This window comes from Pseudomonas sp. PB3P13 (assembly GCF_054897735.1).
Window position 1 is genome coordinate 568876 of the sequence record NZ_CM142702.1, and the last position, 57671, is coordinate 626546.

Consider the following 57671-nt stretch of genomic DNA (forward strand, 5'->3'; position numbering starts at 1 on the left):
CGATGGGCAACTGCGCGAAATGCTGCGACCGCGACGAGAGCTGGCGACCTTGCTGGTGTCGCGAATCAAAGTCATGGCGCGCCTGGACATTGCGGAAAAACGTGTGCCGCAGGATGGTCGAATAGCGCTGCGGCTGGCCGGGCATGAGGTCGATGTGCGGGTCTCGACATTGCCTTCTGCGCACGGTGAACGGGTAGTGCTGCGCCTCCTCGATAAACAGGCGGGACGCCTTGAGTTGCCACGACTGGGCATGCCCGAAGACACGCTCGCCGTGTTGCGCCAACTGCTCGCCAAACCTCACGGCATCCTGCTGGTGACCGGCCCGACCGGTTCCGGCAAGACCACCAGCCTGTATGCCGCGCTGAGCAGCCTCAATGATCAGACGCGCAACATTCTGACGGTCGAAGATCCCATCGAATATCACCTGCCCGGCGTCGGGCAGATGCCGGTCAATCCCAAAGTGGACATGACATTCGCCCGCGGCTTGCGGGCGATACTGCGTCAGGACCCGGACGTGGTGATGGTCGGCGAAATCCGTGATCGCGAAACCGCGGAAATCGCCGTGCAGGCGTCGTTGACCGGGCATCTGGTGCTCTCGACCTTGCACACCAACAGCGCGGTGGGCGCGGTCACGCGGCTGGTGGACATGGGCGTCGATCCCTACCTGCTGGCGTCATCGCTGGTGGGCGTCCTGGCGCAGCGTTTACTGCGCAGGTTGTGTCCGCATTGCAAGGTGGCGTCCAGCGCCGATGCCTTGCAGTGCCAGCGTCTGGGACTGAGCGCTTCGACATCGCCGCAACTGTTCTCGGCGGTGGGCTGTGAGCGCTGTCAGCACGGTTATCGAGGCCGTATCGGGATCTACGAGCTGATCAGCATCACCCCGGCAGTGTCCGCCCTCATCCATCAAGGCGCCAGCGAGCAGGCGTTGCTCCAGGAAACACGCAAGCTGTCGCGCAGCCTGTTTCAGGACGGTCGGCAACGGGTGCTGGACGGTGTGACCAGTCTGGACGAACTGCTGCGAGTCACTCAGGAGTAGTAAACGTTGCCGACCTTCGATTACCGCGCTGACGATGCTGACGGCCGACGCTGCAAAGGGCGCCTGGAAGCCGACAGTCCACGCCATGCGCGACAGCTGATGCGTGAGCGCGGCCTGTGGCTGCTGGAGCTGAGTGAGGTGGCGAGTGCCGCCGGTTCAGGCGCTCAGCCTCGCGGCGCGCGCATGAGTGCGGCGGATCTGGCGTTGCTGACTTTGCAGCTGTCCACTCTGATTCAGGCGGGATTGCCGCTGGAAGAAGCGCTGGAGGCCGTGGCCAAACAGAGCGCCAGGCGCAAGGTCGCGGGCGTGCTGTCGGTGGTCCGGAGTCGGGTGATGGAGGGCCATGCTCTGTCGATGGCGCTCGGGCAGTTCCCCAAAGCGTTCCCTGAATTGTTTCGCGCCACCGTCGCGGCAGGGGAACGTTCCGGGCATTTGGGCCAGGTGCTGGAACAGTTGGCAGCCTACACCCAGGCGCGTCAGGCCTCGCGGCAAAAAATCCAGATGGCCTTGGTTTACCCGCTGATTCTGATGCTGGCGAGTGTGGCAATTGTCGGTTTTCTGCTCGGTTACGTGGTGCCCGACGTGGTGAAAATTTTCGTCGACAGCGGTCAACCGCTGCCTTGGCTCACCCAGGCGCTGATCGGCCTGAGTGACGGTTTGCGTAACCATGGACTGCTGGTCACAGGCGTTTTGGGAGCGTTGATCAGCCTTTGGCGCTGGAGTTTGCGCCAACCCGAATGGCGTCTGCGCTGGCATCGGCTGGCGTTGCAAATCCCGGTTGCCGGCGAGGTGTTGCGAGCGATGGAAGCGGCGCGATTTGCCAGCACGTTGGCGATTCTCGGCAAGAGTGCCGTGCCGCTGGTAGACGCGCTGGAGATCGCCGCTGCGGTGATCGGCAACCTGACGATTCGCGCCCGCATGGTCGACGTCGCGCGCTCGGTTCGCGAAGGCGGCACCCTGACCCGAGGCCTGGAACTGAGCGGCGACATCCCGCCGATGATGCTGCACATGATCGCCAGCGGCGAACGTGCCGGCGAACTTGACCAGATGCTGGTGCGCGCTGCCGAACAACAGGAAAGCAGCCTGGCGGCACGTATCGCACTGGTCGTCAGTCTTTTCGAACCGGCCATGCTGGTGGTGATGGGTGGCGTCGTGCTGCTCATCGTCATGGCCATTCTTCTACCGATTCTCAGCCTCAATCAGTTGGTGAATTGATCCATGAAATCCTTACGCAACAACACGCCTCTCGCCCAGCGCGGTTTTACCCTGATCGAAATCATGGTGGTGGTCGTCGTCATCGGTGTGCTCGGGGCCATCGTGGTGCCGCAGTTCATGAGCCGGCCCGATCAGGCCAAAGTCACCGCGGCCAAAATCGATGTCCAGGCGATTGCCACTGCGCTGGAAATGTACCGCCTCGACAACTCTCACTATCCCTCGACGCAACAAGGGCTCGAAGCGTTGAGCAAACGTCCTTCGGGCACGCCCGCTGCGCGGAACTGGAACCCTCAGGGATACCTGAAAAGCCTTCCGGTGGACCCGTGGGGCACGCCTTATCAATTCCTCAATCCGGGTGTTCAATCCGTTGATGGCAGCTACGACCTGTACTCGTTGGGGTCCGACGGTGTTGCCGGTGGCGAAGGCCATGCCGCCGACATCGGCAACTGGACGGCTGACTGATGCGACAGCGTTGCCGGGGATTCACCTTGCTCGAATTGATGATCGTGATTGTCTTGATCGGGGTGCTGCTGGGCATGGTGAGTTTTGCCACCGGGCCGAATCCGGCGCGTCAGGCCCGGCAGGAAGCAGAAGGCATCGCCGGCATGATCCAGCAGCTGCGTGAACGAGCGGTGCTCGAAGGGCAGGAATATGGTTTGCGCCTCAGCGTTGACGGGTATCGGGCGATGGCTCTGGAAGGTGAGGGCTGGCAGCCGCTCGCGGCGTTAAATCGATGGCCGGAAAATCTGCGACCGCAACTTGAGGTGGACAGTCAATTCGTGGACCTGGGCGTCGACGACGGACCACCGCAATTGCTGATGCTCAGCAGCGATGAAACCAGCGCTTTTTCGCTGACCTTCGCCAGTGCAGACACGACGTGGCTTAACCTTTCCAGCGACGGCATCGGCGAGGCAGTGATCGATGGTTAAGAGGGTGTCGGTGTCGCGCATGCGCGGGTTTACCTTGCTGGAAATCATGGTTGCGTTGGCGATTTTTTCGACGTTGGCGGCGGCTGCGCTATCGGCCAGTCAATATGTCGTCAAACAGACCGGTCGGGTGGAGGAGCGGCTGGTTGCCGCGTGGTTGGCGGATAATCAGTTGAACGAATTGCGCCTGCAGTCCGGGGTGGCGGTCGGTCAATCGCAAGATATTGTGGCGATGAATCGTCGCGATTGGCTGCTGCAACAACGCGTCAGCACCGCAAGTGATCAGCGCCTGCTTCAGGTCGATATTGACGTAGGCCTTGCCGGTGGCGAGCAGACGGTCCATCGCGCCAGTGGCTGGATACCCGCCCGTCATGAATAGGCAACTTGGCTTTACCCTGCTGGAACTGGTAATCGCTCTGGCAATTTTCGCTGTGTTGGGGCTCGCCAGTTGGCGATTATTCGACACCGTAGTCCGCACGCAACAGAGCGTTGCTGCTCACGAAAATGAGTTCCGCAGCCTGCAACGGGCCGTGGCGGTGATCGAGCGCGATCTGCTGCAGGCCACCGAGCAGCCTGTTGTGTTGACGACGGGCGTGCTGCAATTGCAGCGCAGCAACTGGCGTAATCCACTGGATCAGCCGCGCAGTGAACGGCAAACGCTGAGCTATCGACTCGTCAATGGCACGCTCTGGCGTGAGAGCCAGGCTGAACACATTCCAGTGGTGCAGCGGCAAAAGCTGCTCGACGATGTTCAGCATCTGAGCTGGCGGCTGTTCGCCGCTGAAGGCGGATGGCGCAGCGATTGGCCGGCCGAGCGTGGTTCGAAGGCACCCATGGCGTTGGAACTGCAGGTGTCGACCGGGCGCTTCGAATCGATCCGTCGCGTGTTGCTGTTGCCCGGTGCATTGCCATGAACGGTCGGCAACGTGGCATCGCCTTGATCAGTGTCTTGCTGGTCATGAGCCTGGCGCTACTGATCACCGGCGCCTTGCTGCGTGACCATCGAGTGTCGCTGCAAAGCAGTGGGCAACAGCTGCAGCAACTCCATCTGCGCCAGCTCGCCATGGCCGGTGAAACATGGGCGCTGGCGCTGCTGCAGGAAGCATCAGCGGCGGCAGCAGCCGGGCAGAAAAGCGTCGACCTGACTCAGGACTGGGCGCGCTCGGCCCCCGATTTCGCTTTGGAGGACGCACAAGTCGACGTTGCAATCGAAGACCTGGCCGGACGGTTCAATCTCAATTCGCTGTTGCTCGAGGGCAAAATCGATCAGGTGACTCTCGGCCGCTGGGCGCGCTTGTTGGCCTTGCTCGGTCTGCCGCCGCTGGAGCTGGAACAGGTGGGGGCTTTGCGCGAACTGAGCCAGCTGCGGCTTCTGCCAGGCGTCGACGGGCAGTTGCTGCAACAACTCGAACCTTGGGTGGCGTTGCTGCCCAAGGAGGCGGCGTTGAACGTAAACACCGCCCCGACGCTGGTGTTGCAAACACTCGATGGCCTGGAGGCGGCAACGGCGGACGCACTGGTACGCCAGCGTTCCACCCGCGCATGGGCAAGCGTTCAAGCGTTCACGCACGACCCGCTTCTCGCCGATGCGACCCTGAGCAGCCATGGCCTCGGCATCGGCAGTCGCTGGTTCCGAATCACCGTAAAAGTGTCCCAGCGCCAGCGCACATTGCGGCTCGCCACCGATGTCGAACGCGACCTCAAGACCCATCGTCTGAGCGTCCTGCAACGACGTTTTCTTCCTTTTAGCAGCCCCGAGATGTCGCGATGAATACCTGGCTTTACCTCACCCCCGAAGGTTGCGCCGAGGCGTCGAACGAGTGGCCTTGCTGCGTGTGGTCAGGGGCCGGTCAGCGGCAGTTGTTGCCGCTGAATCAAGTCGCGCAGACGTTGCAGGGCCAAACGATCATGGTCATGTTGCCAATGGAGTTGTGCAGTTGGGTACGCACTGATCCGTGGCCGTCCCGACGCCGGCCGAGCACGCCAACCCTGGTGTTTTCGGTGGAAGATCAGTTAAGCGAGCCGCTGGAACAGTTGCATCTGAGCGCAGGCCCGCGTGACCGGGACGGGCGTTATCCGCTGATGGCGATCAATCGTGATCGATTTGCCAGGGTTCTGGCATTGCTGGCGGAGTCGGGCATTGAGGCGCGTTCAGTGTTCGTCGATGCCGATCTTTTACCCGCCGATCAACCGCGGGGCGTTTGGTGGTTCGGGCGTTGGCTATTGGGTGGAGCGCTTAATGTGCGCATGGCGCTTTCGAAGGCTGATCTGCAGCTGCTTGGACCGGCCTTGTCCAACGACGCGCTATGGCTCGACGAGCGTCAGGGAACAGATGCGTTCGAGCAATGGATGACTGCGCGAAACACACAGGCAATCGATCTGATGCAGGGCGATTTCGCTGCGCGTCGAAAACGTCTGCCTTGGCGTCCGGCGTGTCTGGCGCTGCTGACTTTGTTGCTGATGACCTGGGCGGCCGGTGAAACACGAATTCGTTTCCTTGCCAGTGAAACTCAACACCTCGCCGGCCGGAACGAAGATCGCTTCAAAGCGCTGTACCCGGATCAGCAGCGCATCGTTGATGTTGCAACGCAACTGAAAATGCTCCAGAGCCCGCGTATTGAACCACAGAACACGCGTATCAGCGGTCTGGTGAAACTGGTTGAGCAAGTCGTCGGTGCCAGCCACGTCGAGGTTCGGCGAATCGAATATCGCGTCGGTGGTGGCTGGAAAATCCTGCTGACCGCCAACAGCTTTGCCGAGCTTGAGCAACTGCGCGAGCGCGGACGTCAACAGGGCATGCCCATTAGCCTCGACAGTGCGAGTAAACAGAGCGACCGGGTGCAGGCGACCCTGAGCGTGGAGGATGAGGCATGAAGGCAATATGGCGAGGTATTTCCCGTCGCGAGCAACGGCTGCTGCAAGCGTTGGGCATTTTTTTACTGGTGGTCGTGGCGTTCAGTCTGATCTGGCAGCCGACACGCCAGCGTTTGGCAAGCGCCGAGCGTCAATATCTGCAGCAACAACAGCTGTCAGTCCAGCTGCAGCAGGCGCAGCCGCAAGGCAAGCTATCCGCCATCACCCAACCCTTGTCACTGCACGTCAGTGAAAGCACGACAGTGGCGGGGCTGGACATTGCTCAAATGGAAGCCGACAACGAGGGATTGCGTCTGACCCTCAGTGGTGATGCAAAAGCGTTGCTGCAGTGGCTGGACCGCATAGAGCGTGAAGGCGTTGCGCTGCATTCGCTGACCCTGGAAAAGCGTGATGCGGTGCTTGAGGCTCGGCTGGTGCTCAGGTAGTCGGGGTGCTTCCCGGCAGCAACGGCAATTTCGCCAGCTTCAACGCAATCAACAACGCCACCACCAGCAACGCTGCGATGAACAGCCCGATCCCGTTCCACCCGCCCAGGTGCCAGAACGCCCCGCCCGCCGTCCCCGCAATACTCGACCCGGCGTAGTAACTGAACAGATAGAGCGAAGAGGCCTGCCCTTTGGCTTTGAGGGCGCGACGGCCGATCCAGCTGCTCGCCACCGAATGTGCGCCAAAGAAGCCGAAGGTGAAAATCAGCATGCCCATGATCACCAGCGGCAGCGGCGTAAACAGGGTCAGGCCGAGGCCCACAAGCATCACAGCGATGGTCGCCCATAGAACCTTGCGGCGTCCGAGCCGGTCCACCAGTGCACCGATTTTCGCCGAGCTGTAAATGCCGGACAGGTACACCACCGACAGCAGGCCGACGTAGGCCTGGTCCATGTTGTACGGCGCAGCCAGCAGGCGATAGCCGATGTAGTTGAACAGCGTGACAAACGCGCCCATCAGGACGAACGCTTCGAGAAACAACAGCGGCAGGCCGGCATCGCGAAAGTGCTGGGTGAAGCCGTCGATCAGGCTGCGCGGGTGCAGCGAGCGGGGGCGGAAGTTGCGCGACTGCGGGAGGATCTTCCAGAACACCGCCGCTGCGATCAACGCCAGTGCGCCAATGACCAGCATCGCCATGTGCCAACTGACGAAATCGATCAATACCCCGGTAATCAAGCGTCCGCTCATGCCGCCGATGGCGTTGCCAGCAATATACAAGCCCATCGCGAGACCGATGTGTTGCGGGTGGATTTCCTCGCTCAGGTAAGTCATGGCGACCGCCGCCAGACCACTCAACGACAAGCCGATCAACGCACGCATCAGCAGCACCCCGTGCCAGCTCGGCATCATCGAACTGGCAAGGGTGCACAGGGCCGCGGCAAACAGCGCCGCGACCATGACCGGTTTGCGTCCGACCCGGTCCGAGATCGGGCCGGTGATCAGCAGACCAAAGGCGAGCATGCCGGTGGCGACCGAAAGAATCAGGCTGCTCTGCGCTGCGTTGATCGAGTACTCGTGGGACAGCAACGGCATCATCGGTTGCACGCAGTAGAGCAGCGCAAACGTCGCAAAGCCGCCACAGAACAGCGCCAGCACCGTGCGCATGAACATCGGCGTGCCTTTCTCGATGTAGATCTCCTTGAGCTCGGCGACGACATCATCCAGCGCAGCAGGCGGGACTTCATGGGCGAGTGGAGCAACAGCAGTTTTCACGTCAGACCTCGGAGGGGGCAGCCGGTCAGGCAATGGAAAAAAGCATATAGCCGCCTAATGATTCAATCCAATATATTGTTCGACCTGTTTGAGATGTTTTGCGACCTAATGGAGTCTTCATGGAATTGCGTCACCTGCGCTACTTCATCGCCGTCGCCGAAGAACTGCACTTCGGCCGCGCCGCTCAGGTGCTGGGCATCTCGCAACCGCCCCTGAGCCAGCAGATTCAAGCGCTGGAACAGGAGGTGGGCGCGCGGTTGTTTGAGCGAACCAATCGTCGGGTCGAGCTGAGCGAGGCTGGGCGGTTGTTTCTGCAAGAGGCGCGACTGGTGCTGGCGCAAGTCGACAAGGCAGCCGATGTGGCGAGGCGCGCGCAGTTGGGCGAGTTGGGTGAATTGAAGATCGGTTTTACTTCATCCGCACCGTTCAATTCGACCATCCCGCAGGCGATTTTCGCCTTTCGCCAGCGGTTTCCGGCGGTGCACCTGCACCTGCGGGAAATGAGTAGCACCCAGGTTGCCGATGCGCTGGTGGATGAATCGATTGAAGTGGGGATCATGCGGCCGCTGGGCTTGCCGGACTCGCTTTGTGTCGTGGAATTGATGCGTGAACCGCTGGTGGCGGTGCTCAGTTCCAAACATCCGCTGGTCAGCGGGAGCGAGGAAGGTTTGTTCCTGTCGGCATTGGCGCTCGAGCCGTTCGTATTTTTCCCGCGCAGTTACGGCAGTGGTCTGTACGCGCAGTTGCTCAACCTGGCGCGGGACGCGGGATTCAGCCCGCACTTTGCTCAGGAAGCTGGGGAGGCCATGACCATCATCGGCCTGGTTGCGGCAGGGTTGGGGGTCTCGGTGTTGCCCGCGTCGTATCAGCGGATGCGCATTGACGGTGTGGTCTATCGACCATTGCTGGATCCCGCAGCGGTATCAGCGGTGTGGCTGGTGCAACGCAAGGACCAGAAGTCGCCGATGGCGAGGGCGTTCGTGGAGTTGTTGACGAGCAGGGTTGAGCCGATGGAAGGGGTGACTGGGACTTTCTGTCCCAGCAAGTGAAACGATTACCCTGAAAACAACACAGTTCCCGTAGTAGCTGGCGAAGCCTGCGTCCGGTTGCGCAGCAGCCGCATCAACGGCTGATGCGACCTGTTGTTTTGACTGCGCTTTACTGGTTAACGACCGCTGCACAGCTGATGCGGCCAGACGCAGGCTGCGCCCGCTGCTGCAGGTTGTGCGTCGTTGCAGCGAGCGATAGCGCTCGCACACTCCGCCCTTACTGAACCTTCGCCAGATCACCTTTCAACGCAACCCCCGCCATGATCGCGCCGGCGTGGCATTCGTAGTTTTTGGCATCCTTGCGCTCGTTGCTTTTGTAGAAACTGACGATGTTGGTCACCGCGTTGGCGCCGGCGTTTTTGGCGGCCTGGTGCAGGCTGATGATGGCCGACTGTGCAACCCATTCACAGGCGACTTCGTCAGACTTGTTGAAGGCGTTGGTTTTCTTGTTGGTGACCGCGCCCGCGCTCAAGACGGTGACCGGGCCGGCAGGGGTATTGCCCGCCAGGTAGAACTTCACGCTCCCGTCAATTTTGCCGGCGCGAGTGGCTTCGGCAACGGCTTTGTCCAGTGGCAGATAAACGGCGGTGTCACGTGCCTGACTGACGGCCGGGAGGGTGCAGATCAACAAGGTGGCGGCGGTAGCGATTTTTTTTAAGTGCATGGAGGTCTCCTTGACCTTGATTTTTCAGGTTACGACCAGCGACGGAAGATCAGCGAAGTGTTGACGCCGCCGAAGGCAAAGTTGTTGTTCATGACGTATTGATTGCTCATCTGCCGGAACTCGCCGCGCAAATAATCAAGCTTGCCGCAGTGCGGATCGACGTCGTCGAGATTGAAGGTGTGCACGTACAGATCGCGATTCATCATTTCAATGCTGAACCAGGATTCCAGCGCACCGCAGGCGCCCAGCGTGTGGCCGAGAAAACTCTTCTGCGAACTGATCGGCATGTGCTCGCCGAACAACGCACTGGTGGCCAGCGTTTCAGCGATGTCGCCTTGTTCGGTCGCTGTACCATGGCCGTTCACGTAGCCAATATCCGATGGTTGCAAACCGGCATCTTCCAACGCCAGTTCCATCGCCCGGCGCATGGTCACCTGCTCCGGGCGCGTGGTGTGCTGACCGTCGGCATTGCTGCCAAAACCGACGAGTTCGGCATGAATATGCGCGCCACGTGCCAGTGCGTGTTCGAGCTCTTCGAGCACCAGCATGCCGCCGCCTTCACCGATCACCAGGCCATCGCGACCGCTGTCGTAAGGGCGAGGCGATGTCTGTGGCGCATCGTTTTTCAGGCTGGTGGCGTAGAGCGCGTCGAAGACCATGGCTTCGGTGGGACACAGCTCTTCCGCGCCGCCCGCAAGCATGAGCGGTAGCCGGCCAAACTTGATCGACTCATACGCGTAACCGATGCCCTGGCTGCCGCTGGTGCAGGCGCTGGATGTCGGGATCAGCCGGCCGGTGAGGCCGAAGAATATGCTGATATTCGCTGCGGTGGTGTGCGGCATCATGCGCACGTAGGAGTTGGCGTTCAAGCCTTCGGCCACCGAGTTGAGCAGCATGTTGCCGAACGCCTTGATTTCGTCCGTGCTGCCGGTAGACGAACCGCACGCGACGCCCATGCGCCCGTCCTTGATCGATTCGTCGCCGAGCAGGCCGGCGTCGGCCAGCGCCCGCTCGGCCGCACCCACGGCCAGGCGCGAGACGCGGCCCATGCTGCGCAGTTGCTTGCGAGTCCAGTGACTCGGCACCTTGAAATCATCGATCGGCCCGGCCAGACGTGTGTTGAGTTCGGTAAAACGATCCCACTCGTCCATCCGCCGAATGCCGCTGCGGTTGGCCGCGAAGTGACCGGCGATGGTTTTCCAGTCGCTGCCCAGTGAGGTGATGCCGGCCATGCCGGTGACGACTACGCGCTTCATCAGCACAGGCCTCCGTTGACGGCCAGAACCTGCCGGGTGATGTAAGACGCTTCCGCCGACATCAGAAAATTGACTGCACCGGCCACCTCTTCAGGCGTGCCCATGCGTTGCGCGGGGATCATTTTCATCAGTTCCTCCACCGGCACGTTTTCATCGAGCATCGCCGTGTCGATCAGCCCGGGTGCGACGCAGTTAACGGTAATCTTGCGCTTGCCCAGTTCGATCGCCAACGCTTTCGCCGCACCGATCAGCCCCGCTTTCGAAGCGCTGTAGTTGACCTGCCCGCGGTTGCCGATCAGGCCGGACACCGAGGTGATGCAGACAATCCGCCCGGCAGCGCGACGACGAATCATCGGCATCATCACCGGGTGCAGCACGTTATAAAAACCGTCGAGGTTGGTGCGCATCACCACGTCCCAGTCATCCTCGCTCAGTGCCGGAAAAGCACCATCACGGGTCAGGCCGGCGTTGAGCACCACGCCGTAGTAGGCGCCATGTGCTTCAACATCGGCTTCGAGAATGGCTTTGCAGTTGGCACGGTCGGACACGTCGAATTGCAGGACCCGCGCGTTGCGCCCCAGTGCCTGGATTTCGCCCTGCACGGCGGCGGCATCTGCCAGACCGCTACGGCAATGCAGCACGATGTCGTGCCCGGCCCGGGCCAGACGCAAGGCGATGGCGCGGCCGATGCCACGGCTGGAACCGGTGACCAATACGGACTCAGTCATGACTGGATTCCTTTGGATTCATCAAGATATTGGACAGCCTGCGGCGGTCGATACACGTTCAGACGCGCGCTGGCGTGAATGCCGGGTGCAGTGAGATGGCATTCGAAAACGCCCATGCCGTTGTCGTCTTCCAGCGAGCGAATACCGTGAATGGTCAACTCGCTGCCGACGGGAAAGTGCTCGACGTTGCATTCGAATTTTCGCGTGCCAAGCAGAAACCCAAGCGCCACCGCATCGCCACGCTGGCGTGCATGGCAGCCGGCGTACGCGGCCACGCTCTGCGCCATCAACTCGATGCCGACCCAGGCCGGCAGGCTGCCGTCGGGGCGGTTGAACAAGCCACCGGGCTTGACCGTGAGGCGAGTGTGAATTTGCTCGTCATCGAACGACAGGATCTGCTCGATGAGGATCATGTCGCCAGCGTGGGGCAGCAACTCGGCGAGCGGCCAGTCAATCATGGGGCGTCTCCGATAATCAGGCTGACGTTGTTGCCACCGAAAGCGAACGAGTTGCTCATCAGATAGCGAGGTGCAATGGACGCCAGACGATCGGCCGGGGTCACCCACTTCAGGGCCGGCAGGTCAGGATCGGGCTGGCCGTCCCAGACATGCGGCGCCAGTGCGTGTTCCGGATTGGCGGCGCTCAGGCTCAGCCAGCAAAAAGCCGCTTCCAGCGCACCCGCCGCACCGAGGGTATGACCGGTCATCGGTTTGCTCGACGAACACGGCACACCGGCCGGGAACAGCGTCGAGACCGCGAGGCTTTCCATGGCGTCGTTGTGCGGAGTAGCCGTGCCATGCAGGTTCAGATAATCAATGTGCTCAGGTAGCAGGCTGGCGCGGCTCAAGGCTTTGCGCATCGCTTGCAGCGCACCGCGGCCGGTCGGCTCCGGAGCGGAAATGTGATGAGCGTCGGAGCTGGCGCCGCCGCCCAGCAGGGCGATCGGTGAGCCGTCGCCTGCGCGTTTGGTCATCAGGAAAAGCACCGCGGCTTCGCCGATATTGATCCCGTTACGGTTCGCCGAGAACGGGTTGCAGCGTTGCTCTGACACTGCTTCCAGGGCGGAGAAACCATTGAGCGTGAGCTTGCACAAACTGTCCACACCGCCGCATAGCACCGCATCGCACACGCCCAGGTCCAGCAGGCGCTGAGCGCTCATCAGCGCCCGCGCACTGGAGGTGCAGGCGGTGGAAATCACGTAGGCCGGGCCGCTCAGTTGCAGCCAGTCAGCGAGAAAGTTCGCCGGCGCGCCCAGTTCCTGTTGCTGATAGTTATAATCGGCCGGGAACTGCTGCTCACGGATGTAGTGAGCGAGCCCGCGGCTGGCTTCGTCGATACCCGAAGTACTGGTGCCGAGAATCACGCCGATACGGTCGCGACCATAAGTCTGGATTGCTCGCTCGATGTCATCGCGAATCTGCAATGCGGCTTCCAGCAGCAACTGATTGTTGCGGCTGTTCTGGTTGGCCAATTCTGCCGGAATCGTCGCCAGTTCGCCGCGCACGGCGGCCACCGGCAATGAGCGTTCCGGCACCCAGCCGGTCTCGCTGCGCATGCCCGAGCAATCGCCGGCGAACAGGTTACGCGCGACTTCCTGCTTGTCGCGGCCCAGCGCACAAATGACGCCGAGGGCGTTGAGGTAGGCAGTCATGGCATTTCACCGCTCAGGGGCGAGACTAAATAATGCGGACCTTTGGACAGGTTCAATTGAAAACTCGACGGCTGGGAGTAACGCACATCCCAGTGCCCGGGCAGGGAACGCTGCGCGCCGCGCTGCCATGCAGCGCGATAGTTGCCGCGCAATTGATCCTGGGGTGTCAGCGCGAACACTATCGCCGCGAACAGCTCCCGGGCTTCGGGATTGGGTGGCAGCAAACCGTCGGCCTGCCATTCGCCGTCGATCAGTTTCTGCCGCGCCTGCGGAATGCCCAGCAGGTCCATCATCGACCAGCGAATCGCCTGCCCTTCACGTGCAATCACCAACACCCAGTCCTGACGCTGATCGCCCTCGATGCGCTGGATGTGCAGCTGCTGCGGCAACGGCAGATTCGGCGTCCGCTCAGGCAGCGGCGCCTGGCTGGCGCAGGCGCTGAGGAGCAATGCCATGGCAAAAAGCAACAATCGCGGGATCACCCCATACTCTGTGGGAGCGAGCTTGCTCGCGATGACGGCGGCAAGTCCGGCACACGTATCGACTGACACGCCGCTATCGCGAGCAAGCTCGCTCCCACAGAGGTTGTTGGCACCTGACATCACTCGACACCTTCCAACGGCTTGCGCGCCACGACATTGACCAGGGTTTCCTGCCGTTGGCCAAAAGGCTTCGGTCGGCGCAGACCCAAACGTTCAAGCAGGCCGAAATCCTTGGCGCGGCTCCACCACAAGTATGGATACGACACGTTCTGCGGCTCGAACTCGAAACCCTCGCGGCGGATCATTTCCAGGTATCCCGCGGCGCTCTTCTGCACCTGCATCGGATGACGGAACAACCAGCGGATCACCCACGTATCAATGTAGGCCTCGGTGGATTCGGCGAACAGCAGATAACCGCCCGGCTTGAGCACGCGGTAAAACTCCGTCAGTGCTTTTTCCTGCTCTACCAGATGATGAAATGTCTGGTGGCAGAACAGCAAATCCACGCTGGCATCCGGCACCGCAAGCGTCGCGCAGTCGCTGCCGATCAGCTCCACGTGCATGCCCTGCCGAGCCGCTTCTTCGCCGCTCAACGCCAGGCTGTGCGGGTCGGCATCGACGCCGATCAGGCGCTGGGGCGCGAAAGTCTGGCGCAAGTACTGGAACGATTTGCCCTGACCGCAACCGGCATCCAGCAATACTGGATGTGCAGGCAAAGGTTCGCTGAACAGGCTGCGCAAATCGTTGATCGCTACGCGCAACACATGGTGCTGCCACGTGTGGCTGCGCAGGAACCAGAAACCGAAGCGGGTCTCTTCAACGTAGTTATCGCTCAGGTAGCTCACGACGCATCACTCGCGCAGATTTCCGAGAGCATGCGCAGCCGGCGCTTGGCTTCGCTGACAAACGGATTGCGTTCATCCCAGGCGTAACCGGCCAGGATCGAGCAGATCATGCGGCGAATCTCTGCCGAGCCGCCGGCATGATAGATCACGTCCTGAAACGTCCCGGCGTACCAGCCTTCGACGTAGCAGCGGAACGTGTCGACGCCGCGCTTGAGCGGTTGGGCGAACTCGGTCTGCCAGTCGACACGTTCGCCTTGCAATTGGCGGTGCAGCACACCGGCGGCCATGCTCGCCGAACGCATGGCGATGGTCACGCCGGACGAGAACACCGGGTCGAGAAATTCCGCCGCATTGCCCAGCAGCGCAAATCCCGGACCGTGCAGGGTTTTGACGTTGGCCGAGTAGCCGCCGATGGTGCGCGCCGGGGTATCCCACACCGCGTTGTCCAGCACGCCGGACAAGCTTGGCGTTTCGGCGATGAAACCGCGCAGGCACTCATCCAGATTATCGCTGCGACCTTCGAAGTGTTCTGCCGCCGCGACCACGCCCACCGAGCACCGGCCATCGCTGAACGGGATCGTCCAGAACCACACATCGCGTTGGGTCGGGTGAGTGGTGACGAGGATTTTCGTGCGGTCGAAGGTCGGGTGGTCGATGTGGTCTTCGACGTGAGTGAACACCGCCTGGCGCACCGGAAAATTCGACGGTGCTTCAAGGTCGAGCAAACGCGGGAGGACCCGGCCGTACCCGCTGGCGTCGAGCATGAAGTCAGCCTCGATGCGGTACTCGCTGCCATCCTCGCGGAGCACGCCGAGTTGCGGTTTCGCTTGCTCGATGTCGACGCTGACGATCGCTTCGCCATAGCGAATTTCAACGCCCTGCAGCGCCGCCTGATCCGCCAGCAATTTATCGAAATCGGCCCGCTGGACCTGAAAAGTGGTTGGCTTGCCGTTGCTGAAGGTGTCACCGAAATCGAAGGCGCTGTACTGCTCGCCCCAGGCGAACGCGGCGCCGGTTTTCAGCTGGAAACCGGCGGCGTTGACCGCTTCGAGCATGCCGGCTTCTTCGACGAAGTCCAGGCAATGCGAGAGCAGGCTTTCGCCGATCGAGAACCTCGGGAAATGCTGACGTTCGATCACCAGCACGTCGTGCCCCTTGCGTTTGAGCAGCGCAGCGGCAATGGCCCCGGACGGGCCGGCACCGATGACGACTACCTGACGACGTTCCATTTCAACGGTTGGCATGGGGGCTCCTTGCCGGTATGGCAGTTTTCAAAGGGATGCGGTGCATGCCGGCGAGTGCCGGCAGCAGTGTGGCGATCAGGCCCATCAGCATCAGCGCAAAATACAGCGGTGGGCTGATGAGTTGTTGTTGCAGCAGCAGGTTGAGGAAGACGATCTCGCTCAAACCGCGAATATTCAGCAGCACACTTTCACGCCAGCGACTGGCGCCTGCAAACGATGCGCCGGCCCAACCCAGACCCAGCCAGTTGCCGAGCAATTTGCTGGCAATCGGCAGCAGCAACAGCGCCGCCAACTGCAGCGAGTTCAGGCTGTCCATGGCGCTGTGGACGTTGATCTGGACGATGCCGAACGTCAGGATCAACGGGATCGCGATCCAGCTCTGCAAACGATTCATCCAGACGGCCGGGATCGGCAGCACCAGCGGTATTTTCAACGCCGCCATGCACAGCAAATAGCCGATGCCCACGATCAACGCATTCAGTTTGTAGTGCTCTGCCACCACCAGCAGCGCGAAGAAACATCCACTGTACAGCCGCGGCTGGCGCAAGCCGATTATCCGCAACAGCACAGGCACGCACGCGCAGGCCAATGGCAACAGCAGACTGCCCAGGTGCAGGCTGCCCTGAGCGAACGCAAACAGCGTCCAGCACGTCAGGTCGATGAGGATTGCGGTTTGCACCAGTCGGCGGGTGGCGGCGGCTGGATAACCGATGTGCAACAGGTACAGGTACAACACCGGAATTGCAGTAATAGCGAACAGCAATCCGACCGCCAGCGAACTGATCCACGGCTGCGGCGGCAGCAACCAGATCGCCGTCGCCAGACCGCAGGCGAAAGGCACGCAAAAACTGGGCAGGGCAATTTTGAGGCTCTGGCGATCCAGACGCAGATCGATCACGTCGCTGAGAATGTAGCCCAGCAACAGCGCGAAACTCAGGCTGTAGAAGCTTTTCAGCCAGATCGGCGCGACCAGTGCAGCGCCGCTCAGTTGCCACTGGGGTTCGATCCAGAAATACATCAACAGCGGCAAACCGAGCGTCGCCAGCAGCAACTGGCTGACGATCGGGATCAAGCCGAAATGTCGACCAACGCGAGTCGCCACGGCAAAAAGCACCCATGCCATTACCCAGAACAAAATGACCATCATGCGGCGGGCTCCGCGACAGTGGCGGCATGCACCTGACGCCCGGCCCACGGCGCCAGCATGAAACTGAAGGCAAGGCCCAGGCTCACTGACAGGCCGAAGTTGCTCACCGCCGGCGTGCTCGACACCGCCAGCAAACCAAACGACAGCCACGTCGTCAGTGCCGCGAGCAAGGTGCCCAGCAAGCTCACTGCGGCGCCGCCGACCTGTTCGCGCATGAGGATCGCGTAGTCGACGCTGATCGCCGTCACCAGCAGCAGGCCGAACAGGCTGAACAACGTCAGCGGCTGCCCAAGCCAGCCAAGGCTGGCGAGGCTGCACAAAGCCGCCAACAGCGGCAGGGTGACGATTCGCAGGGCACCCCCCCAGCCGAATGGCAGGACCAGCACCAGCACGATCAGCACGCACGAGGCCAGTTTCAGTTCAGCGGCGCTGATCTGCGTCTGGGCAAATACTGCGTTCAATTCATCCAGGCGATCCACCAGTTTCACGCCCGGCAGATCCAGCGCCTGCACCCGCAGCAGCGCGGGATTATTGAGGCCTTGCAGGCTGACCATCGCCGCCACGCCATCTTCATTCGCGCCCAACCACAGCGCGCGATACGGTTCGGCCAGAGGACCGATCAGCGCGCCGTCGATGTCTTCGGCGGGCAGCGCTTGCAAGTTCGACAATTCAGTTTGCAGCGCAGCGGCCGGTACGCCGAGGTCGAGCAACGGCTGCCAGAATTGCGGCAATTTTTTCAGCGCCTCACGCACGGCGTGTTGTTCGCTTGGCTGATTGACCAGTTGATCGAGTGACAGGTAGCCCTGCAGCTTTTCCAGATTGACCAGTTGGTCCAGTCGCTCGCTCAAGGCACTCAAGCGTTCGAGCAATTGCTGCTGATCGGTGGCTCGCACCAGAAAAAACTGGCTGGTGGGTTGGTAGCCGGTGACGCGTGCGATGGTCTGCGCTTCGTCGGTCAGTTGCTGCGGTGCACCGACCCACTGACGAATGTCGTTTTTGCTGTCGAGCTGCAGCACGCCGCCGACGCAGAAAGCGATCAGCATCGTCAGTAACGCCGGCGTGCTGATGCGCTTGAGCAGGGCTTCGCGAATACCCAGCAGGCACTCGGATATCTGCAGCGGCCATTGTGCCGGACGCAGGTCCACGCCTTTAAGCAGCGCTGGCAACAGGCACACTGCCGACAGGTAAGCGCCGATCAGGCCGGCGGCGGAAAATATGGCGATTTGCGTGAGCGCCGGGAAGGGTGTCCACGCCAGCGCCAGGTAACCGATGCAACTGGTGATCAGGCTCAGCGTCAGGCCGGGTAACGTCAGGCGCAGTGCCGGCCAGCTGTGCCAGGGTTTCAGGCTCCAACTCTTGGACAGGTAGTGCAGCGGGTAGTCGACGGCGACACCGATCAGGCTCGAACCCAGCACCAGGGTCATCACGTGCATGTGGCCGAACAGCGCCACGCAAGCCACGGCGCCGAACAGCATGCCGACCAGTACGGGCACAAACGCGAGCAATACCCGCCAGCGCCGGAACGCCAGCACCAGCAGTAGCAGAACCCCGATCGTGGCACCGCCGCCGACCCAGGTCATTTCGCGGGTGGCCTGTTGTTGACCGGCCGCCGCGTACAGCAAGCCGCTGGCAGCCAGCAGTTGCACGTCCGACTTTGCCGCGTCCGCGCGGGCTTGCTCGAGCAGATCGGCAACGCGCAGCGGCAGGTTCATGTCGAACGCGTCGCCGGTGGTCTTGGCGCGCAGCAATACCCAGCTCTTGCCCTCGGCATCGGCGATCAGTGCGCCGCTGCCGATGTCCAGCTGCACCGTACCGTGTTGCGGCTGGCTACTCTGGATTCGCCCGGTCAGGCCCAGCCAGTCGTCCTGGCTGGGCACCAGGCCAAAACCGCTGAACGGATCGAATAGCGATTGCACCCGTTGCTGAATGAACGTGTCGGGATGTTCGATGAGTTGCTGGCGATCCTCCGCCGCCAGCATCGCCAGCCGCCCCTGTAGCAATTGTGTGCGCAGCGCCGGCAAGTCTGCTTGCAGGTTCCACTGGATCTTTTCAAACACGCCGCTGGCTTGCCATTTCTCGCCGAGTTTCTGCGCCATGGCCACTGCTTGCTGGCGATCGGCATGACCGACCAGCACCAGCATTTCCCGATTCAACGGTTCTTGCATGCGCTGTTCGGCGCGCAGTTCCAGTGCGTCCGGCGCGGTGCCCGGCACCAGTTCCATCAGGTTGGCCGACAACGGGGCACCGTCACGCCATTGCCAGCCAGCCAGCGCGAGCACCGCCAGCAGCAGGATCAAAAACAGCCGTGGGAGCATCCGTTCACTCGGCAAAGTCATGTTTCTCCGTATCGCTCAACGGTTGCGCGCTGGTGCTGTCCTGCATGCGCAGCAGTGTGCTGTCGCCCTGGGTTTCGAGCAGTTCGATGCTGCGCACAAGATCGCCCCCGGCGATGTTGATCTGATTGAACACTTGCTTGAGCAGCAGCGAACGCGGGATCAGCGTGAGCTGCCAGTCCTGTGCACTGCCGTTCAACGACAGCGCGAAGTCGCGCTGCAACCCGCTGCTGTCGCCCTGCAGCACCGCGAGGAACAAACGGTTTTGCTCAGCGCCGGCACTTTTGCCCGGCAACATCTGCCAGCCATTGGCGTCACGGCGGGCGATGCCTTTGGCGTTGATGCGGTAGTCCTGCTGCAAAGGCGTTTTCAGCAGCCACAGCAGGCCATGCTGTTTCGACAGCACAAACGTGCCCGTGCTGGTCAGCGGCTTGGGCAGCGCGCGCAGGTGTTTTTCCTGAGTGAAGTTGCCGTGGATGACCTCGGGTCTGGCCAATTGATCACTGAGTTGTTGCAGATCGAATGCCTGTGCCAGGCCTGGAATGCCCAGCAACATGCACAGCGCTGTAGGAGCGAGCTTGCTCGCGATGGACGTCAACGATAACGCGTGCTGCCTGAGTGAGCGCGCTGCCCGGACGTTTTTCGCGAGCAAGCTCGCTCCCACAGGAGAACGGGGGTAACAGAAAATCATGGCAGCGCCCTTTCAACAGCATCGGTGAAGACCTTCGGCGAGGCCAATTGCATTTCGCGGCTGCTCATCTCGACGGCGACTTGCACGGTGCAAGCGCGAGTCAACCGTTCGCCGGTTTGCTGGTCGCTGATCAGATAATTGATTTTCAGACGGCTCTCCCACTCCACCAGATTGGCCCGCACGTTGAGCTTCTGCCCGAAGACGGCGCCGCGCACATAACGCAGTTGCAGGTCGATCACCGGCCAGGCATAACCCGAGTCGACCATCGCGGTGTAGTTGTGGCCGATCCTGTCCAGCAACGCACAGCGGGCAATTTCGAGGTATTTGACGTAATGGCCATGCCACACGACATTCATGGTGTCGACGTCGAAAAACGGCACGAGGATTTCCGTATCGACATGAAGCACTCCCTTGCTACGCATGCAGCCTCCAGTGTTGCTCGGCGATTCGTTTCAGGCACAGGCGCAATTCGCCTTCCAGAGCGCGATCTTCAATGACCGGCGGGAAGTCCCTGGCCAGCTCCTCGTGCATGGCTGCAAGCGCGGGCGGCAGCGGGCGCGCATTCTCGGCCTTGCTGCGCAGCCACACGCCCTGATTAGCCGCAAGCAGGGTGGCGGCAGCGACCTGTTCGGTCAGCTCCAGCACACGAATCGCATCGCGGGCGGCGATGGTGCCCATGCTCACCTTGTCCTGGTTGTGACATTCGGTGGAGCGCGAGAACACGCTGGCCGGCAGGGTATTTTTCAACGCTTCGGCGGTCCAGGCGCTGGTGCCGATCTGCACGGCTTTGAAACCGTGGTTGAGCATCGCGCGATCTGCGGTGGCGCCGGACAAATTGCTCGGCAAGCCATGGTTGTAGCGTTCGTCCACCAGCAAGGCGAGTTGACGGTCGAGCAGGTCGGCGACGTTGGCCACCAGGTTTTTCAGGCTGTCCATGGCGAACGCGATGTGGCCGCCGTAGAAATGCCCGCCGTGCAGCACGCGTTCGGCTTCGGCGTCGATGATCGGGTTGTCGTTGGCGCTGTTGAGCTCGATCTCGATGAACGAGCGCAGCCAGTTCAGGCTGTCGGCCAGTACACCGAGGACGTGGGGCGCGCAACGCAGGGAATAGCGGTCCTGCAGGCGATGCAGCGGCGCGGTGGGCGCATCGATCGCCAGGTCCTTGCGCAACCAGGCGGCGACCTGCATCTGGCCCGGATGAGGTTTGGCGGCGAACAGTCGCTCGTCGAAGTGCTCCGGGTTGCCCTGCAAAGCGACGACGTTCAGCGCAGTGATGCGCGTGGCCAGTTGCAGCAGGTAATCGGCACGCGCGAAAGCGAGGCACGCCAGGCCGGTCATCACCGCAGTGCCGTTCATCAACGCCAGCGCTTCTTTGGGACGCAGCACCAGTGGTTGCCAGCCCAGTTCGCGATGGACGTCCGCCGCTTGGCGACGCTCACCGCGAAACACCACTTCACGCTCGCCGGACAGTGTTGCGGCAACATACGACAGAGGCGTCAGATCACCGCTGGCGCCCACCGAGCCTTCTTCCGGGATCAGCGGCAGGATGTCGTGGTGCAGGAAGGCCTGAAGGCGTTCCAGCAGTTCGACGCGCACCCCGGACACGCCGTGGCACAGCGACTGCAAACGCGCGGCGAGCACCGCACGAGTCGCCTGAGCATCAAGCAATTTACCCAGGCCGCAGCCGTGGAATGTGTAGAGGTGACGTGGCAACGCTTCGACGTGGTGCAGCGGCACGGCGACCACGCAGGAATCGCCATAACCGGTGGTCACGCCATAAATCACGCCTTCCTTGTCCAGCAGGGAATCAAGAAAGCGTGCGCCCTTGGCGATGCGCTCGCGGTACACGGCGTCGCATTGCAACTGCGTTGGCACCTGACGGTTGGCTGCGGCCAGCACGTCTTCGATGCGCAAAGGGAGTTCGCCGAAGGTTACCGGCTCAAGCGTTGGCGTCGTCATCGGTCTTCCAGAAAGGGTAAAAGTTGAACCATTGTTGAGGCGCTTCCAGGCAATAGTGGCCCAGGCGTTCGGCGTAGCGGGAGGTCCACTGATGAATGACCTGCTCGCGGTCGCTGCGCTTCCACACCACGGCGTCGGCGAATGGCTCCAGGGTCAGTCGATACGCGCCTGTCGGTTTCTTCAGGCACAGCAGCAGATTCACCCGGCACTTGAGCAGTCCCGCCAACAACCATGGGCCTTGCGGGAACGCCGCCGGATGACCGAGGAAATCCACCGTTACGCTGCGCCCACCGTGCAACGGCACACGATCCCCGGCAATCGCCAGCCATTCGCCACGCTCCAGGCGCTCATGCAATTGCAGCATGATCAGCGGGTCCAGTTCGCTGACCTGAATCAATCGCAGATTGGTTGCGCCGGCTTCGCCCAAAAGGCGGTTGAACTGCTCGGCGTGCTTGGTGTGCACCAGCACGTTCATGGTGACTTGTTCGCCGATCTCGGCCAGCGCGCGGCAGACCTCGAGATTGCCCAGATGCGCGCCCACCAGCAATTGCCCGCGGCTGCCGCGCAGCTGATTACGCAGAAGCGCCGGGTCGACGATTTCGATCTGCCCGATGCTCAACTTGCCATTCCACACGTCGAGTTTGTCGAGCATCGAGTCCGCAAATGCCATGAACTGGCCGAATACGCGCCAGTGGGTCGGGCGCAATTCACTGCGGCCACTCCAGTCGGCAAGCCGTTGCTGGTATTGCCAGGCGCTGTGGCGGGCACTGCGGCCAAACAGAAAAAAGTACAGGACGATGGCGTACAGCAGCGGACTCAAGAGTCGACGACCGAGCACTTTGGCGGCGGTCGCGGTGAATTTCATCAGCCAGAAACTGCCACGCTCCTGACGGTCCGCCCAGTGCTTTTTATCGCTCTCGCCGCTCATGTTCGCCACCGCCGCCAGAGGATGGCCGGTGCCCGCAGCAACATGCCGAAGAACAGGCGCGTGTGCATACTGGAAATCAGTACGTTGTCGTGGAACATCCGGAAATGCGAAACCCCGTCCAGCGGGTAGTGAACCTTGGTCGGCAGCCAGTGCATCGGCTGGTTGCGCCATGCCAGACGCACCAGAATGTCGGAGTCGAAGTCCATGCGTTTGCCAATTTTGGCGGTGTCGATCAGCGCGAGCGTGGGGGGCAGCGGGTAAACGCGGAAGCCGCACATGGAATCGCGGATCTGCAGCGACAAGGTGTTGATCCAGACCATCACATGGGTCAGGTACCGTGCGTACAAACGGCCTTTCGGCACGCTGGCATCGTATTGCGGATAGCCGCAAATCACGGAAGCCGGATGCGCGCGGGATTGTTCGATGAAGGCGGCCACACCCTGCAGATCGTGCTGACCGTCGGCGTCGACCTGCAAGGCATGACTGAAGCCCAGGCGCGAAGCTTCGCGCAGGCCGGTCATGACGGCGCCGCCCTTGCCCTGATTGGCAGCGAGACGGATCAAATGGACGCCCTCGCGCGCCGCCAGTTGGTCCAGCACCCTGGCGCAGGGTTGATCGCTGGCATCGTCCACCAGAATGCACGGCAGGCCGCAGGTGATCAGCGCCTCCACAACGCGGGTAATCGCGGTTTCGTGGTTGTAAACCGGCACGATGGCGCAGGGCTTATGCATAACGTTCCGCCCCGCCCGTGTAGCAGCTGGCGAAGCCTGGGTCCGAGTGCGCAGCGCTCGCCTCGAGACCACGCTGATTATTTCGACATACGGCGAGCGCCGAATGACGACCGCTTCGCGCCCGGACGCAGCCTTCGGCAGCTGCTACAAACGCTCTCGACTCAGCCACGGGCGTTCTCCAGTAAAATTCGTCCGCTGGAACAGGTGGCCGTTTCGTTACGGTATGAGAAATACAGCTTGTTGCGGCTGGCGTCGAAGCGCAGGTGCAGATGGATTTCATCACCGGGGCGCACCAGTTGCTGGAATTTCAAAACTTCCATGCCGGCAAACTTCCCGGGTAGCTCCATCAGTCGCTGAGCCAGGTTCAGCGCCCAATCCACCTGAACCACGCCGGGCAATACTGGCGTCTGCGGGAAATGTCCGCTGAAGTATGCAAGGTCTGGCGGCACGGCGATGTGCAGGTTCCATTCGCCCTCGGCTTCAACCTGTTGCAGCACTTGCGGTGTTTGCGGGCGAGGTGCCAGCAGCAGGGCTTCGATCTCGGCCTGAGGCAGTTTGCCTTGAGCGTTCAACGGCAGCTGCCGCAGCAGGCGCCAGCGTCGCGGCAAGGCAAGGGCCTCACAGTGCTGGCGCAAGTGCTGCCGCAAATCCTCGGTAACGGTGCGTCGCCCCTGGTTGCGCAGAGCGTGCAGGCCTGACTCGCTCAGCACCAGTACGGCCCCGAGCGAGGCGCGATTTTCCCGAACCACGCCCAGACGCGCTTCAGCGACCCATTCATGATCCATCAGCGCCTGTTCCAGCATGGGCAGCGAGATTCGTTTTTCTTCCAGTTTGACGATTCGGTCGAGCCTTCCCAGCAACTGGAAACGGCCATCAGCCTCGATGCGCGCGGCGTCCGCTGTGTGCTCGACATGCCCGGACGGCAAGTAAGGCGAAGCGATCAGCAGCGCGCCGTCGGCATCCTGGCTCAATTCAACACCGGCGAAGGGTTGCCAGAGTTCATCGCCCTGGCGCCAGGCAATGCCACCGGTTTCAGAGCTGCCAAGGATTTCCGTCGGCCATTGCTGCAGGCGCTGATGAAGACCCTGCGCCGCCTCGAGCGGTAGGGCTCCGCCGGAAGAAAAGACCCGGCTGACTGCGCTCAACGCTGGCCAGTCGAGGTTTTCGCCCATGCGTTTGAGCAGCGCCGGGCTGGCGACCCAGGCGAATGCCGGATGGTCGCGGCTGGCGCGTTGCAGATCTTCCGGGAAAGCCAGTTGCTTGCGCACGAACGGCCGCCCGGCGCACAGCGGCCACACTACCCGAAACAGCAGGCCGTAAATGTGCTGGCTCGCAACACTGCCGATGACGCAGGCGTTGCCGAGGTCTGCGCCCCACAACTGCTCCAGCGCTTCGACCTCGTTGGCCAATTGGCGCACTGTTTTGTCGATGCGCTTGGGCTCGCCGCTGGAACCGGAGGTACACAAACTCAGGACGCAGCGATCCAGATCGAGCGCGGTCGCCGGCAATGGGGGATGCAGGTAATCACTCACCTGCGCGTCATCAGCCTGATCGGTCAGCCAAAGATCGACTTCTTCTGACCAGCGCAGGCGCGTGCGGGCTTGCAGGTCGGCAGGCAGCAGCACGCTGACCCCGGCACGCCAGGCACCCAGCAAGGCAATTGCCAGGTCGGCGGCGTCTTCGAGGTGCACGGCAATACGCTGCACGCCCTGGGCTTGCAAACCGGCGGCCAGGCTCAATGCCCTGGCGCACAGCTGCGCGTGATCCAACGCCGGGTCGGCCGTCACGGCACGCTCCGGTTGTGCCTTGAGCAACAGTTGCTCAAGTTTTATCCAATTCATGGGTGGCCTCGTACCCGTTGTCGTATCAGCCATTCAATGGCAAACAGCAGGCCCATCAGTCCGTAGGAAATCAGGCCGGTGTACAACAGCCACCAGCTCAGCGGCGCCCAGAGAGTGAGGGCGGCGGCGAGCAGGCCGTTACACAGGAAAAACACACACCAGACGATTGTTACCTGACGGGTGTAGACAATCGCCTTGTGTGGCAAGCGCGGTTCGCGCAAGCGCGCCAGGCGTTCGATCATTGGCGGGCCATATTTCAGGCTCAAACCGAACAGCCCGAGCATGAATGCGCTGATCAGCACCGGGTACCAGCGCAGCAACAGCGGACTGTCGAACACGGCCAGCAACAGGCAGAAAACGATCGCGCTGATTGCCATCCACAAGCTGCCCGGGCGCCGCGCCCCGAACAACGCGCGAGCCAGCCACAGGCTGCCCAGCAGCAGACCAAACTGCCACGGTGCGAAATGTTCCAGGCCGAAATACACCGCGAAGGGGTACAGCAGGCCCGCCAGCAGCAGGCCGAGGCCGATCATTCGGCTCATGCGGCGGGTTGAACCAGACGGTAGACCGCCTCAACCACGTCGCCGACCGTGCGCACGGATTTGAATTCTTCGGCAGCGATTTTCTTGCCGGTCTGACGCTTGATGTGATCAATCAGGTCGACGGCATCAATGCTGTCGATTTCCAGATCCTGATACAGGTTGGAATCCAGGCTCACACGTTCAGGCTCCAGCTCGAACAGTTCGACCAGGGCATCGCGCAAGGTGTTGAAAATGTCGTCACGAGTTTGCATGGTCCGGTCTCAAGCTGCCTGTTTTGCAGTGACAAATGCCGCAAGGCTCGCCACGTTGCTGAAATGATTACGCGTGTCCTTGGCGTCCGCATCAATTTTGATGCCGTATTTTTTCTGGATCGCCAGGCCGAGTTCCAGAGCATCGACGGAGTCCAGCCCCAGGCCGTCGCCGAACAATGCCTGATCGTCACCAATGTCGTCGGCGCTGATGTCTTCGAGCCCCAGAGCGTCGATGATGAGTTTCTTTATGTCACGGTGCAGATCGCTCATCTTCGGCGAGCTCCTTGATGTAGTAGTGATGCAGGTAGTCATTAAGCTTGCGCGAGGCTTGCGGTGCAGGGCCCAGCGCAGCGAAGGCCTGTGGGTCTATATCGGCCCCGACACGAAAACTGAAGTGCACGCGGCATTTCGGGATCCGATACCAGGGTTCGGCCTTGGTCAAGGTGGTGGGGCTGACCTTGATGATCACCGGGGTGAGGATGTTCGCACCGCGCACTGCAATTGCCGCTCCGCCCCGATGAAAGGACGGCGGTTCGCCGGGCTGGGTGCGGGTGCCCTCGGGAAAAATGATCAGCGTCTGGCCGCTTTTCAGCGCGTCAGCCGCGGCGTCGAGCATGTCCATGCTGCCATCGTTGCTGATGTATTCGGTGCAGCGCAGTGGGCCGCGAGTGAACGGGTTTTCCCAGAGGCTTTGCTTGACCACGCAGTTGGCGTGGCGCACCAGGCCGATCAGGAAGACCACATCGATCAGCGACGGATGATTGGCAACGATCATCTGGCCAGGCCGACCGAGTTTTTCCGCGCCTTGAATGTCGTAAGTCAGTACCCCGGTGCGGGCCATGAACTGGACAAAAAACCAGAAGCAGCGGCTGACCGTGCGCCGTGCTCGCAGGCGATGGGCCTGCGCATCCCCGGGAAAGCAGCTCAGCAGCGGGAAAATCAGCACACGCAGGCACAGCCCGCCCAACCCGAACAAGGTGAAGCTTGCGGCGGTGGCCAGCAGACGCCAGTAATAGGCGTCGCGGTTTTTTCCGTTTACAGGTTGCGTTGCCAGGTCCATACGCGCTTTTTCCAGGCATGTTGGCAGGTGGTCTGCTGGCCGAGCAGAGTACGCAAGAGATTCAGGGCATGGGGCCAGTGGGCGGAGGGCACTTCACCTGCGGTACTGCCCAGCGACAGTTGCCAGTCGTTGCCCGGGGTGAGCAGCAGCGCCACCGCGTAAGGGAACGGCACGTCATGGATCCAGGCCGAATAGGCTTCGGGTGGCTGCTCTTCCGTAACAATCAGCAAGACGGCCGGTGCGCCTTCATTCAGCAGCGCGGCGGCCTCTAGCATGCCATGTTCAAGGCCATCGCCGGCAGCGGCGAGGGCAGTCATTTCGCTGGTTTCGCCGCGCATGATCGACCACAGGCCGATTACGGCGTTATGCACTGACAGACTGAACTGGGTGGGCGACAACGGCTGATCGGCGGCCAGATCACTTAAAATTTCGAAGGTGCGTGGGGTTTCGCCGTGACGGGAAATAAAGACCAACGGTAGGTCGTGTCGACCATCGGCCAAGGGCCAACCGACGCTGAACGCCATTCGCGCCAGCCGACTGAGGCGCCGACGTTGCATGGCCGGCAGAAACGAGACGTCGGGGGCGGCATCGCTGCCCTGAAGCACGACCGGTTGTCGGCTCCAGGTCTGCCAATCGTCCACGCTTTCGAACCCGGGAGCCCACGCGCGCCATTGGGCGATGTTGAAGTTGATCACAGCATTCATCCCGCCCCTGCGGGCTGTTCTTGACGTGGTGAATCGCCAAGCCGCGATTCCCCTGACGTGGCGCCAGGCGCCGAGTGGCGCGCATTATCCCGTTGCTGCGGGTGTGTAGCAAATATTGGTGAGATTTTGCTCAGCGAAATGTACCGGATGTTCTGCGCAGAGCTGTCGTTTGGCCATTATCCACATTGCCGCGGGAAAATCTGTCGGCTCCGGTCCTCAAATATGCGTCGAGTTTTCAACTCCGCAGTGTGAGATTGGCGATGATTCTGTAGTCCCAATCCCGACGAGGTAGCGAAGCAGCGCTTCGGACTACTACACTCGGGCAATTCTTTGATACACGGAGGTTTTGACATGCGGCGTGTGGTGTTCAATCAGAAGGGTGGCGTGGGCAAATCCAGCATTGCCTGCAATCTGGCGGCGGTCAGCGCCAGCGAGGGCTATCGCACCTTATTGGTGGATCTCGATGCCCAGGCCAATTCCACTCAATACCTGACCGGGCTAACCGGCAATGACATCCCCATGGGCATTGCCGATTTCTTCAAGCAGACGCTGTCTTCCGGCCCTTTCTCGAAGAAAAACAAAGTCGATATTTACGAAACCCCGTTCGATAACCTTCACGTCATCACCGCGACCGCCGAGCTGGCCGACTTGCAACCCAAGCTTGAGGCGAAACACAAGATCAACAAATTGCGAAAGTTGCTGGAGGAGCTGGACGAAGATTACGAACGCATCTACCTCGATACGCCCCCGGCGCTGAATTTTTATGCGGTGTCGGCCTTGATCGCCGCCGATCGCGTGCTGATCCCGTTCGATTGCGACAGCTTCTCGCGTCAGGCGCTGTATGGCCTGCTCGCTGAAATCGAGGAATTGAAGGAAGACCATAACGAAGGGCTGGAAGTGGAAGGGATTGTGGTCAACCAGTTCCAGGCGCGTGCCAGTCTGCCTCAGCAGATCCTCGATGAGCTGATCGCCGAGGGCTTGCCGGTATTGCCGGTATATCTGGGCAGTTCGGTGCGCATGCGTGAATCGCACCAGACCAATACGCCGCTGATTCACCTGGATCCGCGGCACAAGCTGACTCAGCAGTTTGTTGATTTGCATAACCTGCTGGAAAACGCCTGATCCTTGTGGGAGAAATCCTGCCGGCGATGGGGCCTGTACAGTCAACACCTTTTGTTGCCTGACCCGCCGGTTCTCGGCTACCTGATGCGCGAACACCACCTGAGCCAAAGCGACCTGCCCGGTGTCGGTCCTCAATCAGTAGTATCCGAGATTCTGAGCGGCAAGCGTCAGCTCAACCTGCGGCAAATTCGCTGGTTGGCCGAGCGCTTTGGCGTTTCTGTGGATGCCTTTATTTGAAAAATTTCAAGAAGAACAACTGATCTCCAGATGCTTGCCCCACTCCGGTGGTCGTTCGGCGTAGCTCTCCATTCCCGGCTGCTCTTCAAACGGATTGCTCAGCACCCCATGCAGGCGCCGAACTTCCGAATAGTCGCCACTTTCCGCCGCATCAATGGCCTTTTGCGCCAGATAGTTGCGCAGAATGTACAGCGGGTTGACCGCGTGCATCCGTAGGCGGCGCCGCTCTTGATCGGGCTCGCCTTCGCGGGCTACCCGGGCGATATAAAGCGCGCCCCAGGCATCAAAACCCTTGATGTCGACAAAATCGTCGCGCAGTCGAGCGATGGCCTGCTCCGGCGACTCATTACCGAGCCGGCGGAAGAACAGGCTGTAGTCGACGCCACTGTTCTGCATCAGCTGCAACAGGCTTTCCAGCAATGCCTGATCGTCATCCTCGGCGGTGGTCAACCCGAGGCGGCGGCGCATCAGGTCAAGGTAATGCGCCTGGAACAACGGCAGGTACAGGCCAAGCGTTTCGCGCAAGGCTTCGACGCTGATGAACGGCGTCAGCGCCTGGGCGAGCGCGCTGAGATTCCACTGGCCGATCGGCACCTGGTTGCTGAAAGAATAGCGGCCCTGATCGTCGGAATGGTTGCAGATGAACTGCGCATCGAAATCATCAAGAAAGGCAAACGGGCCGAAATCGAAAGTAATGCCCAGGATCGACATGTTATCGGTGTTCATCACGCCGTGGCAGAAACCATAGGCCTGCCATTTGGCGATCAGTTCGGCATTGCGCTCGACGATTTGGCGGAACATGGCCAGGTACGGTTCGGGCTGCTCGAGGCATTCCGGAAAATGCGCGGCGAGTACGTGGTCGCCGAGCTCTTTCTGCTGTTCGGGGCGTTTGGTGTAATAGAAATATTCGAAATGGCCGAAGCGCACGTGGCTGGGAGCCAGCCGCAGGACCATCGCCGCGCGTTCCTGTTTTTCGCGCCACACCGGCGTGTCGGAACCGATCACACACAGGGCGCGAGTGGTCGGGATGTTCAGTGCATGCAGCGCTTCAGAGGCAAGGAACTCGCGGATCGACGAACGCAACACGGCGCGGCCATCGCCCATCCGCGAAAAAGGCGTCTGGCCCGCGCCTTTGAGGTGCAGGTCCCAGTGTTCCCCGGCCTCATTGTAGACCTCGCCCAATAACAGGCCGCGACCGTCGCCGAGTTGCGGGTTGTAAGAGCCGAACTGGTGCCCGGAATAGACCATCGCCCGCGGCACCGCCTCTGCCCAGAGTTTATGACCGCTGAACAGCTCGGCGAACTCTGCGGTGTCGGCCGCGGCCGGGTCGAGATCAAGTAGCGCCATGGCAACGGGGCTGGCCACGATCAGCCGCGGGTTATCGATGGGCTCGGGCAGCACATGCGCGGAAAACGCATCGCCGAGGCGGGCGAAGCGGTTATCGAAGGTCAGTTCGTCGAGGGCTTTCAAGGGCCTTCTCCAGCAGAATGTCTGGGCATTCTGCTGCGGATATCGCGGTTAGTCGAGCTTGGCGGCCGGCGGCGCTTGCACAGGCTCGGCATCTTTCACCGGTGCGATGGTTTTCTTTTCCGATTCAATGGGCACCATTTTGTATTCCTGACCTTGAAGGTTCTTCAGATAAACCTCCATTTGCCGGAAAGAAATATTGATGTGCTGTTTCTTGAACTCGCGATTGATGAAGCGGTTGACCTCATCGAGCACCGGGTTGCGGTCGCCGAGATCACGCACGTGCATGCGCAACTCGTGATCGAGGGTGCTTTCGCCGAAGTTGAGGAAGTACACCAGCGGTTCCGGTTCCTTGAGGACCCGCGGATTTTCCCGGGCGGCTTTGAGCAGCAGTTCCTTGACCAGGTCCAGGTCCGAGCCGTAATCCACACCGAGCTTGAGCGTCACGCGGGTGACGGTGTCGGTCAGCGACCAGTTGATCAATTGCCCGGTAATGAACGTTTTGTTCGGGACAATGATGTCTTTGCGGTCGAAGTCGGTAATGGTTGTGGCGCGGATGCGGATTTTGCTCACCGTGCCCGACAGGTTGCCGATGGTGATCGTGTCACCGATGCGCACCGGGCGCTCGAACAGGATCATGATGCCGGAGATGAAGTTGGCGAAAATCTCCTGCATGCCGAAACCCAGACCTACCGAAAGCGCCGCCACCAGCCACTGCAGCTTGTCCCAGCTGACGCCGAGGGTCGACAAGGTCGAGACGAAACCGACGCCGGCGATGACGTAGGAAAGCAAGGTCGTCGTCGCGTAAGCGCTGCCCTGAGCCAGGTTCATTTTCGACAGCACCAGAACTTCCAGCAGGCCCGGGAGGTTTCGGGCGAAAGCGAACGTGATGCCGATGATGATCACCGCCCCCAGCATGTCGCCGATGCTGATCGGCACCATGCTCATGTTGGCGCCAGTGCCGCTGGTGTATTCGTACAGGGTGATGTTGTCCAGGTACGAGAACACTGAAATCAGATCGGACCAGACCCAGTACAAACCGGCGATAAAGCCGCCCAGCAACGCCAGGCGAATCAGGCGCAGGGACTGTTCGTTGACCTTTTCGATGTCCAGCGTCGGCTCTTCAATCACCACTTCGCCGTCGCCGGCCTCTTTCGCCGCCTGACGTTTGGTCAGTGCCCGTTGATAAGCCAGGCGCCGTGCCGCAACGCTGAGGAAGCGTACGAACGTGGCTTCGATGACTAGCCAGAACATCAGCAGGTAAAGGGTGTTGATCAGGCGGTCACTGAGTTTGAGCGCGGTGTAGTAATAGCCGAAACACACAGCGACGAACAAAGCGATGGGCAGCGCGGTGAACAGCACTCCCAGTGCTTTGCGAAACAGCGACGTATTCTGATGCGTCGGGCTGCTGATCAGCAGACGGCCGAGCAACCAGGCCATCAAGGCGTAGCAGATCAACACGACAGGCATGCCCAGCACATCATCGGCCAGCGCTGCCGGTTGCAACTCGGCAACGGCGACCACTGCCACCAGCGCCATTACCACCAACCCGAGTCGGCGCACCCAGCCCTGAAGGAACTCGACCTGAGGTTTTTCCCAGCGAAAGTGCAGCTCCGCAACGCCGCCCGGCGCCAGGATCCGGTAAGCGGTGTAGAACACCAGCCACGCCTGGGCCATCTGCAGCAGCGCCGCGCCCATGCTGGCGTTTTGCCCGCGAGCGTCGATTTGCAGGGCGAGGCCGCACAGGGCAAGGCCCAGGGAAACCGGCATCGCCAGCAAAATATTGAACAGAATCGCTTGTGGCGTGTGCCACTGGCTGTCGCGTTTGAAGTGGCCGATGTCCTGGTGAATCTTGTTCAGGCGGGCGTAGAGGCTGTTGCGCCGCCACAGCAATGCGCCAATCAGCAATGCCAACGGCAGGAACAGCAACGGCCGTTGGGTCAGGCCGTCGGTCAGTTCGCTCAAGCTGGATGCCCACGGCAGTGTAGTCACCTGGCGTTCCAGGCGCTCTGGCACGCCGCGCATCCATTCTGGATCGAGCGGTTTGTTGCTGGGAATCCAGAACATCTGCTCATCCAGCGTCGCGCGCAGGCTTTGTGCGGTGCTCAGCAGTTGCTTCTGATTGAGTTGCAGGGTGATCGATTCGTTGAGTACAGCGCTCAATTCGCGGTTGAGCCGCTCCAGCAGGTCGGCCCGGGTCATGGCCAGTTCCAGCAGGCTTTTGCGCAATTGCGGCGTGACTTGTTCAGGCGGTTGCGCCGCCAGCAGATTATCGACGTAGGTCGCCGGGTTGCTCAGCAATTCACGTTGCTGGCTGACTTCGAATTGATACAGCCGAATGTCGGCGATCTGGTCCGCCAGATCCCGATCGACCGTGAGTTTGGGCAGCGCCTGCTTTTGCTTGTAGAGAATTTTGGAGAGCAGCAGGCTGCCCTTGAGCACGTTGATTTGCTCATCCAGGGCGGAATCGCTCTGGGTCACATTGTCCAGTTGTTGCTTGGTCTGCAGGTTCTGCTGAGTGACTTCGTTGAGGCGATCGGTGCTTTTGAGCAGATAGTCGGAAAGCTTGAGGTTCGCCGCGCTTTCGGTCGCCAGCAACGCGCTGCCGCCTGATTTCTGCGCCTCGATGGACTGTTGGGTCACCGTTTCCTGAGACTGCGCCAGACGCTTCTGATTGATCAGGGTCTGCAGTTCCTGGATTTCCTTGTCCAGGCGATCGGATTTCTCCGTGAGCAAGTCATGCTGGCTGTTGCCCAGATCCTGCAACTGGCTGTTGCCGGCCAGTTCCTGGCGACGCAGCGGAATAAGTGCATTGAGGGCTGCAAGCTCGGCGTTGAGCTGATCACGTTGCTCGCCGCTCAGGGTCTTGCCGTTCTCTTTGCCGGCCTTGAGCAGATTATTGATCTGCTGGATCCGCGTCTGGCTGGTGGAAATCTCCGCTTGAGCACGCTCGGGACGAGTTTGCGCGGTGATGACGAGGCTGTTGGCCTCGGCCAGCGCCTTCTGCACATCGCTTTGCTGAGTCGAGCGCTCAGTCAGCTTCTGCTCCAGCTGCTGAATCGACTCCTTGGCATAACGCTGCGCCACCGGTAATTCACTGGTGGCCTTGAGCCGAGTGAGTTCGCGCTGGTTTTCGATGTTCTGTTTTGGCGCGGTGGCAAGCTGCTGTTTCAGCGCGACCAGCTTCTGCTCGTAATCACGCTGGTTCGCGAGTTGGGTCAGCGTGCCTTGCAGAATGCTTTGCAGGGCTTTTTGATCGGCTTCCGGCAATTTGCGATCGGCAATCTTGTCCAGGCTCGCTTGCACGGATTCGCTGGTGGGTGGTTCGGCTGCATGCAAAGGGCCGACAGAAAGACTCAAGCCCAGCAGGGCCATGATGAAAAAGTTGCGCAGGGTTGACATAGTGACCGATCGAAAACGAGGTGAAGAGTGGAGTTTAGAGGAACAAGCCCGGGCCTGGGCGACTTCCTTCGGGGAATCTGACGCCCACTTTGCCGATCTTGTTCCCGTCCATGACCGCGACCGTCCAGATGGTGTTGTTCCATTCCACCTGGTCACCGACTACTGGCGCACCGCCCACTTTCTGGGCAATGAAGCGTGCCAGTGACATGTCCGGATCGATGCCTTCGACCTTCAACCCGTACAGAGCAGCAACCGCGGCCAGCTGGGCGTCTCCTTCGAGTACGAAGTCGCCGAAAAAGCGTAAATCCAGACCCCGTTGCGGGGCCTGGCTGAACAGTTTTCCGAGGGCCGGAAGGTTGTGTTCATGGCCGATAACACACAGTAAATCATCAACTTCGAGCACCGTACTACCCGACGGATGGAGCAATTGTTGGCCACGAAACAGGGCCGCGATGCGCGTGCCTTCCGGCATTTTCAGTTCGCGCAGCGGTGAGCCGATGCACCATTTCTCGGCGCCGAGGCGATAAACGAACAGTTCCCACTCGCTGGTAACGTGTACTTCCAGCGCGGCTCGGGAAATCGGCGCGGGATCTGGCGGAACGGTCACTTTCAGCAGTTTCGCTACCCACGGCAAGCTGGTGCCCTGAACCAGCAGCGAGACCAGCACGATAAAAAATGCCAGGTTGAAATACAGCTGCGCGTTGGGCAGCCCGGCCATCAGCGGGAACACCGCCAGAATGATCGGGACCGCACCGCGCAGACCGACCCAGGCAATGAACACCTTTTCGCGTCCGTGAAACGCTTTGAATGGCAGCAGGCCGACGATCACCGACAGCGGGCGGGCAAACAGAATCATCCACAGCGCCAGGCCGAGGGCCGGCAAGGCTATCGGCAGCAAATCATGTGGGGTGACCAGCAGACCCAGCACCAGGAACATGCCGATTTGCGCCAGCCAGGCCATCCCGTCAAGCATGTGCAGCATGCCGTGGCGGCTGCGCACCGGACGATTACCGATGACCAGACCGCACAGGTAGACGGCGAGGAAGCCACTGCCGTGCAAGGCGTTGGTCAGAGCAAATACCACCAGACCGCCGGCGATCAACAGGATTGGGTACAGACCGGTGGCCAGGTTGATCCGGTTGACCAGTTGTAGCATGACCCAGCCGCCGCCCAAACCGATCACGCCGCCGATGCCGAACTCTCGTACCAGATGCACCAGCAGATTCCAGTGCAGACCGGTTTCGCCGCTGGCGAGCATGTCGATCAGGGTGACGGTAAGGAACACCGCCATTGGATCGTTACTGCCGGATTCGATTTCGAGGGTGGCGGAAACCCGCTCGTTCAAGCCCTTGCCGCCCAGCAGCGAGAACACTGCCGCCGCATCGGTGGAGCCGACAATGGCGCCGATCAACAGGCCTTGCATCATGTTCAGGTCGAACAGCCAGGCGGCGGCCATGCCGGTCAACCCGGTGGTGATCAAAACCCCGACCGTGGCCAGCGACAACGCCGGCCATAACGCCACGCGAAAACTTGAGACCCGGGTGCGCATGCCACCGTCGAGCAGAATGATCGCCAGGGCGAGGTTGCCGACCAGATAGGCAGTAGGGTAATTATTGAAAATAATCCCGCCGCCATCGACGCCGGCGGCCATGCCTACGGCCAGGATGATCACCAGAATCGGGATGCCGAGGCGCGATGACAGGGAGCTCACCAGAATGCTCGCACCCACCAGCAACGCGCCGATCAAGAACAGGCTGTTGATGGTCGTCGCATTCAATGGCGTTACTCCAGAAACCGAAAGGGGCGGGCACAGACTGACCATGCAGTCTGCGTGCCAGCGATTCTAACCTGTTGAAATGTGATGCTGTCAAAAAGCTTTTGCAGATTAAAAGATCTCAGCCAACGGGTTCACCTACACCCTGTAGCTGCCGCAGGCTGCGATCTTTTGGCCGTGACGCAATTCTCGTTTAGAGGCTGAATCGTCCCACCATATTGTTCAAATCCAGCGCCAGGCGCGACAGCTCGTTGCTCGCAGCACTGGTCTGATTGGCGCCGGTGGCCGACTGCACTGAAAGATCACGAATGTTGACCAGGTTGCGATCCACTTCCCGAGCCACCTGCGCCTGCTCTTCGGCGGCGCTGGCGATGACCAGGTTGCGCTCGTTGATCTCGACGATGGCGCTGTTGATCGTGTCCAGCGACATCCCCGCGCCGCGCGCAATGTTCAGCGTCGACTCGGCGCGTTCGGTGCTGTTGCGCATCGAATCCACTGCGTGTTCGGTGCCGCTCTGAATGCTACCGATCATGCGTTCGATTTCACTGGTCGACTGCTGGGTGCGATGCGCCAGCGCGCGCACTTCATCGGCAACCACTGCAAAACCGCGACCCGCTTCACCGGCGCGTGCGGCCTCGATCGCAGCATTCAAAGCGAGCAGATTGGTCTGATCCGCCAGACCGCGAATCACATCCAGCACTTTACCGATGTCACGGGACTCGTTGGCCAGGTCGCCAATCAGGCTGGCAGTGCTTTGCACGTCAGCGCTCATGCGTTCGATGGCGGTAACGGTTTCCTGAACCAGATCACGGCCATCGCCGGCAGAGGTCGTGGCGTTTTTCGACGCCTCGGAAGTGCTCACCGCGTTGCGCGCCACTTCTTCCACTGCGCTGGTCATCTCGTTGACCGCGGTAGCAGCCTGTTCGATTTCATTATTCTGCTGGGTCAGGCCGCGCGCGCTTTCGTCGGTGACGCTGTTGAGTTCTTCCGCAGCGGAGGCCAGTTGAGTAGCCGATCCGGAAATGCGCTGCAGCGTGTCGCGCAGTTTTTCCTGCATCTTCGACATGGCCAGCAACAGGCGTCCGGCTTCATCTTTGCCATCCACGGTGATCGGGCGGGTCAGATTGCCTTCGGCAATGTCTTCGGCCGCGCTCAACGCCTTGGCGATTGGCTTGGTGATGCTGTTGGTCAGCAGCCAGGCAAACAGCAAGGTCAGGGCGCTGGCGATGACCAGCAAAGTGATCACCAGATTGAGCGATGTCGAATACTGCTCGCCGGCACGGGCGTCGGTGGCTTCGATTTGTCGGGTGTTGATCTCAAGCAATTTGGCGAGGGCCGCGTTCACCGCTTCCGAATTCGAAAGCAGTTCGCTGTTGAGCATGCTGCGCAGTTCATCCACCTGATTGTTGCGCGAGAGCGCCTTCATCCGCTCTTCCAGTTGGCGATACTGCGCCAGCAACTGCACGTATTGATCATACGCGGCGCGTTCCTGCGGATCACTGATGAGTGGCTCGTAAACCCGTTGAGCATCGCGAATCTGCTGATTGCGCAAATCGAACAGTTCGAAGGTTTTCTGTTGAACATCCGGCTCGCGGTTCACCAGCAAGCGGTACGACAGCACCCGCAGGCGCAACGTCAGCTGAGTGAATTCATCCAGGCTTTTGATGCTCGGCACGCTCGTCAAGGCGATGTCCTGGCCTGCGCCGCGGATCTTGCTCATCTGATTCAGCGCAAACACGCCCAGGACCAGCATCAGGCCGCCAATCAAGGCAAAGCCGAGGAACGCCCGGGGGGCGATGTTGATATTACGAAGGGACATGGTGTTCACCGAGAAGGGCGCATCCGTGCGACGCTGGAGACTTACGTATGGGTGACTTATCGGTCATGCGAATAAAGTCTTGAGGTCCTGTGCGCTTTTGTCGCACGAGCCCTTTATCTGTAGGGGCGAAGCTGGCTCGCGGAAAACGTTCAGGCAAGGAGTCGATCCTGACAGAGCGCGTTATCGTTAACGTCCTTCGCGAGAAAGCTTCGCGCCTACAAGTGCGCCGCTTTTGATCGGGCGACGAAGTGCAGGAACCAGATGGGTCAATCACAGTCTGTAAAGTTCGCGGAATCCGTCGCCCGCCAGCAAAATCAAGGCTTTGCGCCCGATTACCCTGGCATCCGCGGTGACTTTTCTTTATCGTACGCGCCCTTTGAAAATGCCTGGAAAATCAAAATGTTGGAAGCATCCCTAAGCCAGTTGGAACAGTTGGTCAGCGACCTGGTGCAGCAGAACCAGACCTTGCTCGGCACCAATCAAACCCTGAGCGCCGAGTTGGCTCAGGCCAAGGATGAAAACGAAACCCTGCAACTGAGCCTGATGGAGCAGGAAGAAAAACACGGTGCTACCGCCGCGCGCATTCAGGCGCTGGTTGAGCGCGTCAGCGCCGGTCCGGTCAACGCATGACTGCCGGCGCCGCAGAGGTAAAAGTCGTCTCCATTATGGGAGAGGACTATTCGATCAAGGCGCCGGCCGGGGAAGAGCAGACCCTGCTGGACGCTGCCCTGATGTTGAAAGCCGCTTTGGCCGATACCAAGAAAAAATACCCGACGCTGATCGGCGACCGCTTGCTGGTACTTGCCGCCATGAATCTGTGTTCTCAGCAGATCGAAATGAAAAAGCAGCACAAACGCGAACTCGACCGTTATCAAGAGCAAGTCAGCGCCACGGTTGAAGTGATTTCCAGGACGATCAATCAGGCCTGATCGATTGCGCACAATCAGAGAATAAAGTCGCCGATTGTTTGTATACAATCGGCACGGCTGTTGCAGGGTTTCAGCCTCTTGTTCTTTGGGGGTGCAGCATGCAGTTCTGGCGACGCAGTATTCAATGGCAGTTGATCCTGAGTATGGGCTCCGCCCTGCTGGTCAGCAATCCTGATTGTGGTTGGCATTTATATGGTCGCCGATGAAGTGCGCACACTGGCGCGGCGCACGCAGTCGTCCACTGACGAAATCCAGCAGATGATCGGCAGCCTCAAGCAAGGCGCGGAGAATGCGGTCTCGTCGATGCACACCGGGCAGGCGGCGACTGGCACCGGTGTTGAGTCGAGCCAGCGCACCGGCGCTTCGTTAACGGCGATTACCGGGCAGGTCGAGCGGATCAGCGACATGAACCATCAAGTGGCGACTGCCACGGAAGAGCAATCGGCGGTGACCGAAGAAATCAACCGCAACGTGCAGGGGATTTCCGATCTGGCGCACGCCACGGCGGGAGAGGTGAGAGCCTGTCGGGAAGATTGTCAGATGTTGCAGCGCCTGGCCGATGACCTGGCGCGACAGATGGGTGGGTTCAAGTTGAGCTAAAAGATCAAGCTCAAAAATCGCAGCCTCGTATCACTCAACCCTCTGTAGGAGCTGTCGAGTGAAACGAGGCGGCGATCTTTTTGTGCCCAATACTCGAACTATGTCAGATCAAAACCACTCATCCTGCATCCCCGGACACACATCATCCCGGGCCTCGAGAATCGCCAGCTCGTGATGACAACCCGGTACTTCCCACGTCAGGAAATAGCGCGCCGCCTGCAGCTTGCCTTTATAGAAACTCGCGTCCGCGGCATTGCCTTTGGCCAACCCTTCCTCGGCGCGAATCGCCTGCTCCAGCCAGCGCCAGCCAATCACCGCGTGCCCAAACACTTTCAGGTACAGCGCCGAGTTCGCCAGGCTGCTGTTGACCTTGCCTTGCCCCAGGTCGGTGAGTAAACCAATGGTGACGGTTTGCAAACGGGCCACCAGTTGCTCCAGCGGCTCACGCAGCGGTGTCAGCGATTCAAACGCTTGCGCGCGTTGCGCGGTATCGGCTATCAAGCGGATCAATTGTTTGAGCCCCGCACCACCGTTCTGCGCCAGTTTACGACCCAGCAAGTCCAGTGACTGAATCCCATGGGTGCCTTCGTGGATCGGGTTCAGGCGGTTGTCACGGTAGTACTGTTCCACCGGGTATTCGCGGGTGTAGCCGTGGCCGCCAAGAATCTGGATAGCCAGCTCGTTAGCCTTCAGACAAAACTCCGACGGCCAGGATTTGACGATCGGCGTGAGCAGATCCAGCAGTTCGTGAGCCTGTTTGCGCAGGGTTTCAGTCTCAAGGGTCGTTGTGTCGTCGAACAGCCGAGCTGCGTACAGCCCAAGGTCGAACGAGCCTTCGACATACGCTTTCTGGGTCAGCAGCATGCGCTTGACGTCGGCGTGCTGGATGATCGCCACCGGTGCGGTGTTCGGGTCTTTGCTGTCCGGCACGCGACCTTGGGGGCGTTCGCGGGCGTATTCCAGCGAATACAGATAACCGGCATAGCCGAGCATTACCGCGCCCATGCCGACGCCAATCCGCGCCTCATTCATCATCTGGAACATGTAGCTCAGGCCCTGGTGCGGCTTGCCCACCAGATAACCAATGCATTCGCCGTGATCGCCGAAGTTCAGCGCGGTAGAGGTCGTGCCGCGCCAGCCCATCTTGTGGAAAAGCCCGGCCAGCAACACATCGTTACGCTCGCCGAGGCTACCGTCATCGTTCACCAGGAATTTCGGCACGATGAACAGCGAAATCCCCTTCACCCCGGCAGGCGCATCCGGCAGTTTGGCCAGAACCATGTGCACGATGTTCTCTGACAACGGGTGATCGCCGCCGGAGATGAAGATCTTGTTGCCCTTGAGTCGATACGTACCGTCGGACGCAGGCTCGGCGCGTGTACGAATATCCGACAACGATGAACCCGCGTGCGGTTCGGTCAGCGCCATGGTGCCGAAGAAGCGGCCGTCGATCATCGGTTGCAGGAAGCGTTGCTTCTGCTCATCGGTACCGAAGCTTTCGATCAGGTTGGCCGCGCCCATGGTCAGGAACGGGTACGACGTCGAGGCCGCGTTGGCCGACTGAAAATGCGCAAAGCAAGCCTGCGACAACAGCGTAGGAAGTTGCATGCCGCCTGCGTCGAAACTGCGCGCGGCGTTGAGGAAGCCGGCTTCGAGGAAGGCATCCACCGCCGGTTTCACTTCGGGAATCAGAATCGCCTGACCGTCTTCATAACGCGGCTCGTTTTCGTCGTTCTTGCGATTGTGCGGGGCGAAGAATTTTTCGGCGATGCTGCGCGCGGTGCCGATCGCTGCATCGAATGTCTCGCGATTGTGCTCGGCGAAACGCTCACGCTGAGTCAGGCCCTCGGCGTCGAGGACTTCGTACAGCTCGAAAGCCAGATTGCGGGAACTGAGCAACGTCTCGGACATGGCGGACTACCTTTAAAAAGTATGCCGCAGTCTAGGGAGACTTATAAAAATGGGGAAGGAAGATAGATTGGGGTGATGGGGCGGCAAAAGCTACAAGCTGCAAGCTGCAAGTAAGAGCAGTTGCTTCTACTTGCAGCTTGCAGCTTATAACTTGCAGCTGTTGCTTAACCTATCGTCATCAGACTGGCATTGCCTCCAGCAGCAGCCGTGTTAACGCTCAACGCCCGCTCGATGACCAGACGCTCCAGCGCAATGTTGGTTTCGCCCTGGGACAACCCGTGAACGCCGACGATAGCGCCGGCACGCTTGGCCACTTGCTGGCACGTTGCACGCAACTGGTCGGAATGACCGTGATGCAGAACGGCATCGAACACCACTTCGTCCTTGCCCCAGTCGGCAACCCGCTTGATCTTCGCCTGAACGTCCTTCGGCAAACGGGCGAACACGGCTTTGGTCAGCTCAGTCTCCGGCCACACGGCCGAACCGCCCACGGCCAGGACCGCCGCCAGCTGAGTCAGCAGGTCGCCTTCGACGTCTGCCAGGCACAGCACGTGTTCGCGGGGCAGGATGGCGTAACTGTTGCGCTCGCCGGTCGGGCCTGCCAACTGGCGCGTGATCCCGCTTTGCGATTGCGCCGCGAACTGCACGCACAGAGCGCTCAGGTCGGCGAACTTGTGGCTGTCAGCCCAGGCTTTCAATGCGGTCAGCGGTTTGCTCATGGCATCGCGCAGACGAACGTCCGGTGCCGCGATAGCATCACCGCGAGCGAAGGATTGTTCGATTGCATCGGCAGGACGCGTCGACAACAGACGGTAGAGATACAACGGACCACCGGCTTTTGGACCGGTACCCGACAAACCTTCGCCGCCGAACGGTTGCACGCCAACCACAGCACCGACGATGTTGCGGTTCACATAGACGTTACCGGCATTGACGTTGTCGATCACCTTGGCGATGGTCTCGTCGATGCGAGTGTGCACACCCAGGGTCAAACCGTAACCCGACGCATTGATCTGACCGATCAACTGGTCGATGTCTTTGCGCTTGTAGCGAACCACGTGAAGCACCGGCCCGAAGATTTCGCGCTGCAACTCATCAAAGCTTTCCAGCTCGATCAGCGTTGGCATCACGAAGGTGCCGCGTTTGACTTCGTCGGAATCGGCGATCGCCACCTGATACACGTTACGACCTTTGTCACGCATGGCCTGGATGTGTTTTTCGATGCCGGCCTTGGCTTCGGCGTCGATCACCGGGCCGATGTCCACGGACAGCCGCTCAGGGTTGCCGAGCCGGGATTCAGCCATGGCACCTTTGAGCATTTCGATGACACGGTCCGCGGAATCTTCCTGCAAGCACAAGACGCGCAGTGCCGAGCAACGTTGGCCGGCGCTGTCGAAAGCCGACGAAACGACGTCGATCACGACTTGTTCGGTGAGTGCCGAGGAGTCGACGATCATTGCGTTCTGGCCACCGGTTTCGGCGATCAGCGGGATCGGACGACCCTGCGCATCCAGACGACCGGCGACATTGCGTTGCAGCAAGCGAGCGACTTCGGTGGAACCGGTGAACATCACGCCTTTGACCCGATCGTCGCCGACCAGACGGGCGCCAACGGTTTCGCCACGGCCCGGCAACAGTTGCAGCACGCCTTGCGGAATCCCGGCTTCGAGCAGCAGACGCACGGCTTGTGCAGCCACCAGCGGGGTTTGTTCCGCGGGTTTGGCCAGTACCGGGTTACCGGCGGCCAATGCTGCAGCGACCTGGCCGCTGAAGATTGCCAGCGGGAAGTTCCACGGGCTGATGCACACCACCGGACCCAATGGACGGTGGGCGTCGTTGGTGAAATCGTGGCGTGCCTGCACCGCGTAATAGCGCAGGAAATCCACGGCTTCGCGCACTTCGGCGATGGCGTTGGCGAAGGTCTTGCCGGCTTCGCGAGCCAACAAACCCATCAGCGGCTGAATTTCGCCTTCCATCAAATCGGCGGCACGTTCGAGGATCGCGGCACGTTCAGCCGGCGGTGTCGCCTGCCAGATCGGCGCAGCATTCAGGGCGCACTGAATCGCATTGTCGACATCTTCGACTGTCGCTTCCTGAACATGACCGACCACGTCGCGCAGGTCGGAAGGGTTCAGCACGGCAGAAGGGGTTTCGGTGCTGGAATCGCAGCCAAGCATCGGCGCGGCTTTCCAGTCGTTATGAGCCGTCGCCAGCAGTGCACACGACAGCGAGGCCAGACGATGTTCGTTGGCCATGTCGATGCCGCTGGAGTTGGCGCGCTCGACGCCATAAAGATCACGCGGCAGCGGGATACGCGGGTGTGGTAAGCCGAAGCCGCCTTCCAGCGTCGCCATCTGCTCGATGCTGGCCACTGGATCGGCCACCAATTCCTGAATGGAAATGGATTGGTCGGCGATGCGGTTGACGAACGAGGTGTTCGCGCCGTTTTCCAGCAGGCGACGCACCAGGTACGCCAACAGGGTTTCGTGAGTGCCGACCGGCGCGTACACGCGGCACGGACGATTCAGCTTGCCTTCGGAGACTTTGCCTACGACCTGTTCGTACAGCGGTTCGCCCATGCCGTGCAGGCACTGGAACTCGTACTGACCCGGGTAATAGTTCTGACCGGCGATGTGGTAAATGGCCGACAGGGTGTGAGCGTTATGCGTAGCGAATTGCGGGTAGATGACTTCCGGCACCGACAGCAGTTTGCGCGCGCAGGCGATGTAGGAAACGTCGGTGTACACCTTGCGGGTGTAGACCGGATAGCCTTCCAGGCCTTCAACCTGGGCGCGCTTGATTTCGCTGTCCCAGTACGCGCCCTTCACCAGACGGATCATCAGGCGATGACGGCTGCGACGAGCCAGGTCAATCACGTAGTCGATCACATACGGGCAACGCTTTTGATAAGCCTGGATGACGAAACCGATGCCGTTCCAGCCGCTCAGTTGCGGCTCGAAACACAGGCGCTCAAGCAGATCCAGCGACAGTTCGAGACGATCGGCTTCTTCGGCGTCGATATTCAGACCGATGTCGTATTGCTTGGCCAGCAAGGTCAGCGACAGCAGACGCGGATACAACTCTTGCATCACACGTTCGTACTGCGCGCGGCTGTAGCGCGGGTGCAGTGCCGACAGCTTGATGGAAATGCCCGGTCCTTCATAAATCCCACGGCCGTGGGACGCTTTACCGATCGAGTGGATGGCTTGCTCGTACGAGGCGAGGTATTTCTGCGCGTCGTGCTCGGTGAGTGCCGCTTCACCCAGCATGTCGTAGGAATAGCGGAAACCCTTGCTTTCAAACTTGCTGGCATTGGCCAGGGCTTCGGCGATGGTTTCGCCGGTAACGAACTGCTCGCCCATCAGGCGCATGGCCATGTCGACGCCCTTGCGGATCATCGGCTCGCCGCTCTTGCCGATGATGCGGCTCAGTGACGAAGTCAGGCCGGCTTCGTTATGGGTGGCGACCAGTTTGCCGGTCAGCAGCAAGCCCCAGGTAGCGGCGTTGACGAACAGCGACGGGCTGTTGCCCAGGTGCGGATGCCAGTTTCCGGTGCTGATCTTGTCGCGGATCAGGGCATCACGGGTGCCTTTGTCCGGAATACGCAGCAGCGCCTCCGCCAGGCACATCAGCGCCACGCCTTCCTGGGACGACAGGGAAAATTCCTGCAACAGGCCCTGAACAATGCCGGCACGGCCGCCAGCGCTTTTCTGATTGCGCAGTTTTTCGGCAATCGACGCGGCGAGCTTGTTGGTGGCTTCTGCCATGGCAGCCGGCAGGCGCGCCTGCTCGATCAGCATCGGCACGACTTCCGGCTCGGGGCGGCGGTAAGCGGCAGTAATCGAGGCGCGCAGCACTGATTGCGGCAGGATGCTTTCGGCGAATTCAAGGAAGCACTGATGCGCGTGATCCAGTGGCGCATCCACCAGGTCGTCGGCATCTTTGGCCAAACCATTGAGCTCGGTCAGGGTTGCACCACCCTCGAGTTTTTCCAGGTAATTGAAAATCGCCTGTTTGATCAGCCAGTGCGGCGTGCGATCAATCGAGGTCGCGGCCGCCTTCAGGCGCTCGCGGGTCGGGTCGTCAAGTTTGACCCCAAGGGTGGTGGTAGCCATATTTTTATCCTCATGGTTGCCACGACTGCGTGGCATCAGCTGGCGGCAAGATTAGCCGTGCGCACTTCGAGGTGCAACCGGGTGCAACCCTTTTTTGTCGGAATTATGCGCAGCTCGTCAGGAAATAAATTTCGCAACGAAAGTACTGCGCCTGCTTGGTGCTTTTGCTTATAGCCAACCCCGGGACTGCGCTAAAAGGGAGCAAAAAAGCGCGTTTGTCCGATATTTGCGATGAGGTGCAACTTATTCTGGAGAAACTGGTTGCACCTTATTTGCTTTGTTGAATAGCATTCGCGGCGAAGGTGCAACCGACCTTGAAGTCTGGTGCACCGGCTGATGGCTTTCCTGGGGAAACATCAGTCATAAATGCGTGGGTCTACAATCGTCTGTCAAACGTCGTCGTTTGCGAGCGGTTTACAAAAACCGCCGCTACATAAAAACAAAGCCAGGGCGTAACTCAATGAGCGTTAGCAATCCAACCTTGATCACCTTCGTGATCTACATCGCAGCAATGGTGCTGATCGGCTTCATGGCCTATCGCTCCACCAACAACCTTTCTGACTATATTCTGGGCGGTCGCAGCCTGGGCAGCGTCGTGACTGCATTGTCCGCCGGCGCCTCCGACATGAGCGGCTGGTTGTTGATGGGCCTGCCGGGCGCCATTTACATGTCCGGTCTGTCGGAAAGCTGGATCGCCATCGGCCTGATCGTTGGTGCCTACCTGAACTGGCTGTTCGTCGCCGGCCGTCTGCGCGTGCAGACCGAACACAACGGCGATGCACTGACCCTGCCGGATTACTTCTCCAGCCGTTTCGAAGATAAAAGCGGTCTGCTGCGGATTATCTCTGCGGTCGTAATCCTGGTGTTCTTCACCATCTATTGCGCATCCGGCATCGTTGCAGGCGCCCGTTTGTTCGAAAGCACCTTCGGCATGTCCTACGAGACAGCGCTGTGGGCCGGTGCTGCGGCGACGATTGCCTACACCTTTGTCGGCGGATTCCTGGCCGTGAGCTGGACCGACACCGTACAAGCCACGCTGATGATTTTCGCGTTGTTGCTGACGCCGATCATCGTGCTGCTGGCCACCGGCGGCGTCGATACCACGTTCCTGGCCATCGAAGCGCAAGATCCAAGCAACTTCGACATGCTGAAAAACACCACCTTCGTCGGCGTGATTTCGCTGATGGGCTGGGGCCTTGGCTACTTCGGCCAGCCGCACATCCTTGCGCGTTTCATGGCGGCAGATTCGGTCAAGTCGATTGCCAAGGCGCGTCGCATTTCCATGGCCTGGATGATCCTGTGCCTGGGCGGCACCGTCGCTGTAGGATTCTTCGGTATTGCCTACTTCTCGGCGCACCCGGAAGTGGCAGGTCCTGTGACCGAAAACCCTGAGCGTGTGTTCATTGAACTGGCCAAACTCCTGTTCAACCCATGGGTTGCCGGTGTCCTGCTATCGGCGATTCTGGCTGCTGTCATGAGCACCTTGAGCTGCCAGTTGCTGGTGTGCTCCAGCGCCCTGACCGAAGACTTCTACAAAACTTTCCTGCGCAAATCCGCTTCCCAGGTTGAGCTGGTCTGGGTCGGCCGCTTGATGGTGCTGTTGGTTGCCTTGATCGCTATCGCGATGGCTGCTAACCCGGAAAACCGCGTACTCGGTCTGGTCAGCTATGCCTGGGCTGGTTTCGGTGCTGCGTTTGGTCCGGTCGTGCTGATCTCCGTGATCTGGAAAGACATGACCCGCAACGGCGCACTGGCTGGCATCCTGGTCGGCGCGATCACCGTGATCGTGTGGAAACACTTCGAGCTGCTCGGTCTGTACGAAATTATCCCGGGCTTCATCTTCGCCAGTCTGGCGATCTACTTTGTCAGCAAAATGGGCGCACCGACTCAAGGCATGCTTCAGCGTTTTGAAGCTGCAGAGGCTGATTTCCGCCTGAACAAATGATTGCGATGAGCTGATGCTCTGAGCGATTGCCGAACATGAAAACGGCCTGCTTCCCTCTGGAGGCGGGCCGTTTTTTTTTGCTTTGCTGGATGGGTTGCAGCGCACCTGGTGGTGCAATTGAAGGAGGTGTCTGTAGCTGAACACCCTTATCTTTGAAGGAAGAATCTCTAAAGAAGCAGGATAAATCTGATTTCCCTGTCCCGCCCTCGGTAGCCCTTGTCGCTCATGCAGAATCGCCGGTCTTCATTCTGCAGAGACACATCGGATGTCCACTTCTGCCAACCAGGCGCGTTTCACGTTGACCATCGACGGCGACCAGAATGAGCTCAAGGTGCTTGAGTTCACGGGAAAGGAAGCCATCAGCCAACCCTTCCGTTTTGACCTGAAACTCGTCTGCGAACGGCCCGACATCGAGCTCGAAAGCCTGCTGCACCGTCAGGCATTTCTAAGTTTCGGTCCACAGAACTCTGGAGTTCACGGTCAGATTTATCGCGTAGGTCAAGGCGACTGCGGGAAGCGTCTGACGCACTATCACGTCAGCCTGGTCCCGCATCTGACCTATCTGGGTCAGCGAATCAACCAACGGATTTTCCAGCATAAAAGTGTGCCGGTGATCATCGAGCACATCCTTAAAGACCACGGCATCCAGCGCGATGCTTTCGAGTTTCAACTCGGCAGCGATTATCCCGAGCGCGAGTATTGCGTGCAGTACGCCGAGAGCGATCTGACGTTTATCCAGCGTCTGTGTGCCGAGCTCGGTATTCACTACCATTTTCAGCACAGTCCTGATGGCCACGTGCTGGTGTTTGGCGATGATCAGACGGTTTTCCCCCGGTTGCCAGAACCCGTCCCATACCTGCCCGGTGGCGGCATGGTTGCCGAGGCGCCTGCAATCAAACGTTTCAACGTACAGCTGGAGACCCGCCCAACTGCGGTCGTCCTGCGTGATTACGATTTTCATAAACCTCGTCTGCAACTCGACGGTACGACTGATAATCAGCAGTTGCCCGCACTGGAACATTATCAATTTCCCGGTCAGTTCACCGAGCGCGAACGCGGCAAGCAGTTGGCCGTGCGCGCTTTGCAACGCCATAACGCTGACGCCCGCCAGGCGCAGGGCGACAGCGATCAGGCGACATTGATCAGCGGACATTTTCTGGAGTTGGGTAATCACCCCCGGCAGGAATGGAATGACCTGTGGCTGATCACCGAGATCGAGCATCAGGGCCGTCAGCCCCAAGTGCTGGAAGAAACTCTCGGGAGCGGCTGCGAGGGGGAACTCCAAGGCTATCGCAATACTTTTCTGGCAACGCCGTGGGACGTTTCGTTTCGCGCGCCGCTGATCGAGAAACCCCACGTGGCGGGTTACCAGTCTGCGACGGTCACTGGCCCGACAAACAGCGAAATCCATTGCGATGAATATGGGCGGGTCAAGGTTCAGCTGCGATGGGACCGCGACGGGCAATTCAACGAGCATTCCAGTTGCTGGCTGCGGGTGGCCACCGGTTGGGCGCATGACCGTTACGGCAGTGTGATGATTCCGCGGGTTGGCATGGAAGTACTGGTAGGTTTTGTAAACGCCGATGCTGACAAGCCACTGATTGTGGGGTGCCTGCCTAACGCCGCTACGCCGGTGCCCCTCGACCTGCCGGCCGACAAGACTCGCAGCATTTTCCGCAGCCAGAGTAGTCCCGGAGGCGGTGGTTACAACGAATTGCGCATCGAGGACCGTAAAGGCGCCGAGGAAATCTGCCTGCGCGCGCAGCGAAACTGGACGCAGCATGTGCTGCAGGATTCGTTCATCGAAGTAGGAAACCAGCGCCGCGTCGACATCGGTGGCGGCGATAGCTTGCGCGTTCAGGGCGATCGGCACATCAGCGTCAGCAGCCAGCAGGTAAAGGCCAGCGGGCAGTATCAGGTGTCTGCCGCAGAGCAGATTGTGATCGACGCTGGCGTTAATGCTTCGATTCAGGCGGGCGGGCACTGGATCAATATCGGTCCGGCGGGGATCTTCAGTAGTGTGCCGATACAACTCGGCGGGGCGCTCATGCCGGCCATGGGTGTTCCCGATACTGCCAGGCAACTGTCTGCGCTGAGTGCGGCTCAGATCCTCAGCCTCAAGAGCGATGCACCGTTCTGCGAAGAATGCGAGCGCTGTAAAGGAGGCGTCTGTGCAGCCTGATCGCCTGTCTCCTCATGCCTGGCTGGAGCAACAGCCCGTAAAGCCCTCCGAACAGATATTCGCGGTGTTTGGTAGCGCCAGTGCTGCACAAGTGTTCAAAGCCTGGCAGCGTGCACATCCCCGGCAGGCGCCTCGTCCGATCTGGACCGCTACCGCGTATGCCGAGTGGGAAGCGGTGATGCCTTATGTAGGAATCGTTCCCGCTGGTAGTGAGTTTCTGCAGTGGGTTGCTACGACTCAATCACAGGACTGGGGTTGGCTGGCGGTTTCCTCTGCTCCACTGGAAGCAGTGGTCGAGCATCTCCGCAGCTTGACGCAAGTCTTGCTGCCGAACGGCAACGCAGTGTTTTTCCGCTTCTGGGACGGGCGTTATCTGTTGCCGATTCTTCAGGATTGCGACGTCGATGCTGCTCAACTACTGCCGGTGATTGGGCGTTGCTTGATCAACGGTCAGTCGCTGAAGGTGGGCGGCGCTGCGCTGAGCACTGCTCGGGTTTTTCCATGGTGGGAAGTTCCAGCGATTTTGCTTGAGCAACTTGCCCGGCACTCCAACAAAACGCTGGTCAGTAACTTGATCCAGTGGCTGAGCGAAGACCGGCCTGATCTTTGCGAAGCGTTTTCGCCCGTTGTTTTGACGCACAAGATTGCGCTCTTTCTTGAAACACCCGAACTACCGCCAGTACCGAAAGCCGCGTTGGTGGAATATCTGATCGCGGAACTGGACTGATGGCTCAGATCGTTCGGATTGAGCAGGAACTCGACGGTTTTAAAGACACGTTGAGTTTGTATCGCCAGCAACTGGAAGGTGCTGTAAGCCAGAGCGCCGACAAGTTCAGCCGCTTTATGGACATCCCCTCGTTGATGGCCATGGAGCGAGTTATAAAGCTGGGCGATACGACCACGTCGGTCGGCAGCAGTGATGACAACTTTTTCTCCACGGTTGCGCAGTGTCCTGACAACGGGATTCTGCAGATCGAGAGCAAGTTTGAGTCGGTTCATGACATTCCGCTGGGCAATATCCAGGTCGATGTCATTGCCAAGGATGGCAGCGAGAAGAAGGTCGTTACGCTGAATGAACACGGCAAGGGAGAGTTCAGAGGATTACCCGGCAAGTTCTACCGGGTTCATGTTCAGAGCGAAGTAACGCCAGAGCAGGTTGATGAGCTTTTTAAATCCTACGACGGCTTGACCCTGGAGTTGAGCGGCTGGTTGCGCACCGAGTGGGATGCATTCAAGCCGCGCTGGTCGCAGTCGACTTCTGCCGCGGTGGGCAATGGAATGCTTGCGGGAAGTTGGGCGGCGATTACCGGTGTCTGGGACAGCATCAGTTTGCTCTCGGACATTCTCCAAGACCCTCGCAAGTATGCCGAGCGGCTGGGCGAGGGTGCCAATCAGCTGGCCGAACTGGCGGAACAATTTCCGGCAACGATGGCAAAGGTTCAGTTGCTGGCCAGCGATGAAGCGGCGTTATGCCTGTTGCTGCGCACTGCCAGTCTTTGGCTGGACATGCTGCCGCCCAGCGATATTGCCGGCAAAACGGCGGAAGCGCTTTCAATGGTTGTAGTGCAGTTGCTGATCGACATTCTGATCGGGATTGTTCTGACTTTCGCCGGCGCGGGCATTGGCATCGCTTACTTGGGCCGGCGACTTGCCCACTATGGCGGGCGAATTCTCGACGCTGTTGTGGGTTTCGTTAAGGCGATCTTCACGATCATCAATAACTTCATGACGTATGTAGATCGTTACAAGACGGTTGCCGCGCGGGGCGTTGCGGCGGGGATTAAAAAGGGACGCATGCAACTGCGCTGGAAGGCGAAGCGCAACACCACGATCAAGCAGGATGAACACTTCGACAACGCGCCGGATCAGGCGAAAAACCCTAACGGCGACAGTACCGAATCTGCAGATAAAACCGCGACCAACAAGTGCCCGGTATCGATGGTCACCGGCGAGGAATTGCTGACGCTGGTTGATGGGACTCTGGACGGCGTGTTGCCGTTCGACTTCACCCGACTCTACCGCACCAGCGCCGTGGAGATCGATGGCGGGTTGGGGTTTGGCTGGAGCCATTCGCTGTCGCATCGCCTGGAGATCGTCGGCGACTCGGTGGTCTGGGTCGACCATGAAAACCGGCGTACGACGTTTCCGTTGCCCAGCGCTGAACGTCCGGCGATTCATAACAGTTTGTCGCGCGCGGCGATTTATCTGGGGGGGTCGGGCGAAGAACTGATCCTCGCGCAGGCCGGCGAACTGACGCGGTTTTATCACTTTCACGATGGCCGATTGACGGCGATCAGCGATGCGTACGGTAACCGCTTGCGTATTACGCGCGATCGCCAGGACCGTATTCAACAGCTGGATAACGGTGCTGGCCGGGCCTTGCTGCTGCGTTATGACCGCAGCCATTTGATCGCAGTTGATTACCAGGTGTTCGTGTCAGCGCCCAGTCTGGAGGAAGCCTGGCAGACCGAGCAGACGCTGGTGTCCTACCGCTACGACGCCTGTCATCGGCTGATCGAAGCGACCAACGCGGCCGGTGAGAGCGAGCGTTACGACTACGACGACCAGCACGTCATCCTGCAGCGGCAACTGGCCGGTGGGGCGAGTTTCTTTTGGGAGTGGGAAAAGTCCGGCAAGGCGGCGCGATGTATTCGGCATTGGGCGTCGTTCGCGCAGATGGAGGCGCGTTATGTCTGGGATGACGCCGGCAGTGTCACTGTTTTCAATGGTGACGGCAGCGAGGAGGTTTATCAGCACGATGATCGGGCGCGGCTGGTGCGCCGGGTCGGGCTGGATGGCGGTGAGCAACTCAAGGCGTATGACGATCAGGGGCAGCTGATCGCCGAACAGGATGCGCTCGGCGCCATCACCGAATACCGCTACGACAACGTCGGACGCTTGGTGGCGCTGATTCCACCGGACGAGGAGCCGACGTCCTACGAATACCGCAACGGTTTCCTGCACGCACGCTATCGCGGCAAAGCGGTGTGGACCTATCAGCGTAACGCCCAGGGCGATGTCACTGAAGCGACTGACCCGGACGGTCAGGTCACCCGCTATTTCTACGACGACAAAGGGCAACTGCAAACAATTCGTTACCCCGACACCAGCGGGCATCTGCTGGTGTGGAACGCTCTGGGCCAATTGGTCGAAGAAACGCTGCCGGATGGCGGTGTGCGGCGGTTTTCCTACGATGTACTGGGACGCCAGACTACCCGGCAGGACGAACACGGTGCCGTCACCCGGTACCACTGGGACGCCATTGGCCGACTGCTGCAGACGACTTTGCCTACAGGGGCGACGCGCGCTTACAGCTACAACGCCTACGGCCAGATCACCGCCGAGCGCGACGAACTGGGGCGCATCACCCGTTATGAATATGCCGACGACTTGCACCTGGTCAGCCGGCGAATCAATCCCGACGGCACGCAGCTCAAGTATCGCTACGACAACGCGCAGCTCTTGCTGACGGAGATCGAGAACGAATCCGGGGCAAAATATCAGCTGGACTACACGCCCGGTGGATTGATCCGACAGGAAACAGGCTTCGACGGGCGGCGTACGGCCTATGCCTACGACCTGAACGGACAGTTGCTGGAAAAGACCGAGTTGGGTGACGACGGTTCGGTTTTGCTTACCGCGTATGAGCGGGACCCGGCCGGGCGTTTGCTGGTTAAAACCTTGCCCGACGGGGTCAAGGTCACCTATCGCTATGACACGCTTGGTCGACTGATCGGCGTCGACGACGGCCACGATCACCCGCTGGAATTCGAGTACGACCTTCAGGACCGGCTGATCACCGAGCATCAGGGCTGGGGCACGCTGCGTTACGGTTACGACGCCTGTGGCCAGCTCAAGCGGATGCGTCTGCCGGATGGCAGCAAACTGGATTATCAGCGTGCCAAGGGTGGCGCGCTGACGGGCATCGATCTCAACGGGGCGCGGCTCACGACCCATCAGTTTGTTTTCGGTCGTGAGCAAACCCGGCAACAGGGCGTGCTCACCAGCCAATACCACTACGACGAACAGGGCCGGCTGCAGGCCCACGCGGTTAACCAGCCGACTCGCCCGCTGTACATGCGCCACTACAGCTATGCGGTCAATGGCAACCTGGCAACTGTCGCCGACAGCCGTCATGGCCAGCGCAGCTATTACTACGACCCGCTCAACCGCCTGACCCGCGTCCGTCACACCCGCGATCAAAAACCCGAAAGCTTCGCCCACGACCCGGCCGGCAACCTGCTGATGCAGGACCGCCCCGGCCCAACCACCTTCAAAGGCAACCGCCTGCTGATGCAGGGCGACCGCCATTACGACTACGACGCCTTCGGCAACCTCATCCGCGAGCGCCGCGGCACCGCGCAAAAGCTCGTCACCGAATACCGTTACGACAGCCAGCACCGCCTGATCGGCGTCACAACTCCGGACGGTCGCAGCGCAAGCTACCGCTACGACGCGTTCGGCCGCCGCATCAGCAAAACCTACGACGGGCAGACCACAGAGTTTTTCTGGCAAGGCGACAACCTCGTCGCCGAAAGCAGTAAAAGCCACTACCGCAGCTACGTTTACGAGCCCGGCAGCTTCCGTCCGCTGGCCATGCTCGACGGCAAAGGCCCGAAGAAAGCGTGCCCGTTTTATTACCAGCTCGACCATCTCGGCACGCCGCAGGAGCTGACGGATTACAGCGGCGAAATCGTCTGGTCAGCGACGTACAACGCCTACGGCAAAGTAACTGATCTCGTACACGGTAGCGGCGAGCAGCTCGACCAGCCGCTGCGGTTTCAAGGCCAATACTTCGACACAGAAAGCGGCCTGCACTACAACCGGCATCGGTACTATTATCCGAATGTCGGCCGCTACCTGACGCCGGATCCGGTGAAGCTGGCGGGTGGGCTGAATCAGTATCGGTATGCGCCGAATCCGACGGGGTGGGTGGATCCGCTTGGGTTGAGCGGGAACTGCCCGCCGGATACCCAGGGTCTCACGCCTTGTCCAATGGGCGAGCCCGAATTACCAAGTATCTCTAGACGAGGCGCCTTCCGCCGGGCCAAGACTGACGCTGGCATTCCAAGGAGTCAGCAGCCGGATATACAGCTAGATGATGTCAGTGGCAGGCCGAGTCAATTTATCTATGCCAACATGACTGATATAAACGGAAAGAATATTTTGGATAGCACCGGAATGCCCATCAGAACCAGGCAATACTTGTTCACTAGAGAAGACGGTTTCAAGTTGATCTTACAAGATCATGCCGCTGGTCACAAATTTGATGGGGATAACGGCAGAGGTGATCAAGGGTCACATTTTAACATTCGGCCTTTTGATAACCAAAGAAACGGAAAGGTCCCAAATACGAACGATCACTATCCTTTCAGGAGATAAGTATGAAGTATTGGAATGAGCTCGATGGCAGCGCTTTTTTTTGCATGGTATTCAGCGGTCGAGTGCTGATTGATGAGATAAAGCTGTTTTCAATAGTTGTTGATAATAATCAGTCAGTAGTGACGCTCGCGTTTGATATTAGAGATCTCCCGGATAAGCCACCCAAAAAATGGGTGTTGAATGAATATAATGCCTGTCGCATTGGAATAAGTTGTAGTGAATTTGAAGGTTTGATGATTAAAAATCTGCCGACAGATGAGATTTTTAGGTTGTCTATCGCCAAGAAAAATTCTCGGACCGTGGTTTCGGCTACTTCAGCTTCCTCGTCGATAAATTTCACTGCATCATTTTTGACTCTTCGAGATCCTTCGGTGTATTTGACGCGCGTTCCATTTTAATTTTGTTTTCTTGCATCCTCTCTTCATTGTGAGGGGGTCGATTATCAATGAGTGGGAATGCGACAGTCGTTGAGAGAGTATCCGCTGTTCACGGTTACCGAAGAAAAGAGATGAGTGCAACGATAAATATATCAGCCTTGATTGTCAGTGAATGTTATGTGGTTTCTTGCCAAGCATGGGGTCGGCCATGTCGGTTGGCTTCTACTTTACTCGCGGTAGTAGATTCAGGACTGCTTCGCAGCCCAGCGGGGGCCAGCCCCCTCGTCATAAAGACCGCCTTCACGGTCAAGACTCCCCCCTCCGCCCCTAGCATTCGATTTCAGCAGTGACCCGCCCGATTTTGTCTTGTGCAGCGACCAACTCTGTTAGGAGTAGCGGAACTGAATCAGCTTTTGACAAATAAAGCGGTTCATCCCAATCGTAATTTTTTATAACTCTAAGTTGAAAACAACCATCTAGATCAAACGACGGATACCATCCGACATCCAGGAGCAAAAAGGCTGAATACTCAACTTGCAGCATATCTTCCTTGAGATTGCCCACCTGACTACTCAAATCATCGTTTCTCAGCGTCGAGAGATCATCATGAGAAATGCGTCCTGTAATAAACGTTAAGTCGATCATTTTTGAAGCTTCCTGAACTCATTCTGGGAAATTGGGTGGTTGTGTATCGTCCGCCCACTTAACTCCAAACGCACCCAACGACTTGGCTTTCCCTCACCAGCACCAATTCAGTGTCATATTCTTTGACTCTCCAAGGTTTGCCATTGGTGACCGGTTACCCGGTTTTATAAGCATCTCTTTCCAGCTGCTCTACATCAATACCGTGCTTGTATTTCGCGGGGCCAGACCTTGTTGAGTCTATTGTTTGTTTCCAAGACATATTTTTCGGGGGCATGTGTTTGTAGCCATGAGGTTTCATGAATGGTCCGGGGTTTTGGTTGGCAAGCACCCTTGCCACGGTTTTGTGGGCAGCATCCGGCCGCTCAGCCTTCACCCCCTGACGTTCGCCGCCTTACAAGGTAAACTCCTCGGCCTTCGCAGGAGCAATCATGAATTATCGTCACGCCTTCCATGCCGGCAATCACGCCGATGTGTTCAAACACCTGACCTTGACCCGCCTCATCGCCTTGATGTCGCGCAAGGAGCAGCCGTTTGCTTATCTCGACACGCACGCCGGCATTGGTCTGTATGACCTGCAGGGCGATCAGGCGAGTCGTACCGGCGAATATCTGGAGGGCATTGCGCGTTTGTGGGATCAGCCGGATCTGCCGGCGTTGACCGCTGATTACATGAAGGTTCTGCATGACATGAACCCCGATGGGCAGCTGCGTTATTACCCGGGATCACCCGAGTTGGCGCGGCGTCTGACGCGGCCGCAGGACCGGGTGATGCTCAACGAGAAGCACCCGCAAGACGGGGTGTTGCTCAAGGACAACATGGCCGGCGACCGACGTGTGAAGGTGCATCTGGGTGAGGGCTGGCATGTGCCGCGCGCGATGTTGCCGGTGCAGGAGAAGCGGGCGTTGATGTTGATCGATCCGCCGTTCGAACAGCTCGATGAGATGCAGCGTTGTGCTGCGTCGCTTAAAGAAGCGGTTGGACGAATGCGTCAAACCGTGGCGGCGATCTGGTATCCGGTCAAGGACCAGCGCATGTTGCGACGGTTCTACCAGGATTTGGCCGGCACCGGCGCGCCGAAGTTGTTGCGGGTGGAGTTGCTGGTGCATCCGCTGGACACGCCGAACAGTCTGAATGGCTCGGGGTTGGCCGTTGCGAATCCGCCGTGGGGGCTGGAAGAGGAGTTGCGTGAGTTGTTGCCGTGGTTGTCGAAAAAGCTTGGGCAAACTCAGGGTGGCTGGCAGATGGATTGGCTGATTGCCGAGTAGCAGCGGCAAGTTGCAAGCGGCAAGCTACAAGTAAAAGCGAAGTACGCAGGGCATTTCGCTTGAAGCTTGAAGCCTGCCGCTTGTAGCTATTTTTAAATCGGGCACGTCACGCCCGTGCCGCCAATCCCGCAATACCCTTCCGGATTCTTCGCCAGATACTGCTGGTGATACGTCTCGGCGAAGTAGACCGTTGGAGCTTCGTCGATTTCCGTGGTGATGGTGCCTTTCCCAGCCTTGGTCAGCTCAGCCTGAAACACTTGCGCGCTGCGTTTGGCCGCTTCCAGTTGCGTCGGATTGGTGGCGTAGATCACCGAGCGGTATTGAGTACCAATGTCGTTGCCCTGACGCATGCCCTGGGTCGGGTTGTGTAATTCCCAAAACATTTTCAGCAACTCTTCGTAACTGACTTTCGCCGGCTCGTAAACGACGAGCACGACTTCGCTGTGGCCGGTCAGGCCTGAGCAGACTTCTTCATACGTCGGGTTTGGCGTGAAGCCGCCGGCATATCCGACCACGGTGCTGACCACGCCTTCGCGCTGCCAGAACTTGCGTTCTGCACCCCAGAAACAGCCCAGACCGAAGATCGCGAAATCCACGTCCGTTACGAATGGGCCGAGCAGGGGAGCATCGTGGACGAAGTGTCG

The 57671-nt window shown here is 59.8% G+C and carries 49 protein-coding genes and 2 pseudogenes (2 of these 51 only partly in view); 21 read left to right on the plus strand and 30 right to left on the minus strand.

Translation table 11 applies throughout. The features are described 5' to 3' along the window. The 9 genes in view from gspE to gspM are tightly spaced (at most 6 nt apart) and all read left to right on the plus strand, a layout consistent with a single transcriptional unit that may run on beyond the window. Window positions 1-1036: the 3' portion of a type II secretion system ATPase GspE gene (gene gspE / locus ACYZT1_RS02630; RefSeq protein WP_462017536.1), read on the plus strand. It extends 443 nt beyond the left edge of the window; the window shows 1036 of its 1479 coding nt (coding positions 444-1479); the start codon falls outside the window, past its left edge; it ends in the stop codon at window positions 1034-1036. 6 nt (window positions 1037-1042) lie between these two features. Further along, window positions 1043-2251: a type II secretion system inner membrane protein GspF gene (gspF, locus tag ACYZT1_RS02635; protein ID WP_462017537.1), complete on the plus strand. Its 1209-nt coding sequence runs from the start codon at window positions 1043-1045 to the stop codon at window positions 2249-2251. A gap of 3 nt (window positions 2252-2254) precedes the next feature. Further along, window positions 2255-2713, plus strand: a complete 459-nt coding sequence (gene gspG, locus ACYZT1_RS02640) for a type II secretion system major pseudopilin GspG (protein WP_462017538.1) — start codon at window positions 2255-2257, stop codon at window positions 2711-2713. After that, window positions 2713-3180 carry a type II secretion system minor pseudopilin GspH gene (gene gspH, locus ACYZT1_RS02645; RefSeq protein ID WP_462017539.1) on the plus strand — a complete coding sequence of 156 codons (468 nt, stop codon included), beginning with the start codon at window positions 2713-2715 and terminating at the stop codon, window positions 3178-3180. The genes gspG and gspH overlap by 1 nt, the downstream gene beginning before the upstream one ends. Continuing rightward, window positions 3173-3556 (plus strand): type II secretion system minor pseudopilin GspI, encoded by a 384-nt coding sequence (gspI, locus tag ACYZT1_RS02650; protein WP_462017540.1) that lies wholly within the window; start codon window positions 3173-3175, stop codon window positions 3554-3556. The genes gspH and gspI overlap by 8 nt, the downstream gene beginning before the upstream one ends. Continuing rightward, a complete protein-coding gene (gspJ, locus tag ACYZT1_RS02655) occupies window positions 3549-4091 on the plus strand; it encodes a type II secretion system minor pseudopilin GspJ (protein WP_462017541.1) in 543 nt (180 codons plus the stop codon). The genes gspI and gspJ overlap by 8 nt, the downstream gene beginning before the upstream one ends. Then, entirely contained in the window at window positions 4088-4948 is an 861-nt protein-coding gene (locus ACYZT1_RS02660; RefSeq protein WP_462017542.1) for a type II secretion system minor pseudopilin, read from the plus strand. The genes gspJ and ACYZT1_RS02660 overlap by 4 nt, the downstream gene beginning before the upstream one ends. Next, window positions 4945-6051: a type II secretion system protein GspL gene (gspL, locus tag ACYZT1_RS02665; protein ID WP_462017543.1), complete on the plus strand. Its 1107-nt coding sequence runs from the start codon at window positions 4945-4947 to the stop codon at window positions 6049-6051. The genes ACYZT1_RS02660 and gspL overlap by 4 nt, the downstream gene beginning before the upstream one ends. Beyond that, window positions 6048-6476 (plus strand): type II secretion system protein GspM, encoded by a 429-nt coding sequence (gene gspM / locus ACYZT1_RS02670; RefSeq protein ID WP_462017544.1) that lies wholly within the window; start codon window positions 6048-6050, stop codon window positions 6474-6476. The genes gspL and gspM overlap by 4 nt, the downstream gene beginning before the upstream one ends. Here the strand turns inward: gspM and ACYZT1_RS02675 are convergent. Further along, window positions 6469-7701 (minus strand): MFS transporter, encoded by a 1233-nt coding sequence (locus tag ACYZT1_RS02675; RefSeq protein WP_462019175.1) that lies wholly within the window; start codon window positions 7699-7701, stop codon window positions 6469-6471. The two genes, gspM and ACYZT1_RS02675, sit on opposite strands and share 8 nt — an antisense overlap. A gap of 167 nt (window positions 7702-7868) precedes the next feature. Between ACYZT1_RS02675 and ACYZT1_RS02680 the strand changes: the two genes are divergently transcribed. Further along, the gene (locus ACYZT1_RS02680) at window positions 7869-8798 is read left to right on the plus strand and encodes a LysR family transcriptional regulator (protein ID WP_462017545.1); all 930 of its coding nucleotides are present in this window, start codon (window positions 7869-7871) and stop codon (window positions 8796-8798) included. Between the two features lie 217 nt (window positions 8799-9015). On the opposite strand, the gene ACYZT1_RS02685 is transcribed toward ACYZT1_RS02680, so the two are convergent. The 21 genes from ACYZT1_RS02685 to ACYZT1_RS02785 form a co-directional block, all read right to left on the minus strand. Further along, entirely contained in the window at window positions 9016-9462 is a 447-nt protein-coding gene (locus ACYZT1_RS02685) for an excinuclease (protein WP_462017546.1), read from the minus strand. A gap of 29 nt (window positions 9463-9491) precedes the next feature. Beyond that, window positions 9492-10718, minus strand: coding sequence for a beta-ketoacyl-ACP synthase (locus ACYZT1_RS02690; protein ID WP_462017547.1), 1227 nt, complete (start codon window positions 10716-10718; stop codon window positions 9492-9494). Further along, window positions 10718-11446 carry a 3-oxoacyl-ACP reductase FabG gene (fabG, locus tag ACYZT1_RS02695; protein WP_462017548.1) on the minus strand — a complete coding sequence of 243 codons (729 nt, stop codon included), beginning with the start codon at window positions 11444-11446 and terminating at the stop codon, window positions 10718-10720. The genes ACYZT1_RS02690 and fabG overlap by 1 nt, the downstream gene beginning before the upstream one ends. Beyond that, complete coding sequence (locus ACYZT1_RS02700) at window positions 11443-11904, minus strand: hotdog family protein (protein ID WP_462017549.1); 462 nt, start codon at window positions 11902-11904, stop codon at window positions 11443-11445. The genes fabG and ACYZT1_RS02700 overlap by 4 nt, the downstream gene beginning before the upstream one ends. Further along, complete coding sequence (locus ACYZT1_RS02705; RefSeq protein WP_462017550.1) at window positions 11901-13097, minus strand: beta-ketoacyl-[acyl-carrier-protein] synthase family protein; 1197 nt, start codon at window positions 13095-13097, stop codon at window positions 11901-11903. The genes ACYZT1_RS02700 and ACYZT1_RS02705 overlap by 4 nt, the downstream gene beginning before the upstream one ends. Further along, complete coding sequence (locus ACYZT1_RS02710; protein ID WP_462017551.1) at window positions 13094-13699, minus strand: hypothetical protein; 606 nt, start codon at window positions 13697-13699, stop codon at window positions 13094-13096. Before ACYZT1_RS02710 ends, ACYZT1_RS02705 begins: the two co-directional genes overlap by 4 nt. Further along, window positions 13699-14424 carry a class I SAM-dependent methyltransferase gene (locus ACYZT1_RS02715; RefSeq protein ID WP_462017552.1) on the minus strand — a complete coding sequence of 242 codons (726 nt, stop codon included), beginning with the start codon at window positions 14422-14424 and terminating at the stop codon, window positions 13699-13701. Before ACYZT1_RS02715 ends, ACYZT1_RS02710 begins: the two co-directional genes overlap by 1 nt. Continuing rightward, the gene (locus ACYZT1_RS02720; protein WP_462017553.1) at window positions 14421-15668 is read right to left on the minus strand and encodes an NAD(P)/FAD-dependent oxidoreductase; all 1248 of its coding nucleotides are present in this window, start codon (window positions 15666-15668) and stop codon (window positions 14421-14423) included. The genes ACYZT1_RS02715 and ACYZT1_RS02720 overlap by 4 nt, the downstream gene beginning before the upstream one ends. Beyond that, entirely contained in the window at window positions 15655-16815 is a 1161-nt protein-coding gene (locus ACYZT1_RS02725) for a sodium:proton antiporter (RefSeq protein WP_462017554.1), read from the minus strand. The genes ACYZT1_RS02720 and ACYZT1_RS02725 overlap by 14 nt, the downstream gene beginning before the upstream one ends. Next, a complete protein-coding gene (locus ACYZT1_RS02730) occupies window positions 16812-19151 on the minus strand; it encodes an MMPL family transporter (RefSeq protein WP_462017555.1) in 2340 nt (779 codons plus the stop codon). Before ACYZT1_RS02730 ends, ACYZT1_RS02725 begins: the two co-directional genes overlap by 4 nt. Beyond that, complete coding sequence (locus ACYZT1_RS02735; RefSeq protein WP_462017556.1) at window positions 19135-19839, minus strand: outer membrane lipoprotein carrier protein LolA; 705 nt, start codon at window positions 19837-19839, stop codon at window positions 19135-19137. The genes ACYZT1_RS02730 and ACYZT1_RS02735 overlap by 17 nt, the downstream gene beginning before the upstream one ends. Beyond that, window positions 19836-20261 (minus strand): acyl-CoA thioesterase, encoded by a 426-nt coding sequence (locus ACYZT1_RS02740; protein WP_462017557.1) that lies wholly within the window; start codon window positions 20259-20261, stop codon window positions 19836-19838. Before ACYZT1_RS02740 ends, ACYZT1_RS02735 begins: the two co-directional genes overlap by 4 nt. After that, window positions 20254-21798 (minus strand): HAL/PAL/TAL family ammonia-lyase, encoded by a 1545-nt coding sequence (locus tag ACYZT1_RS02745; protein WP_462017558.1) that lies wholly within the window; start codon window positions 21796-21798, stop codon window positions 20254-20256. Before ACYZT1_RS02745 ends, ACYZT1_RS02740 begins: the two co-directional genes overlap by 8 nt. Further along, entirely contained in the window at window positions 21779-22726 is a 948-nt protein-coding gene (locus ACYZT1_RS02750; protein ID WP_462017559.1) for an LpxL/LpxP family acyltransferase, read from the minus strand. Before ACYZT1_RS02750 ends, ACYZT1_RS02745 begins: the two co-directional genes overlap by 20 nt. Continuing rightward, entirely contained in the window at window positions 22723-23457 is a 735-nt protein-coding gene (locus ACYZT1_RS02755; RefSeq protein WP_462017560.1) for a glycosyltransferase family 2 protein, read from the minus strand. Before ACYZT1_RS02755 ends, ACYZT1_RS02750 begins: the two co-directional genes overlap by 4 nt. Before the next feature lie 161 nt (window positions 23458-23618). Continuing rightward, window positions 23619-25298: an AMP-binding protein gene (locus ACYZT1_RS02760; RefSeq protein WP_462017561.1), complete on the minus strand. Its 1680-nt coding sequence runs from the start codon at window positions 25296-25298 to the stop codon at window positions 23619-23621. Continuing rightward, entirely contained in the window at window positions 25295-25840 is a 546-nt protein-coding gene (locus ACYZT1_RS02765; protein ID WP_462017562.1) for a COG4648 family protein, read from the minus strand. Before ACYZT1_RS02765 ends, ACYZT1_RS02760 begins: the two co-directional genes overlap by 4 nt. Beyond that, window positions 25837-26091: an acyl carrier protein gene (locus tag ACYZT1_RS02770; protein WP_462017563.1), complete on the minus strand. Its 255-nt coding sequence runs from the start codon at window positions 26089-26091 to the stop codon at window positions 25837-25839. The genes ACYZT1_RS02765 and ACYZT1_RS02770 overlap by 4 nt, the downstream gene beginning before the upstream one ends. A gap of 9 nt (window positions 26092-26100) precedes the next feature. After that, window positions 26101-26361, minus strand: a complete 261-nt coding sequence (locus tag ACYZT1_RS02775; RefSeq protein WP_462017564.1) for a phosphopantetheine-binding protein — start codon at window positions 26359-26361, stop codon at window positions 26101-26103. Next, window positions 26342-27151, minus strand: coding sequence for a lysophospholipid acyltransferase family protein (locus ACYZT1_RS02780; RefSeq protein ID WP_462017565.1), 810 nt, complete (start codon window positions 27149-27151; stop codon window positions 26342-26344). The genes ACYZT1_RS02775 and ACYZT1_RS02780 overlap by 20 nt, the downstream gene beginning before the upstream one ends. Continuing rightward, window positions 27127-27855 (minus strand): beta-ketoacyl synthase chain length factor, encoded by a 729-nt coding sequence (locus ACYZT1_RS02785; RefSeq protein ID WP_462017566.1) that lies wholly within the window; start codon window positions 27853-27855, stop codon window positions 27127-27129. The genes ACYZT1_RS02780 and ACYZT1_RS02785 overlap by 25 nt, the downstream gene beginning before the upstream one ends. Before the next feature lie 351 nt (window positions 27856-28206). Here ACYZT1_RS02785 and ACYZT1_RS02790 point away from each other — a divergent pair, with 351 nt between their 5' ends. After that, window positions 28207-28977 (plus strand): ParA family protein, encoded by a 771-nt coding sequence (locus ACYZT1_RS02790; protein ID WP_462017567.1) that lies wholly within the window; start codon window positions 28207-28209, stop codon window positions 28975-28977. A gap of 69 nt (window positions 28978-29046) precedes the next feature. Next, window positions 29047-29214, plus strand: a pseudogene (locus ACYZT1_RS02795) (helix-turn-helix domain-containing protein); the annotation flags it as partial. Between the two features lie 6 nt (window positions 29215-29220). On the opposite strand, the gene selO reads toward ACYZT1_RS02795, so the two are convergent. The 4 genes from selO to ACYZT1_RS02815 all read right to left on the minus strand — a co-directional run bounded on the left by selO (window position 29221) and on the right by ACYZT1_RS02815 (window position 37676). Further along, entirely contained in the window at window positions 29221-30684 is a 1464-nt protein-coding gene (selO, locus tag ACYZT1_RS02800; protein ID WP_462017568.1) for a protein adenylyltransferase SelO, read from the minus strand. Between the two features lie 48 nt (window positions 30685-30732). Beyond that, window positions 30733-34083 carry a mechanosensitive channel MscK gene (gene mscK, locus ACYZT1_RS02805; protein WP_462017569.1) on the minus strand — a complete coding sequence of 1117 codons (3351 nt, stop codon included), beginning with the start codon at window positions 34081-34083 and terminating at the stop codon, window positions 30733-30735. Between the two features lie 34 nt (window positions 34084-34117). Beyond that, window positions 34118-35860 carry a potassium/proton antiporter gene (locus tag ACYZT1_RS02810; RefSeq protein ID WP_462017570.1) on the minus strand — a complete coding sequence of 581 codons (1743 nt, stop codon included), beginning with the start codon at window positions 35858-35860 and terminating at the stop codon, window positions 34118-34120. A 190-nt stretch (window positions 35861-36050) separates the two neighbouring features. Continuing rightward, window positions 36051-37676 (minus strand): methyl-accepting chemotaxis protein, encoded by a 1626-nt coding sequence (locus ACYZT1_RS02815; protein ID WP_462017571.1) that lies wholly within the window; start codon window positions 37674-37676, stop codon window positions 36051-36053. 399 nt (window positions 37677-38075) lie between these two features. Between ACYZT1_RS02815 and ACYZT1_RS02820 the strand changes: the two genes are divergently transcribed. From ACYZT1_RS02820 to ACYZT1_RS02830, 3 genes and pseudogenes are all read left to right on the plus strand, one after another. Continuing rightward, window positions 38076-38306, plus strand: a complete 231-nt coding sequence (locus ACYZT1_RS02820) for a hypothetical protein (RefSeq protein ID WP_462017572.1) — start codon at window positions 38076-38078, stop codon at window positions 38304-38306. Then, on the plus strand, window positions 38303-38605 hold the full coding sequence (locus ACYZT1_RS02825; protein WP_462017573.1) for a cell division protein ZapA: 303 nt from the start codon (window positions 38303-38305) through the stop codon (window positions 38603-38605). Before ACYZT1_RS02820 ends, ACYZT1_RS02825 begins: the two co-directional genes overlap by 4 nt. 183 nt (window positions 38606-38788) lie before the next feature. Beyond that, a pseudogene (locus tag ACYZT1_RS02830) lies at window positions 38789-39205 on the plus strand (methyl-accepting chemotaxis protein); the annotation flags it as partial. A 108-nt stretch (window positions 39206-39313) separates the two neighbouring features. On the opposite strand, the gene ACYZT1_RS02835 reads toward ACYZT1_RS02830, so the two are convergent. Further along, on the minus strand, window positions 39314-41116 hold the full coding sequence (locus ACYZT1_RS02835; RefSeq protein ID WP_462017574.1) for an acyl-CoA dehydrogenase: 1803 nt from the start codon (window positions 41114-41116) through the stop codon (window positions 39314-39316). 164 nt (window positions 41117-41280) lie between these two features. Continuing rightward, window positions 41281-45231 carry a trifunctional transcriptional regulator/proline dehydrogenase/L-glutamate gamma-semialdehyde dehydrogenase gene (gene putA, locus ACYZT1_RS02840; RefSeq protein WP_462017575.1) on the minus strand — a complete coding sequence of 1317 codons (3951 nt, stop codon included), beginning with the start codon at window positions 45229-45231 and terminating at the stop codon, window positions 41281-41283. Between the two features lie 460 nt (window positions 45232-45691). On the opposite strand from putA, the gene putP reads away from it, so the two are divergent. From putP to ACYZT1_RS02865, 5 genes are all read left to right on the plus strand, one after another. After that, on the plus strand, window positions 45692-47176 hold the full coding sequence (gene putP / locus ACYZT1_RS02845) for a sodium/proline symporter PutP (protein WP_462017576.1): 1485 nt from the start codon (window positions 45692-45694) through the stop codon (window positions 47174-47176). Window positions 47177-47441: 265 nt separating this feature from the next. Then, window positions 47442-49358: a type VI secretion system Vgr family protein gene (locus tag ACYZT1_RS02850; protein ID WP_462017577.1), complete on the plus strand. Its 1917-nt coding sequence runs from the start codon at window positions 47442-47444 to the stop codon at window positions 49356-49358. Beyond that, entirely contained in the window at window positions 49348-50085 is a 738-nt protein-coding gene (locus ACYZT1_RS02855; RefSeq protein WP_462017578.1) for a DUF4123 domain-containing protein, read from the plus strand. Before ACYZT1_RS02850 ends, ACYZT1_RS02855 begins: the two co-directional genes overlap by 11 nt. Then, entirely contained in the window at window positions 50085-54740 is a 4656-nt protein-coding gene (locus tag ACYZT1_RS02860) for an RHS repeat-associated core domain-containing protein (RefSeq protein WP_462017579.1), read from the plus strand. The genes ACYZT1_RS02855 and ACYZT1_RS02860 overlap by 1 nt, the downstream gene beginning before the upstream one ends. Window positions 54741-54742: 2 nt before the next feature. Further along, the gene (locus ACYZT1_RS02865) at window positions 54743-55138 is read left to right on the plus strand and encodes an Imm50 family immunity protein (protein WP_462017580.1); all 396 of its coding nucleotides are present in this window, start codon (window positions 54743-54745) and stop codon (window positions 55136-55138) included. A gap of 306 nt (window positions 55139-55444) precedes the next feature. Here ACYZT1_RS02865 and ACYZT1_RS02870 read toward each other — a convergent pair whose 3' ends face one another. Continuing rightward, entirely contained in the window at window positions 55445-55762 is a 318-nt protein-coding gene (locus tag ACYZT1_RS02870; protein WP_462017581.1) for a hypothetical protein, read from the minus strand. Between the two features lie 428 nt (window positions 55763-56190). On the opposite strand from ACYZT1_RS02870, the gene ACYZT1_RS02875 reads away from it, so the two are divergent. Next, window positions 56191-57027: a 23S rRNA (adenine(2030)-N(6))-methyltransferase RlmJ gene (locus tag ACYZT1_RS02875; protein WP_462017582.1), complete on the plus strand. Its 837-nt coding sequence runs from the start codon at window positions 56191-56193 to the stop codon at window positions 57025-57027. Between the two features lie 92 nt (window positions 57028-57119). Here ACYZT1_RS02875 and msrA read toward each other — a convergent pair whose 3' ends face one another. Continuing rightward, window positions 57120-57671: the 3' portion of a peptide-methionine (S)-S-oxide reductase MsrA gene (msrA, locus tag ACYZT1_RS02880; protein WP_462017583.1), read on the minus strand. It continues 96 nt past the right edge of the window; only the last 552 of its 648 coding nucleotides appear in the window; the start codon falls outside the window, past its right edge; its stop codon occupies window positions 57120-57122.

Coding starts and splice junctions, on each gene's coding strand:
- gspM (WP_462017544.1), top strand. CDS start 6,048: ATGAAGGCAATATGGCGAGGTATTTCCCGTCGCGAGCAACGGCTGCTG.
- fabG (WP_462017548.1), bottom strand. CDS start 11,446: ATGACTGAGTCCGTATTGGTCACCGGTTCCAGCCGTGGCATCGGCCGC.
- ACYZT1_RS02790 (WP_462017567.1), top strand. CDS start 28,207: ATGCGGCGTGTGGTGTTCAATCAGAAGGGTGGCGTGGGCAAATCCAGC.
- ACYZT1_RS02775 (WP_462017564.1), bottom strand. CDS start 26,361: ATGAGCGATCTGCACCGTGACATAAAGAAACTCATCATCGACGCTCTG.
- ACYZT1_RS02680 (WP_462017545.1), top strand. CDS start 7,869: ATGGAATTGCGTCACCTGCGCTACTTCATCGCCGTCGCCGAAGAACTG.
- ACYZT1_RS02745 (WP_462017558.1), bottom strand. CDS start 21,798: ATGACGACGCCAACGCTTGAGCCGGTAACCTTCGGCGAACTCCCTTTG.
- ACYZT1_RS02685 (WP_462017546.1), bottom strand. CDS start 9,462: ATGCACTTAAAAAAAATCGCTACCGCCGCCACCTTGTTGATCTGCACC.
- ACYZT1_RS02740 (WP_462017557.1), bottom strand. CDS start 20,261: ATGCGTAGCAAGGGAGTGCTTCATGTCGATACGGAAATCCTCGTGCCG.
- ACYZT1_RS02815 (WP_462017571.1), bottom strand. CDS start 37,676: ATGTCCCTTCGTAATATCAACATCGCCCCCCGGGCGTTCCTCGGCTTT.
- ACYZT1_RS02735 (WP_462017556.1), bottom strand. CDS start 19,839: ATGATTTTCTGTTACCCCCGTTCTCCTGTGGGAGCGAGCTTGCTCGCG.
- ACYZT1_RS02765 (WP_462017562.1), bottom strand. CDS start 25,840: ATGAGCCGAATGATCGGCCTCGGCCTGCTGCTGGCGGGCCTGCTGTAC.
- ACYZT1_RS02725 (WP_462017554.1), bottom strand. CDS start 16,815: ATGATGGTCATTTTGTTCTGGGTAATGGCATGGGTGCTTTTTGCCGTG.
- ACYZT1_RS02860 (WP_462017579.1), top strand. CDS start 50,085: ATGGCTCAGATCGTTCGGATTGAGCAGGAACTCGACGGTTTTAAAGAC.
- gspJ (WP_462017541.1), top strand. CDS start 3,549: ATGAATAGGCAACTTGGCTTTACCCTGCTGGAACTGGTAATCGCTCTG.
- ACYZT1_RS02780 (WP_462017565.1), bottom strand. CDS start 27,151: ATGGACCTGGCAACGCAACCTGTAAACGGAAAAAACCGCGACGCCTAT.
- ACYZT1_RS02755 (WP_462017560.1), bottom strand. CDS start 23,457: ATGCATAAGCCCTGCGCCATCGTGCCGGTTTACAACCACGAAACCGCG.
- gspL (WP_462017543.1), top strand. CDS start 4,945: ATGAATACCTGGCTTTACCTCACCCCCGAAGGTTGCGCCGAGGCGTCG.
- ACYZT1_RS02660 (WP_462017542.1), top strand. CDS start 4,088: ATGAACGGTCGGCAACGTGGCATCGCCTTGATCAGTGTCTTGCTGGTC.
- gspH (WP_462017539.1), top strand. CDS start 2,713: ATGCGACAGCGTTGCCGGGGATTCACCTTGCTCGAATTGATGATCGTG.
- mscK (WP_462017569.1), bottom strand. CDS start 34,083: ATGTCAACCCTGCGCAACTTTTTCATCATGGCCCTGCTGGGCTTGAGT.
- ACYZT1_RS02690 (WP_462017547.1), bottom strand. CDS start 10,718: ATGAAGCGCGTAGTCGTCACCGGCATGGCCGGCATCACCTCACTGGGC.
- ACYZT1_RS02865 (WP_462017580.1), top strand. CDS start 54,743: ATGAAGTATTGGAATGAGCTCGATGGCAGCGCTTTTTTTTGCATGGTA.
- ACYZT1_RS02875 (WP_462017582.1), top strand. CDS start 56,191: ATGAATTATCGTCACGCCTTCCATGCCGGCAATCACGCCGATGTGTTC.
- ACYZT1_RS02870 (WP_462017581.1), bottom strand. CDS start 55,762: ATGATCGACTTAACGTTTATTACAGGACGCATTTCTCATGATGATCTC.
- ACYZT1_RS02820 (WP_462017572.1), top strand. CDS start 38,076: ATGTTGGAAGCATCCCTAAGCCAGTTGGAACAGTTGGTCAGCGACCTG.
- ACYZT1_RS02835 (WP_462017574.1), bottom strand. CDS start 41,116: ATGTCCGAGACGTTGCTCAGTTCCCGCAATCTGGCTTTCGAGCTGTAC.
- ACYZT1_RS02850 (WP_462017577.1), top strand. CDS start 47,442: ATGTCCACTTCTGCCAACCAGGCGCGTTTCACGTTGACCATCGACGGC.
- putA (WP_462017575.1), bottom strand. CDS start 45,231: ATGGCTACCACCACCCTTGGGGTCAAACTTGACGACCCGACCCGCGAG.
- ACYZT1_RS02710 (WP_462017551.1), bottom strand. CDS start 13,699: ATGTCAGGTGCCAACAACCTCTGTGGGAGCGAGCTTGCTCGCGATAGC.
- ACYZT1_RS02825 (WP_462017573.1), top strand. CDS start 38,303: ATGACTGCCGGCGCCGCAGAGGTAAAAGTCGTCTCCATTATGGGAGAG.
- ACYZT1_RS02770 (WP_462017563.1), bottom strand. CDS start 26,091: ATGCAAACTCGTGACGACATTTTCAACACCTTGCGCGATGCCCTGGTC.
- ACYZT1_RS02700 (WP_462017549.1), bottom strand. CDS start 11,904: ATGATTGACTGGCCGCTCGCCGAGTTGCTGCCCCACGCTGGCGACATG.
- ACYZT1_RS02750 (WP_462017559.1), bottom strand. CDS start 22,726: ATGAGCGGCGAGAGCGATAAAAAGCACTGGGCGGACCGTCAGGAGCGT.
- ACYZT1_RS02705 (WP_462017550.1), bottom strand. CDS start 13,097: ATGACTGCCTACCTCAACGCCCTCGGCGTCATTTGTGCGCTGGGCCGC.
- ACYZT1_RS02785 (WP_462017566.1), bottom strand. CDS start 27,855: ATGAATGCTGTGATCAACTTCAACATCGCCCAATGGCGCGCGTGGGCT.
- gspG (WP_462017538.1), top strand. CDS start 2,255: ATGAAATCCTTACGCAACAACACGCCTCTCGCCCAGCGCGGTTTTACC.
- putP (WP_462017576.1), top strand. CDS start 45,692: ATGAGCGTTAGCAATCCAACCTTGATCACCTTCGTGATCTACATCGCA.
- ACYZT1_RS02760 (WP_462017561.1), bottom strand. CDS start 25,298: ATGAATTGGATAAAACTTGAGCAACTGTTGCTCAAGGCACAACCGGAG.
- ACYZT1_RS02730 (WP_462017555.1), bottom strand. CDS start 19,151: ATGACTTTGCCGAGTGAACGGATGCTCCCACGGCTGTTTTTGATCCTG.
- gspI (WP_462017540.1), top strand. CDS start 3,173: ATGGTTAAGAGGGTGTCGGTGTCGCGCATGCGCGGGTTTACCTTGCTG.
- ACYZT1_RS02720 (WP_462017553.1), bottom strand. CDS start 15,668: ATGCCAACCGTTGAAATGGAACGTCGTCAGGTAGTCGTCATCGGTGCC.